This window comes from Kitasatospora sp. NPDC034035 (assembly GCF_055575755.1).
In genome coordinates this window covers 169,099-225,924 of sequence record NZ_JBVISA010000014.1, presented here as the reverse complement: position 1 = coordinate 225,924, position 56,826 = coordinate 169,099, and the positions used below count along the sequence as shown (strand labels likewise).

The following is a 56,826-nucleotide window of genomic DNA, read 5'->3' as shown; positions in this document are numbered from 1 at the left end:
CCCGGTGATCATGAAGCGTAGAGAACTCCATGATCGGGCGAACCGTGCCTGCCCTGCTACTACCGATTAGCTCGGCACCTACTGGCGGACGCCCTAAGTAAAACTTCGCAAAGAATTTCTCTCTTCAACGATCCCGACGCGTGCCGATTTCAACAGAATGTTGCAGCTCAGTGGCCTCGCGGTCACCCTTCGTCGATTTGACGTAGCTCCCCGTGTGTATTCAACTCCTCAATCCGTAGGAGTACGGTTCCGGAGGAATCGCCGGGGGTTGCCTCCAAACCCACCGGCCGTACCGGGAATTGGTGCGAAGCATGGGTCAGCAAAAGGGTGGGGAGAGCACGGCCGCCGCGGCTCGTCCGATATCCGTCAGGTTGGTCGCCGAAGTCCTGCGCGGCGTCGCACAGGTCGATTTCATGCCGTCCGTCATGTGCGGGCTCCTCTTCCTGGCCGCACTGTTCGCGGCCGACCCGCGGTACGGCCTCTACGGTCTGCTCGGCAGCGCCGTCTCCACCGCCGTCGCGCACGGGCTGGGGCTCGACCGGCGCGCCGTGGAGGCCGGGCTGCACGGGTACAACGGGTGCCTGGTGGCGCTCGGTTGCGCGGTCTTCCTCGGGGCCGGGCATCCGGCCACGGTCGCGGTGGCGGTGCTCGGGTCGGCCGTCGCCGTGGTGGTCACGGCGGGGCTCGGGGTGGTCCTGGAGACGTGGCGGCTCCCGGCGCTGACCGCGCCGTTCTGCCTGGTCGCGACGGCCGTCACGGTCGCCGCTCCCGGCTTCCGGCGGCTGTGGCGCGGCGCGGAGGCACCCGCCGCCCTGTCCGTGGCGGCCGCCGGCGAGACCGGGCTGACCTGGGACCAGCTCTGGCGCGGCTTCTTCGCGAACATCGGTCAGATCTTCCTCATGCCCCAGTGGTACGTCGGCCTGCTGTTCCTGGCCGGCCTGTTCGCGGCGAGCCACCTCGCGGGCCTGATGGCCTGCGCGGGCAGCGCCACCGGACTGCTCACCGCCTGGGCGTTCGGCGCGCCCGCCGAAGCCGTCGGGCAGGGGCTGCTCGGCTACAGCGGGGTGCTGGTGGCACTGGCGCTGTGCGGGGTGTTCGTCGCCCCGAGCGGCTGGAGCGCGGGCTACGCCCTGCTCGGCGCGGCCGCCGCCACCGTCCTGACGCCGGCGATCTCCGCGATCTCCGCGCCCTTCGGCGGCCACGCCTTCACCTGGCCGTTCGTGCTGACCACGATGCTGTTCCTGGCGGCCGTGCCGGCCGTTCCCCGTCTGCGCCGGGTCTGATTTCCCGTCCAACTCCTTGCATTTCATCGGATCCTCGGAAAGGAAGAGTGATTCCTGTGAATCTCTCGCCGCGTGAGATGGACAAGCTGTACATCTACGTCGTCGCCGATCTGGCCCGCAAACGCCGGGACCGCGGCGTCAAACTGAACTACAGCGAAGCCTGCGCGCTGATCAGCGAGGCCATCATGGAAGGCGCCCGGGACGGCCGCACCGTCGCCGAGTGCATGGAGATCGGCAAGCAGGCCGTCGGCAACGCGGACGTCATGCCCGGCGTGCGCGAGATGCTGCCGCTGCTCCAGGTCGAGGCCGCGTTCCTCGACGGCACCAAGCTCGTCTCCTGCCACGACCCGGTGGGTGCCTGAGACATGGCACGACCGCAGCCCGCCACCGTCGTGCTGGCCGGCGGACACGAGAGCGACGGCGGACGCGACCTGGCCACCCTGACGGCGCACGAGCCCGCCGTCCACGCCCCCAGTCACGCCACCGTCCATGCCGTCGCCCCCGCCGGCCGGCCGCTCGCCGAGGCCGTACGGTCGGCGCTCGCCGCGACCGACCGGCCGGTGTGCGTCGTACCGATGACGCTCGGCCGCGACCCCCGACTCGTGGCCGACACCGCCCGGGCACTGCGCTGGCTCGCCGCCGGGGACGGCCGCGGCCGGCTCGCCCTGACCGCGCCCTTCGGCGCCACCGAGCACCTCGTCGGCTGGCTGCGCGCCGCCGCCGCCACGGCCCCCGACGGCGCCGTGCTCGTCACCGCCCCGGCGGCCGGCCCCTTCGAGGACGCCGAGCTGTTCCGGATCGCCCGGCTGGTCCGCCAGTACGGGCGGCACCGCTGGGTGGAAGTCGCCTTCGACGGCGGCGACCCCGACCCGGCCGAGGGCGCCGAACGCTGCCGCCTGCTCGGCGCCCGCGAGGTGACGGCCGTTCCGGCCTCCTTCGGCCCGGCCCTGCGTACCGCGCGGGACGGCGCGCGGGCCGAGGCGCGGGAAGGCTTGCGGGACGGCACGTCCCCCGGCGCGCCCCTCGACGTGCGCGACGGCGGTCCGCTGCTGCGGCCGTCGGCGATCGCCGGCGTGGTCGCGGCCCGGACCGCGGCGGCGCTGCACCTCCTCGGGCACGGGGAGGACGGCATCCTGGCCGGCCTCGACGCGGAGCACGGGCACGGCTACGCGCACAGCCACGGGCCGGGCGAAGCACATGCGCACAGCCACGGGCCGGGCGAAGCGCAACACGTTCACCACCAGCCCCCCGCGCACCCCCACGTACGCCCCCACGCGCACACCCCCCACTGAACCGGCAGAGAGGAAGGCCAGCCATGTCCGGTGGCGCCGCATACCTGTACGGCGACGACCCGGTGGAGATCAACGCCGGCCGCGCCAAGGCCACCGTCACGGTCAGCAACACCGGTGACCGGGCAATCCAGATCGGTTCCCACTACCACTTCTTCGAGGCCAACCGCGCCCTCGACTTCGACCGCAACGCCGCCTTCGGCAAGCGCCTGGACATCCCGGCCGGCACCGCCGTCCGCTTCGAGCCCGGGGACACCAAGGACGTCACGCTCGCCGAGTTCGGCGGCCACCGCCGCCTGGTCGGCTTCAGCAACCTGGTGGACGGCGGCATCACCGCGCCCGCCACCCGAGCCCGCGCCATCGACCGGGCGATCGCCCTCGGCTTCAAGGGCACCAACCTCGACCACAAGGAAGGCCGGCCCCGGGACTTCCCCAGGGAGACCCGCCAGGAAGGTGCCCGCTGATGGCCATCCTCTCCCGCAAGCAGTACACCGACCTGTTCGGCCCCACCGTCGGCGACCGCTTCCACCTCGCCGACACCAATCTGGTGGTCGAGGTCGAACAGGACTTCAACCAGGGCCACTACGGCGACGAGGCCGTCTACGGCGGCGGCAAGGGCATCCGCGACGGCATGGCGCAGGACCCGGCCGCGACCTCCGTCCAGGGCGCGCTCGACCTGGTCATCACCAACGTCGTCGTCATGGACCCGCTGCTCGGCGTCGTCAAGGGCGACATCGGCGTCAAGGACGGCTTCATCACCGCCGTCGGCAAGGCCGGCAACCCGCACACCCAGAGCGGCGTGCACCCCGAGCTGGTGATCGGCCCGGGCACCGAGGTGATCTCCGGCGAGCACCTGATCGCCACCGCCGGCGGCATCGACACCCACATCCACTTCATCTCCCCGCAGCAGGTGCAGGAGGCGCTCAGCAACGGCATCACCACCCTCATCGGCGGCGGCACCGGCCCGTCCGACGGCACCAAGGGCACCACCTGCACCCCCGGCCCGTGGAACATCGGCCGGATGTACCAGGCCGTCGAGGACCTGCCGGTCAACGTGGGGCTGCTCGGCAAGGGCAACGGTTCGCTGCCCGGAGCGCTGCGCGAGCAGGTCGAGGCGGGCGTGTGCGGCCTCAAGGTGCACGAGGACTGGGGTAGCACCCCGGCCGCGATCGACACCGCGCTGAGCGTCGCCGACGAGTACGACGTCCAGGTGGCCATCCACACGGACACCCTCAACGAGTCCGGCTACTTCGAGGACACCCTGTCCGCGATCGACGGCCGCACCATCCACACCTTCCACACCGAGGGCGCGGGCGGCGGCCACGCCCCCGACATCATGCGGATCGCCGGCGAGCCCAACGTCCTGCCGTCCTCCACCAACCCGACGCTGCCCTACACCGTCAACTCGGTCGACGAACTGCTGGACATGGTGATGGTCTGCCACCACCTCAGCCACGACATCCCCGAGGACGTCTCCTTCGCCGACTCCCGGGTGCGCGCCGAGACCATCGCCGCCGAAACCGTCCTGCACGACGAGGGCGTCATCTCGATCTTCTCCTCCGACTCGCAGGCGATGGGCCGGATCGGCGAGTCCTTCACCCGCGCCTTCCAGACCGCCCACCACTGCAAGGACCAGCGCGGCAAACTGGCCGGCGACAGCGAACGCCACGACAACGTCCGGGTACTGCGCTACCTCGCCAAGCTCACCATCAACCCGGCCCTCGCCTCCGGCACCGCCGACCACATCGGCTCACTGGAGCCCGGCAAGCTCGCCGACATCGTGCTGTGGCCGATCAACTCCTTCGCCGCCAAGCCCAAGATGGTGATCAAGGGCGGGATGATCAACTGGGCGCTGATGGGCGACCCGAACGCCTCGCTGCCCACCCCGCAACCGGTCTACTACCGGCCGATGTTCGGCGCGTCGGGTCGGGCCAGGCAGGCCACCCGGGTCTCCTTCATGTCGCAGGCCGCGGTGGACCTCGGCGTCCCCGCCCGACTCGGGCTGGACAGCCGGGTCCTGCCGGTGCGGCGCTGCCGGTCGATCGGCAAGCAGCACATGGTGCGCAACGACGCGCTGCCGAAGATCGTGGTCGACCCGGAGACGTACAAGGTCACCCTGGACGGCGAGCCCGCGACCATCGAACCGGCCCGCGAACTGCCGCTCAACCACCTGTTCTACCTCGCGTGAGCGGGACTTCCGGCGTGAGCGGGACTTCCGGCGCGAGCGGGACTCCTCGCGCGAGCGGGACCTCCGGCGTGAGCGCAGCCTCCGAGGAGCGGCTGGACGCCCTGCTGGTCTGCCTCCAGCTGACCGACTCCGCCTTCCCCAGCGGCTTCTACACCCTCTCGCACGGCCTGGAGGGCTACGCCCAGGCCAAGGCGGTCACCCCCGACACCGTGCCCGACCTGCTCGCCGACCTGCTGCGCCACGGCGTCGGACCGTCCGACGCCACCGCGCTCGCCCTCGCCCACCGGGCCGCCACGGCGGGCGACTGGGAGCTGCTCGCCGAGACCGACCAACGGCTGCACGCCACCAAGCTCAACCGTGAGCTACGGCTGGCCGCCACCCGAACCGGACGCCAACTCCTGGACATCGCCCGGGAATCGGTGGGCGGCGAGCCGCTGGAACGGTACGCGGCGCTGGTCGCGGACAAGCGCGCCCCCGGCTGCCAGGCGGTGGCCGCCGGGGTGGCCTACGCCTCGGCCGCCGTCCCCGTCGAACAGGCCGTCACCAGCGACCTGTTCGCGTTCTGCACCAGCTTCGTCGGCGCGGCCCTGCGCCTGCGGCTGACCGACCACCGCAGGGCGCAGGTGGTGCTGCGGGCGGCCGCACCGGTCATCCGTGAGGTCGTATCGGCGGCACTGGAACGGGAGTTGGCCGACCTGGGCGGCTGCGTGCCGGTCGCCGACGCGATGTCCGGACGGCACGAGCGGGCCGAGGCCCGACTGTTCGCGAGCTGAACCCGCCTTTTTCGTACGTCATTTCGCACCAGAGGAGGAAAGTTGACCGAGAACGTGCTCCGTGTGGGCATCGGCGGCCCGGTGGGCTCCGGGAAGACGGCGCTGATCGAGGCGCTCGTCCCGGTGCTGATCGCGGGCGGCCACCGCCCCGCCGTCATCACCAACGACATCTACACCCAGGAGGACGCCCAGCACGTACGCCGCACCCTGGCCGGGATGCTGGACCCCGAACGGGTGGTCGGAGTGGAGACCGGCGCCTGCCCGCACACCGCCGTCCGGGACGACCCGACGATGAACCTCGCGGCCGGCGCCGAACTCCTGGAACGCTTCCCGGACGTCGACACCCTGCTGTTCGAGTCCGGCGGCGACAACCTCACGCTGACCTTCAGCCCGGTACTGGTCGACCTCTTCCTCTTCGTCCTCGACACCGCCGAGGGCGAGAAGATGCCCCGCAAGCGTGGCCCGGGCATCACCGAGTCGGACCTGCTGGTCATCAACAAGATCGACATCGCCCAGTACGTCCGCGCCGACCTCGGCATCATGGAGTCCGACGCCCACCGGGTACGCGAGGGCGGTCCCGTGGTGCTCACCAACTGCCTGACGGGGGAAGGGCTGGAGGAGATCGCCGCGTTCCTGGAGACCTTCCGGAAGGTGCCGGCGTGACCGCTGCGGGTGTCGTGACCGACGGGGCGACGGGCGTGACGGGCGTGACGGGCGCGGCGGAGGCGGTACCCCGGCTCGACCCCCGCCACTACGAGCCGGTCCGCGTCCCGTACGAGGTCCGCCGCCACGCCGGGACGCCCGACACCCTCGCGGTCGGGCGCCCCGGCAAGGTCGGGCTGCTGGAACTGGCCTTCGAGAAGATCTGCGGACGCACCGAACTCACCGGCCACTACCAGAAGTCACCGCTGCAGATCATGCGCCCGCTGTACTTCGACCCGGCCCGCCCCGACCTCGCCGTCACCTTCCTGATGTCCACCGGCGGCGGCATCCTGCAGGCCGACCGGCTACGGACGGACGTGCGCTGCGGCGCCGACACCGCCGTCCACCTCACCACCCAGGCGGCCACCAAGGTCTACCGGATGGAGTACGACTACGCGACGCAACTCCTCAACCTGACGGCCGGCCCGGGCGCCTACGTCGAGTACCTGCCCGAGCCGGTGATCCCCTTCGTCGACTCCCGCCTCTACCAGCGCACCGTCCTGACCGTCGACCCGGGCGCGACCGTGCTGGCGAGCGAGACCGTACTGGCCGGCCGCCTTGCACGCGGCGAGCGCAACGCCTACCAGGTGTTCGCCTCGGACCTCGAAGTACGCCGCCCGGACGGCCGGTTGGTGGCCCTGGACACCGTACGGCTCGAGCCCGCGCGGGCCGGGGCCCCGGCCGGGGCCGGCGGCGGTGTCACGGGCGTCACGGGCGTCACCGGTCCGGCCGTCCTGGCCGGCCACGACGTGATGTCCAGCCTCTACGTGCTCAGCCCGCTCGCCCCGCCCGCGCAGGTCGCCGACACCCTGCACGAGGCGCTGGCCGGCTGCGGCCTGCTGTACGGCGTCAGCGTGCTCCCCGAGGACAGCGGCGCCTGGCTGCGCCTGCTCGGCTCCGACACCCGCACCTGCGCGGCCGCCCTGCGAACGGCCTGGGACGCGGTGCGGCGACTGCTGATCGGAGCCCCGGCACCCGACCTCCGCAAAACCTAGGCGTACGGTGGCGGGATGGCCCCGAGGACACCGCGCAGAATCCATGTCGACGGCCGCGACTACCACTGGGTCGTCCGCTCCCGCGACAGCGAACACGTGGTGGTGCGCGCCTGGCTCGACACCGGCGAGCGTTCCGGCCGCGCGGGCCGCCCGCTGGAGGTCACCCGCCGCTTCGACGACCCCTGGCTCCACTACGGCGTCCTGCTGACCGCCCCCGCCGACCGCATCGCCGAGGTCTTCCAACTCGCCCCCGTCACGCCCTCCTTGGCCGAGGCCCTGATTCGCGCCGGACGCGCTGCCGGCTGGCATCCGCACGAACCGGGGGCACCGCAGCGCTACACCATGGAAGGCGACCAGACCGACTTCACACTCCTCCGGGAGGAGTGAACGGCGAACGGGCGCCCGGAGACGCACCACACGAGCCGTGCCCCTTCGCGCCAACCTGACCGCGCGCGGCATCGTTGCTGCTCGGCATCGCCGCTGCTCGGCGGCGGCGGTGCTGGGTGGCGGCGGTGGTGGCGGTGCCGGGGCTCAGGAGGCGGCGGACGTGAGGTGCGCGACGGCCGAGAGGTCTGCTCCGGCGGCGCGACGGACCTCGGAGGAGTGAGGCGGTTGGTCGTCCTGTCCTGAGGTGCCCCGCCCGTGAGGTCAGGCCATCCGTTCCACGAACTTCCGCTGCCACGGCGTCTCGACCGCGTGTCGGCTGTAGTGCTCTCGCACGTACGCGACCGCCTCCGCGGCCGGGACGCCGTCCAGGACGGCGATGCAGGCGAGCGCGGTGCCGGTGCGCCCGCGTCCTCCGGCGCAGGCGAGCTCGACGCGGTCGGTGGCGGCGCGCTCCCAGGCTTCGCGGAAGGCGTCGGCCGCGTCCGCGCGGTCGCCGGGCAGCCGGAAGTCGGGCCAGCGGACCCAGCGGTGCTGCCACTCGATGCCCTTCGGTGGGCGGCCCAACAGGTAGAGCCCGAAGGTGGGTCGGGGGCCCGGCGGCAGGGGGCGGCTCAGGCCGCGGCCGCGCAGGAGGCGGCCGGAGGGCAGCCGCAGGAGGCCGGGGGTGGCGGGATCCCAGGTGGTCGGCTGCTCGGTTGCGCCGGTCATGTCGCCTTTCCTTTCGAGGGGTTGTCGGAGTGGGTCGGATGCCAGGATGCCCGACGGTGGCGGCGAATGTTCGCCCTGGCAGGCGCCCGGCGACGGGCCGCCGTGGTCAGTACATCCGGGGCTCAGGACGCCACGTGCAGCCCCACCACGCCGCCCGGCATCCCTGCGCGGTGGGCCAGGGCCGCCGCCTCGCCGCGCGAGGCCACGCCCAGCTTCGCCAGGATGTTGGCGACGTGGAACTTCACCGTCGACTCGCTGATGTGCAGCGCGGCGGCGATGTCGCGGTTGCGGCGGCCCTGGGCGAGCTGGTCGAGGACCTCCGACTCCCGTGGCTGGAGGCCGTCCAGCGGATCGGTGGCGAGCGCCGGCTCGGGGAGGGTGAGCGGCAGGTCGACGGTCACCGTGGTGCCCCAGCCGGGGACGGCCTCGACGGTGCAGCGGCCCCCGAGGGCGGCGATCCGGTCGGTGGTGCGGTGGACGGTGAGGGCGTCGACGGCCAGCACGCCCAGGCCGTCGCCGCGGACCACCGCCCGCAGGGCGTCGTCCGGGGTGAACTGCCAACTGACGTGCAGGCGAGCCGGCTTCTCCTGCTCCAGCATCAGCAGGACGGCCGCCCGGACGGCGTCCCGGGCGGTGTGCGCGGCGTCGGCCGGGACCGAGCGGGCGGCCTCCGCCGGGGGTGCCGCGTCCAGCCGTACCCGGGTGTGCCGCAGCAGCGGGCGCAGCTCCCGGGCGAGCCGGGCGAAGGCGGCGTCGGCGGTCTCCTCGCTGAGCGCGCGGTCCAGGTCGGCGCCCTGGCGCAGGTCGAGCAGGGCGGTGACGGCCAGTTCGGTGGCGCTGCGGCGCGCGGCCGCGTCGTCCAGGTCGGCCGAGCGCAGCGGCGCCAGGATGGCGCTGAGCGCCGCGCTGTGGGTGCCGGTGAACTCGGCGATCGCCCGGGCGCGGGCGTTGGCGGAGGCGCGGGAGGCCGCAGCGTGCTTGGGGCCGGCGTCGGTGGCGCGGTGGTCGGAGTGGGCGATGACCAGGTCCCACAGCTGCTGCAGCACGGCGAGTGCCCCCGGTGCCACGGGGGCGGTGTTCGCCCGGACGAGTACCAGGACGGCGCCGTTGCCGGTGGTCGGTGTGCTGCCGGTGTCGATGGTCGATGTACCGCCGTTGCCGGTGGTGGATGTCCCGCCGGTGTCCGGTGTGCGGCCGCCGGGTGTGGGGTGACCTCCCGGAGCGGCCGAGACGACCACCACCGGCCGGATGCGGCCCGCGAGTTCGGCCTCGCCCTGCCAGGGGCGGCCGGTCGCGGTGGTTGCGGTGGTGCGCTCGGCCAGCCGGGACAGCTCCAGACTGCTGACCCCCTCGGTCAGCTCGGGCAGGCCGTGGGCGTGCGTGGGGGCGTGGGTGCAGACGCCGCTGAGCTGGGCGATCGCCACGTGCGGGACGAGCGTGCCGAGCATCCGGGAGAGGCGGAGCAGGAGCTCCGGCCGGGGCGTGCGCAGCACCTCGACGGCCCGCGCCAGCGCGTCCTCGGGGCGGCCCCAGGACTCCCGCCACTTCTCGTCCGCGCCGCCTGGACTTCCCGCGCCGCCTGGAGTCCCTGCGCCGCCCGCGCCGCCCGTCCCGTTCATGCCGTCCGCACCATCCATGTCATCGAGCCTAGTCCGGTGGCGGCCGGGTCCACCTGGCCGTTCGGACAGGTTGAACTGTCCGAACGGCAGGGTCCCCGCTCGCGGCCCCCGGACCAGGATGGGAACCGTCGGATGTACCAACTCCACGAGACCCCAGGGAGCTTCCATGACCAAGGCGATCGCCTTCCACGAGTACGGCGGCGCGGACGTCCTGCGCCCGATCGACATCGAGCTGCCCGCCCCCGGGCCCGGCCAGGTGCGGGTCGCGGTCCGCGCGGTGGGCGTCAACCCGCTGGACCACAAGGTGCGCAGCGGAGCGATGAACGAGGTCTTCCCGGTCACCTTCCCGGCCGTGAACGGCTACGAGCTGGCCGGTGTGGTGGAGGCCCTCGGTGAGGGCGTGAGCGGCTTCGCGCCCGGCGACGAGGTGTTCGGCGCCGTGATGGGCGGCGGCTACGCCGAGCAGGCGCTGGTGTCCGTCGAGATGCTGGGCCACAAGCCGGCCTCGCTCGGCTGGGAGGAGGCCGCGGCGATCCCGGTGGCCGCCGAGACCGCCGAGCGGGCGCTCGACCTCCTCGGCGTGCGGGCGGGCGAGACCCTGCTGGTGCACGGCGCGGCGGGCGGTGTCGGCACCGTCCTGCTGCAGTTCGCCCGGGCGCGCGGGATCACCGTGGTCGGCACCGCGAGCGAGGCCAACCACGACTACCTGCGCGAGCTCGGCGCGATCCCGGTCACGTACGGCGAGGGCCTGGCCGAGCGGGTGCGGGCGGCCGCCCCCGACGGGGTGGACCGGGTGCTGGACGCGGCCGGGCAGGGTGGGGTGCTGCCGCTGTCCATCGAACTGGCGGGCAGCGCGGACCGCGTCCTCACCATCGCCGACTTCGTGGGCGCCCAGCAGTACGGGATCCGCGTCACCGGCGGCGCCGAGGTCGAGTTCTATCACCAGCGCGCCTACGCCGCCGCGCTCGCCCTGCACGAGGCCGGCACCCTGCGGCTGCCGCTGCACCGGGTGTTCCCGCTGGCGGAGGCGGCCGAGGCGCAGCGGGTCAGCGAGCACGGGCACCTGCGCGGCAAGATCGTCCTCACGGTCTGACTCGCGTCCGGCCGAGTCCGCGCCGCCGGCCTCGGCGGCCTCGGCGCCCTCGGCGGCGCCGTGGTTCGGGGTCGGGCCGCACGGGCGGCGGCGGCCACCGAGCGGGCGGTCGGGTTGGGCGGTGGGGCCGGGCGATCGGGCCGAGCGGTAGGCCCTGCGGCCGCCCGGCCCTACGGCGCGGGCGACGCTGCCGCCACAACGACGGCCACCCGTAAGGCTGTTGCCCGCACGGTCGGTCCATCTCCCGGGTGCGCCACCCTGCCGACGCGCCGACCGCGGGATGGTGGCGGGAAGCCGGGGTTCCGCCCGTTCCGGTCGGTAGAGTCGACCCATGGTGACGGTGAACGCGGCGGGAAGCCCCGCGGCCGGGCGGCTGGCCGGTCGCTCCTGCGTGGTGACGGGCGCGGCGAGCGGCATCGGACGGGCCGTCGCCGAGCGGTTCGTCCGGGAGGGCGCGTCGGTGGTCGCCACCGACGTCGACGCCGCCGGACTGGACCGGCTGGCCGGACAACTCCCGGGCGCCGTCAGCACGGTGGTCGGCGACGTGGCCCGCGACGAGGACGCCCGCCGGATGGCCGAAGTCGCCGTGGAACGGTACGGCCGACTCGACGTCCTGGTCGCCAACGCCGGGGTGCTCCCGCTGATGGAGATCACCGAGGCCACCGCCGAGGACTGGGACCACGTGATGGCCGTGGACGGCCGCGGCATGTTCCTCACCTGCAAGTACGCGATCCAGGCGATGACCGCCCAGGAGCGTCCCGGCGGCTCGATCGTCTGCCTCTCCTCCATCTCCGGCGAGGCCGGCCAGCGCGGCCAAGCGGTGTACGGGCCCGCCAAGTTCGTCGCTTCCGGCCTCACCAAGCACCTGGCGGTCGAGTGGGCGGACCGTGGCATCCGGGTCAACGCCGTCGCACCCGGCACCATCACCACCGAACGCGTCGCCCGGCTGCGCGACGAGCCGGGCGGGCCCGAATATCTCGCGGCCATCGAGAAGCTCCACCCGATGGGCCGTCTCGGTGCCCCGGACGAAGTCGCCGCCGCCGTCCTCTTCCTCGCCTCCGACGACGCCTCCTTCATCACCGGCGCCGTCCTGCCGGTCGACGGTGGGTACCTGGCGCAGTAGCGCGCTCCGCGCCGCCGGCCGGGAGGTCGGGAGCCCGTCAGGCGATCGGGCCGTGGCCGGGAGGTCGGGAGCCCGTCAGGCGATCGGGCACCGGTCAGGCGGTGGGGGCGGTGGTCAGGCGCTGAGCAGCTCGACCAGGGCCGACACCCCGTCCGGCCCGTGTCCGGCGTCGGCCGCCCGCCGGGTGAGGGCGAGGGCGGCGTCCAGGACCGAGGTGTCCAGGCCGCGGGCCCGGGCGGTGTGCGCGACGTGCGCCAGGCCGGCTGCGGCGGAGGCCACGCTGCTGCGGTCGCCCGGGTGGTGGCGGTCGTCCGCGCGCCGGGCGAAGTCCGCCAGCAGCGGGGGCAGCATGCGCGGCAAACCCTGGGCGTACGGGGTGAGTTCGATGCCGCTGATGCCCTCGGCGCGGGCGAGCGCCAGGGCGTGGACCCACCCGTGCACGGTGGTCCAGAACAGGTCCAGCAGTGCCGCGTCGAAGGCCGCCGCCCGTCCGGGCTCCGCGCCCACGTGGCGTACGGCGCCCAGGGCCCGGAGCGTCTCCTCGTGTGCGGCGAACGCCTCGGGGTCGCCGCTGAGCAGGACGGTGCCCTCGGGGCTGCCGATGGTCGGGGTGGGGGTGAGGATCGCGGCGTCGAGGAGGCGGTAGCCCCGGGCCTCGGCGTCGGCGGCGTTGGCCCGGGCGTCATCCGGCGCGATCGAGGTGGCGTTGACGACGGTCCGGCCGCGCAGTGCCGCCCCGGCGGCGTCCAGCACGGCCCGGGCGGCCGCCTGGTCGCGGACGCAGAGCAGGACGAGGGGGGCGTCCGCCACCGCCTCGGCGGCGCTCGCGGCCGACCGCGCGCCGATGGCGAGCGGTCCGGCGTCCCGGCCCGGGGTGCGGTTCCACACCGTGGTCGGATGGCCGGCGGCCCGCAGTGCGCCGACCAGCGCCCGGCCCATCGGGCCCAGGCCCAGCACGGCAACGGCGGTAAGGGAAGCGGAGGTTGAGGAAGATCGTCGGTTCGGCATGGCGGTTACGCTAGACCTTCACGCCGACGGCAGAGTCAAGGCGGACGTCCGACCATGTGAGGTGCCCGCGATGCGGATCGGAGAACTCGCCCGGCGAACCGGGGTCACCCCGCGCGCCCTGCGCTACTACGAGGAACAGGGCCTGCTCACCCCCGAGCGCCGCCCCAGCGGCTACCGCGAGTACGGCGACCGGGACGTGCACGCCGTCCACGGCATCCGCACCCTCCTCGCCGCCGGCCTCAACAGCGCAGTGATCGCCGAGATCCTCCCGGGCCTGCCGTCCCCGGGGCGCCGCCGCACCGGCTCGACCTGCCCGGAACTGCTCGCGGGCCTCGCCCGGGAGCGCGCCCGGATCACCCGGCAGATGGACGAACTCGAAGCAGCACGAGCCCTGTTGGACACCATCATGGACGCGGACGCGCCGAGCTCGGTGATCCTCGCCGCGCGGCCCGCCGTCCCCGGGGATCCGGCCGGGCGGAAACTCGATGGCGCGCGCTCCCGGGCCGTGCTGGAGTGAGCGGATGGATCATGATGAGGTGCTCGCCCTGTTCGACGACCGGATCCGGCGCAACGCGCAGCCCGACGGCCCCGGTGTCCGCGTCGAGCGTGACGGCGCGGTGGTGCGGCAGGTGGGCGGGCAGGGCGGCTGGAACGGCGTGGTGTGGTCCGGCCTGGACGAGGCCGGGGCGGACGCGGCGATCGCGGCACAGGTGCGCCACTTCACCGCGCTGGGCCTGGAGTTCGAGTGGAAGGCCTACTCCCACGACCGCCCCGCGGACCTCGGGGAGCGGCTGCTCGCGGCCGGCTTCACATCCGAGCCGGACGAGGCGCTGATGATCGCCCGGATCGCCGACCTCCCCACCGAGGTCGTCCTCCCCGAGGGCGTACGGCTGCACCCGGTGACCGACCCGGCCGGGGTGGACCTGATGGTGGAGGCCCACACCCAGGCCTTCGGCACCGACCGCCCGCGCCTCCGCGACCAGATGCTCGAACACCTCCGGCACGGCACCGACACGGTCAGCATGGTCGTCGCGCTGGCCGGCGACCGCCCGGTGTCGGCGGCCCGGATGGAACTGAACCCCGGCACCGGCTTCGCCGGCCTCTGGGGCGGCGGCACCGCCCCCGACTGGCGCGGCCGGGGCATCTACCGCGCCCTCGTCGCCCACCGCGCCCGCCTCGCCGCCGACCTCGGGTACCAGTACCTTCAGGTCGACGCCAGCGACGCCAGCCGCCCCATCCTCCAGCGCCTCGGCTTCGCCCGGCTGAGCACGACGACGCCGTACGTGTACCGGCCGTAGGCGGCACGACGGCGGCTGCGGGGGCGGCACGAGGGCGGCTGCGGGGGCGTCAGGCCTCCGCGTCGACCTCGCCGGCTTGGTCGGCGGCTCGGCCTTCGTCCCGGCCTTCGTCCCGGCCTCCGTCCCGGCCTCCGTCCCGGCCTCCGTCCCGGCCCTCGTTCTGGTGCGGAGCCGAACCGGCGCCGGGCGGCCAGCGGTGCCCGGCTTCGTGCAGCCCCTGCAGAGCCTTGAGGTCATTGGTCACCAGGACCTTGGCCAGCGGGGCCGCGGCAGCGATGACGGCGGGCCAGCCCGGCGAGTCCAGGTAGACCTCGTCGGCGGCGGAGGCGCCGACCGCGTCCTGCACCGCGTTGTAGGCGGCGCCGAGACGCGCCATCAGCTCGACTTCCTCCTCGGTTCGAAGGCTGTACCCGAGCGAGGACGCCGGGTCGTTCGCATCGCAGAAGTCGTCGAAGAGCACGTGCACGGTGTGGTCGAGGTCCTCGAACCGGTCCCTGTCGAGCCACACCTCACGCTGCCAGGCCGGGCTGGCCAACGCCACCACCGCAGGCACGACATGGAGCCGGAAGTAGGGGTAGGCGATGCCGTGGTCGATCATGAACCGAGGGTACCCACGGCGTGATTGCCCGGCCAGGGATTTGCCGCCGTCCTCCCTGGCGCCCCCGGACACCTGCGGCGGGTTTGCGCGCCCTGCCGATCGGCAGGGGGTGGGGTGGCAATTGGGTGGTGTTGCTGTTCAGGCAGTGCCGTTCGGTACATGTGCGGGAGCGGTGACGGGGGTCATCGTTGAGGCATCGCGAACGGGGGCCGTCCGGGCTCCCGGGAAGGGAGCCGCACCATGTTCCTCCTCCGCCACCTCGGCGTCCTTCGCGTGCTCGCCATGGCCCCCGTCCTCTTCGGGCTCGCGTGCCGGCTCCGGCTCGGGCTCGCGGTCGGGCGTGCGGGCACCTGCCGCCGTCTGTCAGGCCCGGAGGCGTACCTGACGGACGGCGGCAGGACCGGCCGCGCCCGCGAGTCGGCCCTGCCCGAAGCAAGTGCTGCGCTGCGCCCCGGTGTCATGCGCGGCGGTCTGCGCGAGGGCGCACTGGAGCGGCACACCGATCGCCGCCACCGGCAGCAGTACGCACAGCAGAGCGTGCCGGAGCCCGAGCCCCGGCCCGAGTCGGCGCGCTTTGCGCCCGGCGGCGGTGACGAGTTGCCGACCGCCCCAGCACACCGCGCCGATGCCCAGCACCAGCCCCACCCAGGCGAGCGGCAGCACATGGGCCGGGGCACCGGGACTGTCGTGGCAGCGGCTCACGAGTCCGTGGATCTCGTCGTCCGCGAGGACCGTCGGCACGCTGCACGCCCACCCGAGGCCACCGAGCACCAGCGGCCCGGCGGGCCGGTACCGCAGAAGCGGGCGCTGCTTCTCACTCATGCGACCAGCACCTGCCCGGGTTCGCGCCGACGAGCTGCGGCTCCCGTTGCCTGCGCTGCTTTCGCTGGACGTGATCCACCGTTCCATCCCCCTTGCCCAGGTGTGTCGACCGTGATCGACCTGGGCGCGGCCATCGTAGTGGGCGAGTCGGAAGGGAGGGTCGGCCGGAGGCCAGGTGAAGGCGGCCGGGAAGGGAGAGGCCGGGAAGGGATAGGTCGGGAAGGGAAGACCGGGAAGGGAAGACCGGGAAGGGAGGGGTAGGGGAAGGAAGGGCCGGAAAGGGCTGGAAGCTTCCTTCAGGCGAGTCGCCGCAACGTCGTCAGCGGGCCGGTGGCCTCAGCGGGCTCACCGGAGAAGACCACCTCGCCCCGGTGCAGTACGTGCACCACCGCCGCCCCGGCGAGGGTGCGTGGCAGGGACTGCGCCGCGAGCACGACCGTACGGCCGGCGGTGGCGTCGGTCAGCAGCCGTGCGTGCAGCCGGGCGGCGACGGCGGGGGCCAGGCCGCGTTCGGGCTCGTCGAGCAGGAGGAGGGTCGGCCGCGCCGCCAATGCCCGCCCGATGGCGACCAGTTGCTGCTGGCCGCCGGAGAGGCTGCCCGCCCGGCGGAGCAGCAGTGCGGTCAACTCGGGGAAGACTTCCAGTACTTCGTTCCGCCCCGGCCCGCCCAGGCTCAGGTTCTCGGCGACGGTCAGCGACCCGAACACCCCGCGCTCGGCCGGGACGATGGCCAGCCCCCGCCGCACCCGCTGGTGTACCGACAGTCCCCCGATGTCCTGGCCCCGCCACACCGCCCGCCCGCCCGACAGCGGTACGACGCCGGCGAGGGCGTGCAGCGCGCTCGTCCGCCCGGCGCCGTTACGGCCGAGCAGGACGGTGACGGCGGCGGAGGGGAACGCGAGGTCGACGCCGTGCAGCGCCTCCAGCGGGCCGTACCGGACCCGGGCCGAGCTGAGGGCGGCTTCGACGGGCATCAGGTCACCGCTCCCCAGGCCCGGGTGACGCGAGGGTCGGCGAGGACGGCCGCGGTCGGGCCGGCCGCGACCATATGGCCCTCGGCCATGGCATAGACGGAGTCGGCGAGTTCGGCGACCAACTCGGCGTCGTGCTCGACCAGCAGCAGCGCCATGCCGCGCTCGGCGAGGCCCCGCAACACGGCCACCAGACGGGCCGTCTGCGCGGCGTCGAGCCCGGCCGCCGGCTCGTCCAGCAGCAGCACCCGGGGCCCGCCCGCCAGCGCCCGCGCCAGCTCCACCAGCCGCAGCACACCGGTGGGCTGCGCCCCGGCGGACTCGGCGGCGACGTCCTGCAGCCCGAACAGCCGCAGCGCCCCGGCCGTCCGTTCCGCCACGGCCCGGGCCTCGACCCGCCCGCTCCGCCCGCTCCGCCCGGCCCGCTGCTCGGCCTCCTGCTCGGCCCCCACCCGGACGTTGTCGGCCACCGAGAGGGTGGGGAAGACGGCGATCTGCTGGAACGTCCGCGCCAACCCGAGTCGCACCCGACGATGCGCGGGCAGCCCGGTGACGTCCCGCCCGCCGAGCATCACCCGACCGGCGTCCGGACGCACGGTGCCGGCGAGGCAGTCGAACAGGGTGCTCTTTCCCGCCCCGTTCGGCCCGATCAGCGCTGTGATCCGCCCGGGCAACGCCACCAGGTCCACCCCGCCCACCGCCTCGATCCCCCCGTACCGCCGCACGATGCCCCGGGCGGTGAGCCGGGAGGCGGGCTGCCCGGCGGGCCGGCCATGAGCCTCTCTCATGGCCGGCCCGCCGCGTTGAGCGTCGGCGTGGAGGCGGGGAGGTGGCTGCCGAGGGGGGTGAGTGCGGTCATGTCCGTTCCTCCTGCGAGCCGGGGGCTTCCGTCCGGCCGGGTCGGGTGGTGGCGTTGGGGCGGGGGCGTACGTCGGGGTCGGTGGGTGGCGGGCGGAAGGGCCATGAGCGAGCCTCATGGCTGTCGCGCCGCGTTGCCCGGTGGGTGCCATGAGCGGGGCTCATGGCCCGGCCCTGCCCTTGCCTCTCCTGCCGCAATCGCCGCGCGAATCGGGCGGTCGGCGTGGGGCATGAGCGGTTCTCATGGCGTTCCGTCCTCTCGGGCCGGCTTCGCCGCGATGGCCGCCCGTACCCGGCGCCCTGCCGGGGTGAGGCGGGACGGGGGGAGGGCCGGGGGCGGGCGGTGGTGGGGGCGGGGCAGGGCGGCGAGGCCGCCGGGGAGACGCCCGATGGCGGCGGCGAGGGTGCCGACGGCGACGGCGGAGACGCCGGCGACGGTGCCGGCGTCGAGGCCGATGAGGAGGGCGGCGGCCAGGACGGCGGCGAGGGCGCTGTCGGCACCGGCGACGACGACGGCCGCGAACCAGAGGAGGCCGCGTACCGGGTCGAAGGCGGCGGGGTCGAAGGCGCGCCCGGCGAGGCCCATCAGGCCGCCGCCGAGTGCGGCCAGGGCCGCGCCCGCGACGAAGGCGAAGAGCTTGAGGCCGGGGACGTCCACGCCCGCCGCGACCGCGCCCGGTTCGTGGTCCCGCATGGCGGTCAGGGCCCGGCCGAGCCGGCCCCGGTGCAGGCCCCGGACGGTGAGCAGGCCGAGGCCGAGGAGCAGGAGTTCGGCGAGGTAGAAGGCGCGGTCGCCGGCGAGGAAGGAAGGGCGGTCGAGGACGAGCCCGGTGGTGGCGTACGGCTGTTGGAAGACGAAGCGACTCATCGCCGTTCCGACCGCGAAGGTGACCAGGGCGAGAGCGAGCCCGCGTCGGCGGATCGCGGGCCAGCCGGTGAGCAGGCCGAGCGGTGCGGTGGCGAGGACGGCGATCAGCAGTGCGGGTGCGGCGGGCAGCGGCGGGAGGCCGGGGATGCGGCCGGACATCAGCAGTGCGGTGCCGAGCGCGCCGAGGCCCGCGTACCCGGCCTGGCCGAGTGAGATCTGCCCGCTGTAGCCGGTGACCACGACGATGGACAGCAGTACGAGCGCGAGCGCCGGTACGAGCAGGGCGCTGCGCAGGTCGTTGCCCCGGAAGCCGAGCGGCAGCAGGAGCAGTACCAGGCAGACGGCTCCCGCGAGCCGCCCGTTCCTGCCCTCGGTGCGCCGCAGGGCCAGTGGCGTGGTCTCGGCGCGTTCCCCGCTGATGCGTGGTCCGGCGAGCAGGGCGGCGGCGAGCAGCGCGACCACGAACAGGTTGGACTGCACCGCCTCGACCAGGGGCAGCAGCTGTCCGGACGGGCGCAGCCGGGTGAGCTCGGCCTGGGCGATGCCGAGGCCGAGCCCGGTGGCGATGGCGACCGGGATGCTGCGCAGCCGGGCGGCGACCGCGACCGCCATGGTCTCCATCACCAGCAGCGGCAGCCCGTACGGGTCGAGCAGCAGGTACGGCGCGAGGGTGATGCCGACGAGCCCGGCGGTGAAGGTGCCGAAGGCCCAGCCGGTGGCGGAGAGCCGGTCGGCGTCGACCCCGGCGAGGGCGGCGAGCCTGCGGTCGTCGACGACGGCGCGCAGTTGGAGGCCGAAGCGGGTCCACCGGGTGGTGGCGAACACGGTGAGGCTGAGGACGAGGATCGCGGCGAGTTGGACGACGGTGTCGGGCCGCAGGCTGTGCCCGTGGGGCAGGCGGATCGCGGCGCCGCCGAGCGGGGACGGCGCGCCGGCCAGTGGTGCCGCGCCCCACAGGAGGACGGCCACGCCGATGAGCAGCACGAAGACGCCGAGTCCGGCGACCATGGTGTCGGCCGGCCCGGCGCCGCGCCGCTGCAGCGGGCGGTAGACCAGGACGTCGAGCAGTACGCCCAGCGCGGGGGCGACGACCAGCAGGCAGCAGGCGACGGCGGGCCAGACCGGCCAGTGCCGCACGACGACGAGGTCGCGCAGCAGGTAGGCGATGGCCATGGCCTGGGCGCCTTGGGCGATGTTGAGCACGCCGGTGGCGCGGTGGCAGACGACCAGGCCGATGCCGCTGAGGGCGGCCGCGCTGCCGACGGTGAGTCCGGCGAGGGCGAGGTCGACGGTGAGGCCGAGCGAGTCGGGGGCGGTGGCGAGCAGGGCGGCGGCGGTCATGGGCGTTCAGCCGGTCGGCGGGGCGGATTCGCCCGGACGGGTGGTGGGGCCGGGATCGGGGCCCGGCGCGGGCGGCGAGCAGAGCGGGCAGGGCGTCAGGCCCCGGTCCCGGACGGCGTCCGGGCCGACGGGTTCGGCCCGCGCCTTGCCGGTGACCAGCGGGCAGTCCGGGCGGTGGTAGCGGGTGCCCTCGGGGACGGCCAGCCATCCTTCGGCGTCCCGTCCGGCCGGATCCGGCGTGTCCGGCGCCTCCGGCGCATCCGGTCGGACGCCGGGTCCCGCGCCCGGCGCCGCGCCCGGCCCGGCGCTCGGTCCCGCGCCCGTGTCGACGTCGGACGGTTCGACGAGGAGCTCGTACAGCCGTTCCACCCGGCGGTCGGTCAGGTCCTGACGCTCCGGCGGGGTCGGCGGCCGTAGCGCGACCAGGAGGGTTCCGGCCACGATCAGTGCCGCTCCCGGGATGCTGGACGAGGCCAGGTAGGGGATCTGCTGTTCGACGAAGCGCTCGCCGGAGACCCCGTACCAGCCGAGCACGCACAGCACGGCCCCCGCCGCGACGAGCAGCCACCCGGCCCACTCGCGCGCCCCGCGGAACGGGCTGCCCCGGGGCGGGCCGCCCCGGAACGCTCCGCCCTGGAATGCGCCGCCTCGGAAGGGGGAACTCCTTGGGGCGTTACGGGTGATTTCTCCGTCGGATTGCGATTCGTCCATGGATCCGCCTTCATGGTGTCACTTGAGACGTTTCCAGGATCGGCCTGGAACAGCATCCGGGACACCGAGAGGCCGGCCCGGGCGGCGCAGGCGAGAGGGAACACCATGCACGTGACGCGAAGCGGCACCTCCACGGGCGGCGGCCGGGTCCTGCGGGCGGCGAGCGCGCTGCTCGCCCTGATGCTGGCGGGCACGGCGGCCGCGTGCAGCAGCAGCAAGTCCGGCTCCTCGGCCTCCTCCCCGGCGAGCGCGAGCGCGAGCATCAGCCCGAGCGCGACCGCCACCGCTTCCGCGAGCGCCACCGGCACCGCCCCCGCCGATCCGGCCGCCGCCGAGGCGGAGATCACCGCCAACTGGGAGAAGTTCTTCGACCCCAACACGCCGATCCCCGACAAGGCCAAGCTGCTCCAGGGCGGCGACGTGCTGCTCCCGGCGCTGCAGGGCTTCTCGCAGGACCCGAGGGTCGGCCAGGTGCAGGCGAAGGTCACTGACGTGGCGTTCACCGACGCCTCCGACGCGGCCGTCTCCTACTCGCTGTCCCTCCAGGGCACGGTGGTCGAGCCGAGCGCGTCCGGCCAGGCCGTCCTGGAGAACGGCACCTGGAAGGTGTCCCGTTCGACCCTGTGCGGTCTGCTGACCCAGGCCGGCGGCGCCAGCGGCACCCCGATCCCCGGATGCAGCTGACCACCCCCTCGCGATGCCGGGCCGTCGACGCGTTCGCACGCCGGTGGCCCGGCCGTGTCGTGTCGGCGGCGGCCCTCGCCCTCCTCCTGTTCGCGTCATTGGGCGGCTGCGGCACCCGGCTGCCCGACGGCGCCTTCACCGCCCGTGCCACCGCCACGCCCGGGGCGACCGGGGGCAGCGGGAGCACCAATCCCGCCTCCGACACCGGGGTCACGGCCGGCGAGATCCGGATCGGCGTCGTCACCTCGCTCACCAGCCCGGTCGGCAGCGAGGTGTTCAGCGGTCCCCGGTACGGCGCTCAGGCGTTCTTCCAGGCCCTGAACGACCGCGGCGGCCTGCACGGTCGCACCGTCCGGCTGGTGACCTGCGACGACGGTGGCAGCGGTGTCGGCAACCAGGACTGCGTGCACCGGCTGATCGACCAGGCGCACGTGTTCGCCTTCGTCAGCGGCAGCGTCCTCGACTACGCGGGCGCACCGTACGTGAGCGGCAAGGCGGTGCCGGACGTCGGCGGCCAGCCGATCGGCACCGCGTACGACCGCTGGCCGCACCTGTACGGGATCTACGGCAGTGGGGCGCCGCGCGACGGGCGGTCGGTCGGCTGGAACGGGACGCTCTACCAGAGCACCGAGGTGTTCCGTTTCTTCAAGCAGCGCCTGGGCGCGGGCAGCGCAGCCGTGGTCGCGTACAACCAGGCCGACTCGGCCCGCTACGCCGGACAGCTGAAGGCCGGGCTGGAGGCGGAGGGCTACCGGGTGCTGCTGCAGACGGTGGACTTCGCGCTGCCGAACTTCCAGGCGGTGGCCGCGGCCGTGCGCGCCGACGGCTCGCAGCTGCTGTTCGACGCCATGGACACCCGGGGCAACGCGGCGCTGTGCCGGGCGCTGGACGAGTCCGGGGTGACGGTCGCGGCGAAGGTCACCAACGTGCAGAACTGGTCGGAGTCGGTGCGAAGCGACTACCAGTCCTCGCCGAACTGCCGCAACGCGCTCTGGGCGACCTCGTCGAGCCTGAACTACGAGGACGAGCAGTACCCGGCGGTGCGCGACTTCCGTACCGCGATGGCCCGCTACTACCCGGACCGGGCGGGGCAGTTGTCCGCCTGGGAGCTGGAGGGCTGGGCGGGCGCGCAGTGGCTGACCGACGCGCTGGACTCCTGCGGCGCCGCGCCGACCCGCTCCTGCGTCGAGGCGTTCATGAACCGCGCCGAGCCGTACGACGCGCACGGCCTGATCCTGCCCGCCTCCTTCGTCCCGCAGCCGCCGCCCGCCGGCCCGACCCGGGCCTGCCTGAACGCCGCCCGCTGGCAGGACTCGGCACAGGGCGGGCGGGGCGGCTGGGTCACCCAGGTGCCGTCGATGACGACGGCCTGCTTCGACGTGCCGCAGCTGCCCTACAAGCCGTAGGACTGCCGGCCGACCGCGATCACGCCGGGCTGCCGGCACCTGAAGAACGTGAATCACGCCGGGCTGCCAGCACCTGAAGAACGTGAACGGCGGGAAGGACCGGGCCTGGTCATCCGGGGGTAGGAGCTCCGGAACCGGGCTCCGTACGACCGCGGTCCGGGAGCCGCTCGACCACGACCATGGCCGCGTCGTCGTCGAGACGGCCGCCGACGTGGGCGAGCAGGTCGCGGCGGAGGCGGTGGAGCAGCGCGGTGGGGCGGTCGGCGTGCCAGGCGGTGACGCGCTCGGTGAGCGGGTAGAAGCGCCGCTGGGCGTCGCGGGCCTCGATCACGCCGTCGGTGTAGATCAGCAGCCGGTCGCCGGGGCGGAACGGGAAGGTCTCGACCTCGTACCGCACGGGGGCGAGTTCGCCGAGGCCCAGGGGCGGGGCGGGGTGGTGGGCGGCGAGGGTGGTGATGCCCTCGGGGCGCAGCAGCAGTGGGGGCGGGTGGCCGCAGTCGATCAGGCGGACCGGGGAGCCGTCGTCGGGGATGTCCAGCAGGACGGCGGTAATGAAGGACTCGCCGGCCTCGCCGGACTGGTAGCCCTCCTCGGGGACGTCGCGGGGCGACGCCCGGGGCAGGGCGCGTCGCTCCTGCTGCGCCTGCCGTGCCTGCCGGGACTGTTCGGCGAGCTGGGCGAGGTCCCAGCTGACGCTGCCGTCCAGATAGGCGGCCAGGTCGGGCAGCTCGGCGTGCAGGTGGGCGGCGGCACGGAAGGCGCCGAGCAGCAGGGCGGCGTCGCCGAGCGAGGACAGCCCCTTGCCGCGCACGTCCCCGACCAGCAGCCGGGTGCCGGTGGCGGTCCGGGCGGCCGCGTACAGGTCGCCGCCGACCTGCGCCTCGGCCTCGGCGGCCAGGTAGACGGAGGCCAGGTGCAGCGGCCCGATCCGCTCCGGGAGCGGGCGCAGCAGTACCCGCTGGGCGGCCTCGGACACCGAACGGACCCGGGCCAGTTCCCGCTCGTGTCGTTCGCGCAGCACCCGCAGGCCGACGATCAGCGCGGAGACGACGATCTGCGCGCTCAACTGGGTCTCGATGTTGGCGCTGGTCAGGCTGTCGCGGACGGAGCCGATGGCGGTCAGCGCGGCGAGCGCGAGCAGGGCGACCCCGGCGGTGGCCCGGGGGCCGGCGAAGGAGGCGGTGAGGGCGGGGGCGACGATCAGCAGCGGGCCGAGGTGGATGTCCGGCGGGGAGAGGATGTCGACGACGGTGATCAGCACGATCAGCGCGAGCGTCAGCGCCGTCAGCACCCGGCGGTCGGGCCGCCAGGCGCGGCGGCGGTCGGGGGTATGCGGCGCGCGCGGCGGGTGCGGCGCATCGGGACGCTGCCGGAAGGGCACCTCTCCTCTGTACACCGTGGGGGCGGCGGGGCGCACCCCGAGACGGCTGTCGGGCCTCCGCCGTCGGCGGCTGGGAGCGCTCGTCCGGCCGCTGAGGGCACTCCGTCGTCCGCTGCGGGCGCTCCTCCGGCCCGGTTCGCCGTAGCGGGCCGGGTGGGTCGCCCCGCCGGCCCGGTCCGCCGTAGCGGGCCGGTAGGCCGCTTCGTCAGCCTTCTTCGCCGTAGCGGGCCAGGTAGGCGGCGAAGCGGGCGACGTCCTCGTCGGACCAGTCGGTGAAGCGCGTGGTGAAGGCCAGGCGGCGCTGCTCGTTGGCGTCCCGCAGCAGGGTCAGTCCGGCCTCGGTGGCGCGCAGGATCTGGCCGCGCTGGTCGTCCGGGTCGGCCTCGCGGGCCAGCAGGCCGAGCTTCTCCAGAGCGGTGACCTGGCGGCTGACGGTGGACTTGTCGAGCATGAAGTGCGCGGCCACGTCGGCGGCCCGGCAGCCGCCGCGCTCGGTGATCAGGTCGAGGATGCTGTACGTGACCAGGGAGAGGTCGGGGTGCAGCTGGGAGGCCTTGTGCCGGGCGCGGCGGGCGAAGGCGGTCAGCTCGCGCTGGATGGTGTCGATGGACGACTGGCGGCCGGGCACGGCGTTCCTATCTCCTCGAGATTTGTTGCACTATACAACGGATTCGCCTGGGGTCGCGCGACGTCCCGGTGCCGACCGTTCTCGAGCGGCCTGCCAGGCGCGGGCGGCGGCGATCCGGCGGGTCGCACTCGGGTGAGTGGCGAACAGTAGCTCAAGCAGCCTCGGCGGGTCGACATCGGAGACGTTCGCCAGTGCAAGTCTGCGCTGCATCGCCACGAACTGCGCGGCATCGCCGGTCAGTTCGAGCGCGTGCCGGTCCGCGCGGTCCTCGATCCGGCGGCTCACCGCGCACTGTGCCGGCCCCGACAGCGCGCCCAGCAGTGCCGCCAGCGCCGCCAGCAGCGGCAGCGCCCGGGGGTCCGCCGCGTCGCTCGCCCCGGCGGCGTCCAGCAGCGGCCGCCAGGCACCCAGCAGACCGAGGACGGCGACCGCGACGGCCGCCCCGACGGCGGCCAGCGCCGTGCCCACCGGCACGTCCCGGTGTCTGACGTGGCCCAGCTCGTGCGCGACCACCAACTCCACCTCCCGCGGCTCGGCGGTGGTCAGCAGCGTGTCGTACACGACGATCCGGCGGGTCGCGCCGAACCCGGAGACGTACGCGTTGAGCGCGGTGGTCCGGCGCGAGGCGTCCGCCACCAGGACGTCCCGCACCCGCACGTCGTCCCGCTCGGCCAGCGCCGACAGTGCGGTCCGAAGCTCGCCCGGCGGCATCGGGGTGAAGCGGTTGAACACCGGCTCGATCAGCAGCGGGTGGAGGAAGGAGAGGACGGCCGTCAGCAGCGCCGCGCCGCCCGCCGCCGGCAGCCACCAGCGCTGCGGCGACCAGGCGGTCAGCGCGAACAGCCCGAGAACGAGCGGAAGGAACAGGAGAAGGGTGAGCGCGAGGCCGCGCAAGGTGTCCAGTGCCCAGCCGGCCCAGCCCTGCGTCACCAGCCCGTACCGGGCCCGGACGGATCGCACCAGCGCGCCGAACGGCAGCTGCAGCACCTGGCCGAGGACCACCAGGGCCGCCGCGCCGGCCAGGAGGGTGGCCGTCCGGGAGCCGCCGAACCAGCGGCCGACGGCGGTGACCAGGTCGGCACCGGCCGGGGTGAGGCCGAGCAGCAGGGTCAGCGCCAGGCCCGCCAGCCGGCCGCCCAGCGCCCACGGCAGCTGGGCGCGGCGCAGGGCGCGGCCCCGGGCGCGCTCGGCGGGGGTGAAGTCGGCGGTGGAGTCAGGGGATGCGCCGGGGGCGGCCGGCGGGTCCGCGTCGGGGCCCGGGACGGGCGGGTGGTCGGGGGTGGTGTCCATGGGCGGGGTGTGCGGCTCTTCCGGTCGTCCGGCTCTTCCGGTCGGGTGTCGCGGTTCAGCATGGCGTACCCGGACGGGTGGTGCGCACTCCTCCGGCGGGTGGGGTTCGTGGGCGCACTCCTCCGGCGGGCGCGATTCCGGGGCCGCGCACTCCTCCGCTGTGCGGCGGCTTCGGCGCGGCTCAATCGTCCGTGGGACCGGTGGCGCCGTGGACGCCGGCGCGCAGCAGCTGGTGGCCGAGGTCGACCAGGGCGCGGCCGACCGCGAACTCGTCGCCGACCTGCGGTGCCGGCGTGTCGCGGGGGTTGCGGCGGGAGGCGGCGTCGCTGTGCAGGACGGTGCCGTCGGCGTCCAGGACGGCGTGCACCCGGGTGGTGTCCCGGTCCTCGACGAGGTGCAGGCTGAGCTGCCAGTCCTTGGTGCGGACGGCCCGCTCGGCGGCTGGATCCGCTTCGACCACAGGATCCGCTTCGGCCGCTGGATCCGTCTCGGCCGTCGCCTCCACGATCCGGCGTTCCCGGCCGGGGGAGGGGTGGTCGCGGCCGGGGCCGCCGACCGGCTCGATGCCTCTGGGGTCGCCCGGGTCACCGCCCATGCCGCTGCCCATGCTGCTGCCCGGGTCACCGCTCATACCGCTGCCCATGTCACTGGCCATGTTGCTGCCCATCACGTCAACACCTCCGGACCTCCGGCGCGGGACCGGTCCTCCCGTACCACCACGCTGCGCGCCCTCCCCGCCGCCGCGCCAGGGACACGGTGGCCGGGACGGGTGGGGTGATGGGGACGGGCGGGCCAGGAGTGGCGCCGCCGGTGCCCTTTTGTGGCCGGAATGTTGCGGGTGCGGGCTCAAGCGGTGGTGATTCGGTGGCGTAGGCTGACCGCTCTTGCGTCGTCCTCGGGGGGAACCACTCATGCGCCGTGTCGCGGCCGCCGTCGCGCTGCTCGTCGGGCTGACCGCCGTCACCGCCTGTGGGCCGGACGACCCCGCCCCCGGCCCGACGGGCGCCGCCCCCGCCCCGGCGGCCACGACCCCGACGCCCGGCACTCCGTCCTCCGGCGCGGCCCCGAGCAAGAACGCCGCGCCCCGGCCCGACGGCACCATCACGGTCGCCTTCGCCGGGGACGTCCACTTCGAGGGCCGCACCGAACCCCGGCTGGCCGTCCAGCCGCCCGAGCCGGCGCTCGGCCCGATCTCCCGCAACCTCGCCGACGCCGACCTGTCCGTCCTCAACCTGGAGACCGCGATCACCGGGCGCGGCGCCCCGGAGCCCAAGCTGTACACCTTCCGCACCCCGCCCAAGGCGCTTTCGGTGCTCAAGGACTCGGGCGTCGACGTCGTCTCGATGGCCAACAACCACGCCGTGGACTTCGGCGCCGACGGCCTCGCCGACACGCTCGCCGCCAAGGACTCCTCGCCGATCCCGGTCGTCGGCGTCGGCCGCGACGCCAAGCAGGCGTACGCCCCGTACGTCACCACCGTGCGCGGGGTGAAGGTCGCCGTGGTCGCCGCCAGCCAGGTCGAGGACCTCACCAACCAGAAGTGGCGGGCCGGCGCGAACAAGCCGGGCATCGCCTCCGCGCTGGACGTCCCGGCGCTGGTCAAGGCGGTGGAGGGGGCGAAGCAGCAGGCCCCGGTCGTGCTCGTCTACCTGCACTGGGGCGAGGAGGGCAAGGCCTGCCCGACCGCCGCACAGACCGCCGTCGCCAAGAAGCTCGCCACCGCCGGCGCCACCGCCGTGGTCGGCACGCACGCGCACACCATGGTCGGCTCGGGCATGCTCGGCAACACCTACGTCGGGTACGGCTTCGGCAACTTCCTCTGGTACGGCACCTCCGACTACCCGAACTCCAACGAGACCGGCGTCACCACCCTCACCCTCACCGCCGACGGCAAGGTGACCGGCGAGGCCTTCGTCCCGGCCACCATCGACGACAAGGGCATCCCGGAGCCGGTCACCGGCGCCGCCGCCGAGGCCGCCCTCAAGCGCCGCGACGGCCTGCGCGGCTGCACGGGACTCTCCCCGGCGCCGAAGGCTCCGGCGGACCCCGCAGTGTCGCAGTGAGGCTGCCTACGATGGCCTGGTGACCGGACACCAGGAACTGACGACCCTTCGGCTTTCGCTGCGGCGCCCGTCCGAGGCCGACACCGACGCGATCCTCGCCGTCCACAGCGACCCGGCCGCCTGCCTCCACAACCCCTCGGACGCGCTCGCCACCCGGGCCGAGGCCGAGGAACTGTACGGCCGCTGGGACGCGCTGTGGGAGCACCGCGGCTTCGGTTACTGGACGGTCCGTGAGCTCGACTCCCCGACCGTGCTCGGCTTCTGCGGAGTGAAGCCGATGGAACTCGCCGGCCTGCCGGTCCTCAACCTCTTCTACCGCTTCGCCCCCGCCGCCTGGGGTCGCGGCCTGGCGAGCGAGGCCGCCACTGCCGTGGTGGCCTGGTCGGGCGCCGCCGTGCCCGACCTGCCGCTGATCGCCCGCATCCGTCCGGCCAACCTCGCCTCCCAGCGCGTGGCCCTGCGGGCCGGCCTGCGGCGCGCCGAGCACCTGGACGGGGAGGGGTACGACGGCTTCGACTGGATCTACCACCGCCCGGCCGAGCGGTAGTCCCACCGCCACGGGTCGACGGCTGTCGCGGACGCCGGGGCGGCCTACGTTCGATGGCGAGACGGGTCGTCTCGTCTCGCTGTGTGCGGCGGGCGGCGGACGGGCGATTTGACGGTCGCACAGACTCTCGACGTAGGCGAACTGTTGTGTTAGGTTAGGCTTACCTAATCTTGCTGGTCGGAGGGGATGTCCTGTGCAGCAGCAGTCCGAATTCGCCGGTACCGTCGCGATGGTGACCGGGGCCGGACAGGGCATCGGCGCGGCCGTGGTGCGAGCGCTGGTCGCCGAGGGGGCCGTCGTCGCGGCGCTGGATCGCCGTGCCGGTCCGCTCGGCACCCTGGCGGCGGAGCTTCCGGCCGTCAGACCGTACGTCCTGGACGTGTCCGATGCCCAAGCTGTCGATGAAGCGGTCGAGTTGATCGAGCGCCAACTCGGACCGATCGCCACGCTCGTGAACGTCGCGGGCATCCTGCGTACCGCGCCGGTCGTCGAACTCACCGACGCCGACTGGGTGGACACCTTCGCCGTGAACACCACCGGCGTCTTCCATGCCAGTCGCGCCGTAGGACGGCGGATGGCGCAGCGGGGGTGTGGGGGCATTGTGACCGTCGGGTCCAACGCCGCCGGGGTGCCGAGGGCCGGGATGGCCGCCTATGCGGCGTCCAAGGCCGCGGCCACCATGTTCACCCGCTGCCTGGGACTGGAACTCGCCCGGTCCGGGGTGCGGTGCAACGTCGTGTCGCCCGGGTCGACCGACACCGAGATGCAGCGCGCACTGTGGGGCGAGGACGCCGCCGCAGCCGAACAGCGGGTGATCGAGGGCGACTTGGATGCCTGGCGGGTCGGCATCCCGCTCGGGCGGATCGCCGCCCCCGCCGACATCGCCGAAGCCGTGGTGTTCCTGGCATCCGACCGGGCGCGGCACATCACCATGCACGACCTGTACGTCGACGGCGGCGCGACCCTGCGCGCCTGAGGCGCCCCCCGGTTCCGGCGGAACCGCCGCTCCCAGCAGTTCCGCTCCCCCTCCGCACCTCGATTGCTCGCCGCAGACCTGCCGGCCCCTGAAGACCCGCCGGCCCTGAAGACCTGCCGGCTCCCGAGGATCCGCCCGGCTCCCCGTAGACCCGCGATCTCCCCGTACACCCGTCCCAGACTGGAGAATCCACCGTGACCACGGTGCCCCACGCCCCGGCGGCCCCCCGCGCCGACGGCCCCGACCATGCCGTCATCGGCGCGGCCAGCGGACTGCTCGGCCAGTACCGGGCCGCCTCCGACGAGGCGTTCTTCGCCTCGCCGACGCGCACCCTGCTCACCTCCGGCGTGCGCGCCCGGGTGCCGCAGGACGGGCGGCCGCTGCCCGTGCGGGTCGCCGAGACGCTGGCCGAGGCCGGGCGCGCCGGGGGTGAACGGCCGCTGGTGGTCGGCGCGGTGGCGTTCGACCGGGACAGCCGGGTCGAGCTCGCCGTGCCCGAGCGGGTTCGGACCGCCGGGGCGCTGCGTGACGACCCGCTGATCGCGCTGCCCGCGCCGCCGGCCGAGCGGGTCGACTGGCGGATCCGCCCGGTGCCCGAGCCGGAGGCGTACGGCGCGGGTGTCGCGGCGGCCGTCGAGCGGCTGCGCGGCGGGGAGTTGAGCAAGGTGGTGCTGGCCCGGACGCTGGAGCTGAGCGCCGCCGAGCCGCTCGACCTGCCCGCCGTCCTGCAGCGGCTGGCCCGCCGCGACCCGGGCGGCTACACCTTCGCCGTCCCGGCCGGCGGTGGGCGTACCCTGATCGGCGCCAGCCCCGAACTCCTGCTCTCTCGGCGGGGAACGGCCGTGCTGGCCAACCCGCTGGCCGGCTCGGTGCCGCGCAGCGGGGACCTCGGCGAGGACGTCCGGCGCGCCGCCGCGCTGCTGGAGTCGCCCAAGGACCTGCACGAGCACGCCGTGGTGGTGGACGCCATCCGTGAGGCGCTGGCGCCGTACTGCCGCACCCTGGAGGTGCCCGAACGGCCCACCCTGGTGCGGACGGCCGCGATGTGGCACCTGGCGACCACGATCCGCGGCGAGCTGGCCGACCCCGCGGTCTCCGCCCTGGAGCTGGCCTGCGCGCTGCACCCGACCCCGGCCGTCTGCGGCACCCCAACGGACGTCGCGCGCCGGGTGATCGGCGAGGTCGAGCCCTTCGATCGCGGCCTGTACACCGGCATGGTCGGCTGGGGCGACGCGACGGGCGACGGCGAGTGGGTGGTCACCATCCGGTGCGCGGAGGCGGACGAGCGGACGCTGCGGGTGTACGCCGGTGCCGGGGTGGTCGACCGGTCCCGCCCGGAGGCCGAACTCGCCGAGACCAGCGCCAAGTTCCGGACCTTCCTGGACGCCGCGGGGGTGTCCCGGTGACGCCGCCGGAGGGGGTCACCCCGTACCCCGCCGAGTTCGCCGAGCGCTACCGGGCGGCCGGGTACTGGCGCGGTGAGACCTTCGGGCGGATGCTGCGCGAGCGCGCCGCCGCGCACGGCGAGCGGATCGCCGTCGTCGACCCGGGCGGCCACCCGACGGCGGCGACGGAGCGGCGCTGGACGTACGCCGAACTCGACCGCCGGGCCGACCGGATGGCCGCCGGGCTGCTCGCCCGGGGGATCCGGGCCGGGGACCGCGTGGTGGTCCAACTGCCCAACGCCGCCGAGTTCTTCGAGGTGGTCTTCGCGCTGTTCCGGATCGGCGCGCTGCCGGTGTTCGCGCTGCCCGCGCACCGGTACACCGAGATCGGGTACTTCTGCTCCTTCACCGGCGCGGCGGCGTACGTCGTCCCGGCCGTCGAAGGCGGCTTCGACTACCGTGAACTCGCCTCCCGGGTACGGGCGGAGAACCCCGCGCTGCGGCTGGTGCTGGTGGCCGGCGAGGACGCGGGGGAACACGTCCGGCTGGCGGACGTGCCCTGCGACGGGCCCGGGCCCTCGAGTGAACCCGTGCCGGCGGACGTCGCCTTCCTGCAGCTCTCCGGCGGCAGCACCGGCGTGCCGAAGCTGATCCCGCGCACCCACGACGACTACATCTACTCGCTGCGCGGCTCGGTCGAGCTGTGCGCGCTCGACGCGGACAGCGTGTACCTGTGCGCGCTGCCCGCCGCCCACAACTTCCCGCTCAGCTCGCCGGGTTCCCTCGGCACGCTGTACGCGGGCGGGCGGGTGGTGCTCTGCCCGCAGCCCGGTCCGGAGACCGCCTTCCCGCTGATCGAACGCGAGGGCGTGACCATCACCGGGCTGGTGCCGCCGCTCGCGCTGCTCTGGCTGGACGCCGCCGAGCGCGGCGCCCGGGGGTACGAGAGCCTGGAGGTGCTGCTGGTCGGCGGCGCCAAGTTCAGCGCGGAGGCGGCCCGCAGGGTGCGGCCGGTGCTGGGATGCACGCTCCAGCAGGTGTTCGGGATGGCCGAGGGGCTGGTCAACTACACCCGGCTGGACGACCCGGAGGAGCTGATCACCACCACCCAGGGCCGTCCGATCTCCCCCGACGACGAGGTCCGGGTGGTCGACGACCACGACCGGGACCTGCCCGAGGGCGCCACCGGCCACCTGCTGACGCGCGGCCCGTACACCATCCGCGGCTACTGGAACGCGCCCGAGCACAACGCGAACTCCTTCACGGCCGACGGCTTCTACCGCACCGGCGACCTGGTCCGGCGGACCCCGACCGGCCACCTGGTGGTCGAGGGGCGGGCCAAGGACCAGATCAACCGGGGCGGCGAGAAGGTCGCCGCCGAGGAGATCGAGAACCACCTGCTCGCGCACCCCGCCGTGCACGACGCCGCGGTGGTGTCGATGCCCGACCCCTATCTGGGCGAGCGCACCTGCGCGTACGTGGTGCTCCGCCCCGAACACCGCGAACAGCCGCCGAAGGGCGTCGAGTTGAAGCGGTACGTGCGGCAGCGCGGGCTGGCCGACTACAAGGTGCCGGACCAGGTGGAGTTCGTCGAGGCCTTCCCGGCCACCGGCATCGGGAAGGTCAGCAAGAAGGACCTGCGCGCGGCCATCGCGGCCTCCCTGACCGCCAGTTGATTTCCGTCCCGTTGCTGTCTAGCTGCTAAGGAACGACCATCGTGGGCCTGCCCCGCATACCCTCCTATCCGATGCCCGCCGCCGGGGAGCTGCCCGCCGACCGGGTCGCCTGGACGGTGGACCCGGCGCGCGCCGTCCTGCTGGTCCACGACCTGCAGAACCATTTCCTGGGCGCCTACGACACCGGGGCCGCGCCGGTTCCCGAACTGCTCGGCAACGTCGCGGGGTTGGCCGAGGCGGCGGGCGCCACCGGCGTCCCGGTCGTCTACTCGGCGCAGCCGGGCGGACAGAGCCCGGCCGAGCGCGGACTGCAGCAGGACTTCTGGGGGCCCGGCATCCCGGACGGCCCGCGCGCCACCGCGATCGCCGACGCCGTCGCGCCGAGGCCGGGCGACACCGTGCTGACCAAGTGGAAGTACAGCGCCTTCGTGCGCACCGAGTTGGCGCACCTGCTGCGCGAGCAGGGCCGGGACCAGCTGGTGATCACCGGCGTGTACGCGCACATCGGCGTGCAGGCCACCGCCTGCGACGCCTGGATGCGGGACATCCAGGCCTTCGTGGTGGCCGACGCCGTCGCCGACTTCGGCCCGGCGGAGCACCGTGCCGCGCTGGCCTGGGTGGCCGGGCGCTGCGGAGTGGTCACCACGACGGCGGCCGTGCTCGGGACGTTGAACGGCGTGCATGGCGTGGACGGCGTGGACGGCGTGGACGGCGTGGACGGTGCCAACGGCGCGAACAGCGTGGACGAGGCGGCGGGCGCGGGGGGTTCGGGCGAGACGGAAGAGGTGGACGGGAAGTGACAGGCGTGGGCTTCACGGTGGTTCGGATCCGGGCCGAGGTCGCCGACCTCCTCGGCGAGGACCCGGCGGACATCCCGCTGGACGAGAACCTGGTCGACTGGGGGCTGGACTCCATCCGCCTGATGACGCTCGCCGAGCGCTGGCGGGCGGAGGGCGTCGAGGTGGCGTTCGTCCGGCTCGCGGAGCGTCCGGTGATCGAGGCCTGGGCCGAGCTGCTGGGCGCGGCCTGATGGCGGCGGTCGTACGGGAGGCCGCCCGGACAGCGGTCCGGGAGTCCGTGTGGGAGGTCATGCGAGAGTCCGTCCGGGAGTTGGAGCGGGAGGGGGCGCTGCCCTCGGCGCCGTCCCTGCCCCGGCGCACGGTGACGTACCCGGCGACCACCGTGGTGGGGCCGGTCGAGGCCCAGGCGGCCCGGACACCGGACGCGCCGGCGCTGGTGCTCGCAGGCGGGGAGACCGTCAGCTACGGGGAACTGAACGCCTCGGCCAACCGGTTGGCGCGCGCCTTGGCCGCCCGCGGGGCCCGCCCGGGTGCGGTGGTCGGCCTGGCGGCCGTTCGGAGTCCGGCCGGGCTGCTGACGGCGCTGCTGGCGGTGGTGAAGTCGGGCGCGGCGTACCTGCCGCTGGACCCGGCCGACGCGCCCGGGCGCAGGGCGCGGCTGCTCGCGGAGACCGGGCCGGTGTGCGTGCTGGGGGAGGGGGTGGCGGGAGCGCTCGCCGGGCTGGAGACGGACGGCGAGCTGCCCACCGACCCGCCTCGGGCGCTCACCCCGCGGCACCTGCTCTGCGTCGGGTACGGCCCGGGCGGGCGCCCGACGGCTGTGCGGCTCACCCATGCCGAGGCGGACCGCCGGGTGCGCGAGCTGCAGGCGCAGCACCCGCTCGGCCCGGGCGACCGGGTGCTGCAACTGGGGCTGCCGCTCTGGGAGTTCCTCTGGCCGCTGCGGACGGGCGCCGCCGTGGTGCTCGCCGATCCGCAGGGGGAGGGGGAGGCCGGGGCGCTGGTCCGGGAGCTGGGCGTGACGGCGGTGCGGGTGGCGCCGGCGGCTCTGCTGGGTGCCTGACGGGCGGATGGCGGATGGCGGACTGCGGACGGACGGCTGACGGCTGACGACTTTCAGGTGACAGCTTTCAGCGAACAGATGATGAAATCTGTTCGCTGAAAGCTGTCCGCCGTTACTTGTCCGCCAACGAGGCCCCTGCCGCCAGGCCTGCCCCTGCCGCCGCCAGGTCCGCTGCCGTCCACGCCATTGCCACCGCGCCGTCCAGCACCGCCCGTTCCGCCTCCGCCCCCCGTGCCGCCTCGGCGAACGCCGCCTCGTGCGGGGCGCAGGCGCCGCCCGTGATGTCCAGGACCGGATGGATCGAGGGCACCACGTGTGACACGTTCCCCATGTCCGTACAGGCGAACGGCTCGCGCTCGACCGGCTCCGGCCGGCCGAGCGCCGCCGCGTTGGCCCGCCACAGGGCCAGCAGCCCCGGATCGGACCGCATGTCCAGGTAGTCCGGCTCGGGCCGGGACAGTTCCACCGTGCACCCGGTGGCCAGCGCCCCGGCGCGGAAGCAGTCCTCGACCCGGGTGCGCAGCTCCGCGAGGTCCTCGGCGGCCGAGGCCCGGATCTCGTACTCGGCGCGGGCACTGTCCGGGATCAGGTTCGGTGCCGTCCCGGCGCCGTGGTGATGCCGTGCACCCGCCAGCGCGGCGGGAGTTGCTGGCGCAGCAGCCCGATCGCGACCTGGGCGACGGTGAGCGCGTCGGCGGCGTTGCGGCCGTCGTGCGGATTGAGGCTCGGGTGGGCGGCGCGCCCGCGGTAGTTGACGGACAGCGTGCCGAGCGCGAAGGAGCGGAAGTCGGCGACCTCGACCGGGCAGGGGTGGACCATCATCGCGGCGTCCGCCCCGGCGAAGGCCCCCGCCTCCAGCAGCAGTGCCTTGCCGGCCCCGCGCTCCTCCGCCGGTGCGCCGATCACCCGTACGGTGAGCCCGAGTTGCTCGGTGTACGGGGCGAGCCCGAGCGCCGCGCCGAGGCCCGCGGCGGCGATCAGGTTGTGCCCGCAGGCGTGGCCGAGGCCGGGCAGCGCGTCGTACTCGCAGACCAGCGCGACGGTGACCGGCCCGCTGCCGAGGGTCGCGCTGAACGCGGTGGCCAGGTCGTGCACGGGCGCGGTGACGGAGTAGCCCTGGCCGCGCAGCAGTTCGGCGCACCAGCCGGCCGCGCGGTGCTCCTCGAAGGCGGTCTCGGGGTGGGCGTGGATGCGGCGGCTGAGCGCGAGCAGCTCCTCCCGGTGTGCGTGCACGCGGTCGCGGACGGCCTGCTTGGTGGCGGACAGGGTCGTGGCCGGGGTGGCGGACAGGGGCATGGGTGGCGCCTCCGAGGTGTCAGGGCCGGGGCTTCCCGCGCCCGTTGACCAGATCATATGAAGTTAGGTTAGGCTAACCTAAATAAGGCGTTCCGGATCCCCGAGGAGCTCTCCGAACCATGCCCGCCGCCGAGACCCAGACTGGCGACACCCGGACTGACGACATTCAGACCGGCGACATTCAGACCGGCGACCCCCGGATCGTCGAGACTCAGGCCGCCGACATCCCGTTGCTCGCCGCCCAGGCCGCCATCTGGTACGCCCAGTCACTCGAACCCGCCAGCCCGGTCTACAACACCGGCGACGCCGTCGAGGTCGCCGGTCCGCTCGACGAGGACCGGTTCGAGCGGGCGCTACGGCAGGCGGTGGAGGAGGCGGAGGCGCTGAGCGTCGTCGTCGTCGCCGGCCCCGACGGCACGCCCCGTCAGCGGCTGAGGCCCCACCGCCAGTGGCTACTGCACCGCCTCGACCTTCGCGCCGAGACCGCTCCGGAGGCCGACGTGAGCACCGGCAGCGGCACCGGCACCGCCGCTGAAGCCGAAGCCGCCGCCGAAGCCGCCGCCGAGGCCTGGATGCGCGCCGACCTCGCCCGTCCGGTCGACCTCTCCGAGGGCCCGCTGTTCACCCACGCGCTCATCCGCCTCGCCGACGACCGGTGGCTCTGGTACCGGCGGATCCACCATCTCGCCGTCGATGCCTACGCGTTGGCCCTCCTCGGCGGTCGGGTCGCCGAGCTGTACCGCGCGGACGCCGGCGGCGCCGAGTCGACCCCGAGCCCAACGTCGAGCCCTACCCCTACCCCGCCCCCGAGCCCGTTCGCGCGCCTCGCCGAGGCCGCCGCCGAGGAGGCCGCGTACCGCGACGGCGAGGAGTACGCGGCCGACCGCGCCTACTGGTCCGCCCGGATGGCCGACGCCGACACCCCGGCGACCCTCCCGGGCACGCCCGCCCGCGAACCCGGCGCGGCCCCGCTGCGCCTCACCGTCGACCTCCCCGTCGGCACCCGCGAGCGCCTGGAGCGCGCCGCCACCGTCGTCCGCGCCACCTGGGCCGAACTGCTCCTCGCCGCCACCGCCGGCTACCTGCACCGCCTGTCCGGCAGTCGGGACGTCGTCCTCGGCCTGCCGCTCGCCAACCGTCGCGGCCCGGCCGCCCTGCGCACCCCCGTCGCCGCCGCCAACGTGCTCCCGCTGCGCCTCGCCGTCCGCCCCGCCGACAGCGCCGAGGACCTGCTGCGCAGAGTGGTCCGCGAACTGCGCGCCGTCCGCCGCCACCAGCGCTACCCGCTGGAGGACCTGCGCCGAGACCTCGGCCGCACCGGCGACCGCCGCGCCCTGTTCGGCCCGATGGTCAACATCAAGGCTTTCGAGGGCGACCTCGACCTGGCCGGCCTGCCCGGCACCGTCCGCAACCTCGCCGCCGGCCCCGTGGACGACCTCGCCCTGAACGTCTCGCCCGGCCCGGACGGCGCGCTGCGCCTGGCCATCGACGCCGACCCGGCCCGTCACGGCGCCGCCTCCCTCGCCGCCCACCGCGACGGCCTGCTGCGCTACCTCGACGCCCTCGCCGAGCTGCTGCTCACCGCCCCGCAGACCCCGATCGCCCGGATCGACCTGCTCGACGCGGACAGCCTGCGCCGGGCCACCGCGGGCCGGGCCGAACCCCCGGCGGAGCGCACGGTGCCCGAGCTGTTCGCCGCCCGGGCCGCCCGCACCCCGGAGGCCGTCGCCGTCCGCTGCGGCGCGACCGCCCTGACGTACGCGCAGCTCGACACCGCCGCCAACCGCCTCGCCCACCGCCTGACCGCCCTCGGCGTACGGGCCGGCGCGCCGATCGCGATCGCCCTGCCGCGCGGCACGGACACGCTCGTCGCGATGCTCGCCGTCCTCAAGGCCGGCGGCGCCTGCGTCTCCCTCGACCTCACCCACCCCCGGCAGCGGCTCGCCGCCGTCCTGGCCGACGCCCGCCCGGTGTGTGCGGTCGGCACCGTCGAGGCCCTCGCCGGACTCGGCCTGCCCGCCGACCTGCCCACTGTGGCCACCGACCTGCCCGCCGACCCGCCCGTCGTGCGCACCGACCTGCCCACGGTACGGCCGGGGGAGGCCGACAGCGAGCCCGACACTGCCCCGCCCGCGCCGCAACTCCACCACCCCGCGTACGTGTTGCACACCTCCGGTTCCACCGGCCGCCCCAAGGGCGTGGTGGTCACCCATGCCTCGCTGGCCAACCTGTACGCCGGCCTCGTCGAGGACCACATCGCCCCCGCCGTGCGCCGTACCGGCCGTGAGCGCCTGCGCGTCGCCCACAGCGCCTCGTTCGCCTTCGACGCCTCCTGGGACCCGGTGCTCTGGATGGTCCACGGCCACGAGCTCCACCTGCTGGACGACGCCACCTACCGCGACCCGGCCGCCCTCGCCGCGCACCTCGACCGCGAGCGCATCGACTACCTCGACCTCACCCCCTCCTACCTCGAAGTCCTCATTGCCGAAGGGATCCTGGACGAAGGGCGGCACCGCCCGTCCGTCCTCGTGGTCGGCGGCGAGGCCACCCCGCCCGCCCTCTGGCAGCGCCTGACCGCCGTCCCCGGCCTGCACCTGGTCGACCTCTACGGCCCGACCGAGACCACCGTCGACGCCTACGCCTGGACCCCGGGCCCGGACGGTGCCCCGGTCGGCCGGGTGGTGCGCGGCTCCCGCGCCTACGTCCTGGACGGCTCCCTGCGCCCCGCGCCCGACGGCGTCGCCGGCGAACTGTACGTCGCCGGCGCCTGCCTGGCCCGCGGCTACCTCGGCCGCCCCGACCTGACCGCCGAACGCTTCCTCGCCGACCCCTTCGGCGGGCCGGGCGCCCGGATGTACCGCACCGGCGACCTGGCCCGCCGCCGCCCGGACGGCAGCCTGGAGCTCCTCGGCCGCGCCGACGACCAGGTGAAGATCCGCGGCTTCCGGGTCGAGCCCGGCGAGATCGCCGCCGTCCTCGCCGAACTGCCCGGCGTCGCCCAGGCCGTGGTGATCGCCCGTCCCGGACCACAGGGCAAGCGCCTGCTCGGCTACGCGGTCCCCGCACCCGGCCGCGCCCCGGACCCGGACGGGTTGCGCGCCGCGCTCGCCGCCCGGCTGCCCGCGCACATGGTCCCGGCGGCCGTGCTGCTGCTCGACGAACTGCCGCGCACCGCCCACGACAAGCTCGACCACCGGGCCCTGCCCGAGCCGGCCGTCTCCGCCGAAGGCGCTGCCGCGGCGACGCCGCAGGAGGAGCTGGTCTGCGGGCTGTTCGCCGACGTCCTCGGCCTGCCGCAGGCTCCCGGCCGGGACGCCTCCTTCTTCGACCTCGGCGGTCACTCGCTGCTCGCCGGTCGCCTCGCCGCCCGGCTGCGCGAGACCTTCGCCAGGCCGGTCGGGTTCGCCGACGTCTTCCGCCGCCCGACCCCGGCCCGCCTCGCCGCCCTGCTCGGCGACCGGGCCTGCACGGGCCGGCCCGACCCCGCCTGGCCCGACCCCGGCCCGAGCGACACCAGCCAGGCCGACACGAACCAGGCCGACGCCGACCATGCCGACGCTCCCGAGCCGCGCCCCGCCCTCGTACCCGTCCCGCGCACCGAGCGGATGCCGCTCTCGCCCGCCCAGCGCGGCCTCTGGTTCCTGCACCGGCTCGAAGGCCCCAGTCCCACCTACAACATCCCGCTCGCGCTCACCCTCACCGGCCCGCTGGACCGGCACGCGCTCACCCTCGCCCTCGGCGACCTCGTGGCCCGGCACGAAGTCCTGCGCACCGTCTACGGCGAGGAGCCGGACGGCATGCCGTACCAGCGGATCCGGCCGCTCGCACCACTCGAACTGCACGACGGGCCAACCGAGTTGGCGGAGGCCGTCCGGTACGCCTTCGACCTGACCACCGAACCGCCGCTGCGGGCCACCCTGTTCTCCGACGGGCCCGCCGAGCACACCCTCCTCCTGCTGCTCCACCACATCGCCGGCGACGGCGCTTCCACCACTCCGCTGGTCCGCGACCTGGCCGCCGCCTACACCGCCAGGATCGCCGGACGTGAACCAGAACTGCCACGGCTCACCGTCCAGTTCGCCGACCACGCAGCCTGGCAGCGGCAGCGTCTCGGCACCCCCGACGCGCCCAGCCCGCTCGCCCTCCGGCAAGCCGAGTACTGGCGCACCACGCTCGCCGGGCTGCCCGACCAGCTGGAACTGCCCACCGACCGCCCCCGCCCGGCCGTCGCGGGGCACCGGGGCGCCACCGTGCCCTTCGATCTCGACGCCGAGGCGCACACCGCCCTTGCCGGGCTCGCCCGGTCCGCCGACAGCACCGTCTTCATGGCCGTTCTGGCCGGGCTCACCGCCCTGCTCGCCCGGCACGGCTGCGGAACCGACCTCCCGATCGGCACCCCGGTGGCCGGCCGCGAGGACGACCGAACCGCTGCGCTGGTCGGCTACTTCGTCAACTCCGTGGTCCTGCGCACCGACACGTCCGACGACCCGACCTTCCGAGAGCTGCTGGCCCGGGTACGCACCACCGTCCTCGGCGCCCACGAGCACGCCGACCTGCCCTTCGACCGCCTGGTCGAGGAACTCAACCCGGCGCGCTCGCTCGCCCGCCACCCGCTCTTCCAGGTGATGCTCGCCTGGCAGAGCCGGCCCGACGAGCGCATCGCGCTGGGGGGCGGCCTCACTGCCGAGCTCGCCGCCGTCCCCAGCGGCACCGCCAAGTTCGACCTCACCCTCAACACCGGCGAACTGCCCGGCGGCGGCATCGGCGGCTTCCTGGAGTACCGCACCGACCTCTTCGACGCCGCCACCGTGGCCACGCTCGGGGAACGGCTGGTCCGGCTCCTCACCGCCGCAGCCACCGCGCCCGACACCCAGATCGGCCGACTCCCGCTGATCAGCGAGGAGGAGCGGCGGCGCGCCCTCGTCGAGTGGAACGCCACCCCCGGCCCGGCGAGCCCGACGGACGCCGCTCCCGGCGCCACCCTGCCCGAGCTGTTCGAGGCGGCAGCCAAGGCCAACCCGCGTGCGATCGCCGTGAGTTACGAAGGAAGCCGACTCGACTACACCGAACTCGGCGCCCGCGCCGACCGGTTGGCCCGACTCCTGGTCGCCAACGGCATCGGCCCCGGCACCATCGTCGCCCTCGCCCTGCCGCGCTCGCTCGCACTCGTCGTCGCCCTGCTGGCCGTGGCCAAGTCCGGCGCCGCCTACCTGCCGCTCGACCCCGAGTACCCGGCCGACCGCCTGGCCTACATGCTGGCCGACGCCGCCCCCGCCGCCGTGCTCACCGACCGCGCCACCGCACCCCGGCTGCCAACCCACGAGAGGACCGCGCACGAGAGGTCCGCCCACGAGAGGTCCGCGCACGAGGGGTCCGCCCACGAGCGGTCCGCGCACGAGGGGTCCGCCCACGACCGGTCCGTGCGGGAGGGGTCCGCCCCCGCGGGGCCCGCCCGCGACGTACCCCGACTCCTCGTCGACGGACCGGAAGCCGAGCAGTATCCCGCCGTCCCGCTCGCCCCACACGAACGCACCCGCCCGCTGAGCGCCGAGGACACCGCGTACGTCATCTACACCTCCGGCTCCACCGGCCGCCCCAAGGGCGTACCCGTCACCCACCGCAACGTGGTCCGGCTGTTCAGTGCCACCGACCACTGGTTCGGTTTCGGCGCCGACGACGTCTGGACGCTGTTCCACTCCTACGCCTTCGACTTCTCCGTCTGGGAGTTGTGGGGCGCCCTGCTGCACGGCGGCCGGCTGGTCGTCGTCCCGCACCTGGTCAGCCGCGACCCCGCCGCCTTCCTCGACCTGCTCGCCCGCGAACGCGTCACCGTGCTCAACCAGACGCCCTCCGCGTTCTACCAGCTCAGCGCCGCCGACCGGGATCGCCCGGGCAGCGAACTCGCCCTGCGCCACGTGGTGTTCGGCGGCGAGGCGCTGGAAATCGCCCGTCTGGACGACTGGTACACCCGGCACGCCGAGGACGCGCCGACCCTGGTCAACATGTACGGCATCACCGAGACCACCGTGCACGTCTCCCACCTCGCCCTCGACCGGGCGAGCGCCGCCGCCGGAAGCAGCAGCACCATCGGCGTCAACATCCCCGACCTGCGCGTCTACGTCCTCGACCGGCACCTGCAGCCCGTCCCGCCCGGCGTCACCGGCGAGATGTACGTCGCCGGGGCGGGCCTGGCCCGCGGCTACCTCGGCCGCCCCGCGCTCACCGCCACCCGCTTCGTCGCCGACCCGTACGCCGAGCTCTTCGGCGAGCACGGCACCCGGATGTACCGTTCCGGCGACCTCGCCCGCCGCCGCGCCGACGGCATCCTCGAGTACTTCGGCCGCGCCGACCAGCAGGTCAAACTGCGCGGCTTCCGGATCGAACTCGGCGAGATCGAAGCCGTGTTGGCCGCCCACCCGGCCGTCGCCGACGCCGCGGTCCTCGTCCGCGAGGACGCGCCGGGGGACCAGCGGCTGGTCGCCTACGTGGTCGCCCACGTGGTGGCCGGCGGCGCGGTGGCCGAAGGCGTCACCCCCGACGAACTGCGCACCCACGCCGCCGCCGGACTGCCCGCCCACATGGTTCCGTCCGCCGTCGTCCTGCTCGACCGGCTGCCGCTGACCGCCAACGGCAAACTCGATCGCCGCGCCCTGCCCGCGCCCGAGGCGCCGGCCGCGGGCGCCGGCCGACCGCCGCGCACCCCGCGCGAGCAGCAGCTGTGCGAACTGTTCGCCGAGGTCCTGGGTGTGGCCGCGGTCGGCGTCGAGGACGACTTCTTCGCCCTCGGCGGGCACTCACTGCTGGTCGTGCGCCTCGCCGGGCGGATCCGCGAACTGCTCGGACTGGACGTCGGCATCGGTACGCTCTTCCAGGCACCCACGGTCGCCGCCCTCGACACCGCCATCGACACCGCCCTCGCCGCCGGCGCCGAGTCCACCGACGCGCTGGACGTCCTGCTCCCGCTGCGGCCCGTCGCCCCCGGCCGCCGACGCCCGCTGTTCGCCATCCACCCGGCCGGCGGCCTCAGTTGGTGCTACACCGGCCTGATTCGACACCTGCCCGGCGAGATCCCCCTCTACGGCCTCCAGGCCCAAGGCGTCGGCGCCGCCACCGCCGCCGAACCGCTGCCCGGCACGATGGAAGAACTGGCCGCGCACTACGCCGGCCGGCTGCGCGAGGTCCAGCCCGAAGGCCCCTACCGGCTGCTCGGCTGGTCCACCGGCGGAATCATCGCCCACGCCGTGGCAGTCCGGCTCCAGGAACTGGGCCAGGACGTCGAGCTGCTCGCCGTCCTGGACGCCTACCCCGCCGAAGGCTTCCGCGAACTGCCCGTCCCCGACCAGGCCGAGGCACTCGAGGCACTGCTCACCATGGGTGGCTACGGCCCCGAGGACCTTGCCGGCCGGCCGCTCGAACTCGACGCCGTCACCGAGCTGTTGCGCCGCGAAGGCAGCCCGCTCGCCGGACTCGACGACACCACCGTGGCCGCGCTCAACCGGATCTACCTCAACACCAACCACCTCGTACGCGGCTACGACCACCGCCGCTACGACGGGGACGTGCTGTTCTTCCGTGCCACCGTCGACACCATCGACGACACCCTGGTGCCCGAACTCTGGAACCCGTACGTGACCGGCCGGATCGCCAACACCGACGTGGCCTGCTCCCACAAGGACATGACCCTGCCCGCCCCGATCGCGCACATCGCGAGCGTGATCGCCGACCACCTCGCCGACGACCTGGAGAAGTGCCCCGATGAGTGACGCCCCCGCCAACCCCTTCGACACCGACGGCGAGTTCCTGGCGCTCGTCAACCCCGAGGGACAGCACTCCCTCTGGCCCTCCTTCGCCGCCGTCCCGGCCGGCTGGGACGTCGCCCACGGCCCGTGCGAGCGGGCCGCCGCCCTGGAGTGGATCACCGCCCACTGGACCACCCTGTGACACCTGCCGGGGCCCCTCCCGAAGCCCCTGCCGGGGCGACCGGCGCCCCCGACGCCCAGGCCCCCGACGCCCAGGCCCCCGATGCCCCGGGCGCCCAGGCCCCGGCGCGTCCCCCGCTCGCGGGGCGCGCCGCGGTGGTCGCCGTCTACACGGCCGCGATGTGCATGAACGGCCTGGACTCGACCATCGTCAACCCCGCGCTGTTCAGCATCGCCGAGGACTTCGGCCGACCGGTCTCGGCGGCCAACGCCGTCGAGACCGCCTTCCTGATCGGCCTCGCCCTCGGCCTGCCGGTGGCCGGCTGGCTCGGCGACCGGTACGGCGTGAAGCGGGTCTTCCTCGGCGCGCTCGGCGCCTTCACCCTCGCCTCCGCCCTGTGCGCCGCCGCCCCCGGCCTCGGCTCGCTGGCCGCCGCACGGGCCGTCCAGGGCGTGGCGGGCGGACTGCTCACCCCGGTCGGGATGACCCTGCTGTTCCGGGCCTTCGCCCCGCACGAGCGGGCGGGCCTGGGCCGGATCCTGATCGTCCCCACCGCGCTGATGCCCGCCCTCGGACCGCCACTCGGCGGCCTCCTCACCGAACACCTGTCCTGGCACTGGCTGTTCCTCGTCAACGTGCCGATCGGGGTGGCCGCCGTCGCCGTCGGCCTGCGCGGCCTGCGCAGCGCCGACGAACCCTCGGCCGGCCGCTTCGACACCACCGGGTTCCTGCTCGCCACCCCCGGCCTCGGCCTGCTGACCTACGCCCTCGGCTTCGGCCCGGCCCACGGCTGGTCCTCTCCGGGCGTGGTACTCGGCGCCGTCGCAGGCCTGGTCCTCTTGGCTGCCGCCGTCCGTCGGCAACTCCGCGCCGACGAGCCACTGGTGGACCTGCGACTGCTCGCCGACCGGACCTTCGGCGCGGCGAGCCGGCTGGCCCTGCTCACCTCCGCCGCACTGATGGGCGCGCTGTTCGCCCTCCCGCTGCTCTACCAGGCGGCCCAGGGCGCCACCGCCCTCGACGCCGGACTGAGCGTCTTCCCGGAGGCGATCGGCCTGATGGCCGCCTCCCAGGTGGTGGACCGCCTGCTGCCCCGCCTCGGCCCGCGCCGCCTCGCCCTGCCCGGGCTGCTGCTCGCCGCTGTCGTCCTCGCGGCGCTCGGCTACGCGGAGAATCCGTGGCTGGTCCGGGCCCTGATGTTCGGCGTCGGCCTCATCCTCGGCACCGCCGTCCTCACTGTCCAGATCGCCGGCTTCGCCGACGTCCGCCCGCCCGCGATGGGCCGCGCGATGGGCCTCTTCACCATCCTGCGCACCCTCGGCGGCGCCCTCGGCATCGCCGCCACCGCCGCCCTCATCGGGGCCTTCCCCGCCGACTCGGGCACCACTCCCTACCGCCTCGCCCTCCTCCTCACCGCCGCCCTGGTCGCCGCCGGCGCCCTCCTCGCCACCCGGCTCCCGACGGAGCCCCCGGGCTCGCCCCCGGAGGACTGAACACCCCGCGGATGCCCGCCTCCGGTGCGCCGGCTGCCGTACGGTGGCCGAAGCACCGGAGGAGTCTCAATGATTGAGTCAAGCCGTCTGCGCGGCCGGATCGGGGGTGAAGACCCGGTTGTCGCGCAGGAGGGCCCACAGGACGCTGACCCGTCGGCGGGCGAGAGCAATGATCGCCTGGACGTGCTTGAGCCCTTCGCCGCGCTTCTTGAGGTAGAAGTCACGGTTGGGCCCGTCTCTGATGATGCTCGTCTGCGCGGACAGGTAGAACACCCTGCGCAGGCGGCGGCTGTAGCGCTTGGGCCGGTGCAGGTTGCCGGTCCGTCGGCCCGAGTCGCGGGACGGGCACCAGCCCGGCCGCCGAGGCCAGGTGGCCCGCGTCGGCGTAGGCGCTCAGGTCGCCGGCGGCGACGACGAACTCCGCGCCCAGGATCGGCCCGACGCCCGGCAGCGACTCGCTGATCTCCGCCTGCGGGTGGGCGTGGAACGTGGCCTTGATCTGCTTGTCTATGCCCTTGAGCCGGTCGTCCAGGACCAGGATCTGGGCCGCGAGGTCGGCGACGATCTGCGCGGCGACATCCGCGCCGGGCAGCACGGTGTGCTGGGCGCCGGCCGCCTCCAGAGCGGTGGCGGCCACTGCGTCCGCGCCACGCACGCCGCGATTGGCCAGCCAGGCCGTCAGCCGGGCCCGCCCGCGGCGACGCAGGGCCGCCGGGGTCTGGTAGCCCGTCAGCAGTACCAGGGCGCCCTTGTGGGCGGAGTAGTCGAAGGCCCGCTCCAGCGCCGGGAAGATCCCGGTCAGCACATCGCGCAGGCGGTTGATCATCCGGACCCGGTCGGCGACCAGGTCGGTGCGGTGCGCGGTCAGCAGCGCGAGGTCGGCCGCCAGCTGGGCGGGCACGTCGATCGCCGCGAAGTCCCGGCGGACGCGGGCGGTTTCCGCGATCACGTAGGCGTCGCGGGCGTCGCTCTTCGCCTCGCCCCGGTAGGCGCCGGACATCCGGTTCACGGTCCGGCCGGGCACATACACGGGCTTCTGCCCGTGGGCGGCGAGCAGGGCCAGCAGCAGCGCCGACGCCGTGCCGGAGATGTCCACCGCCCAGGCAACCCGGTCGGCCAGGGCGAGGATCTCGCCGATCGCGGTCAGGATCGCCGACTCGTCGTTGTCGATCTTCCGCGACCACAGGGTCGCGCCGGTGTCGTCGACCACCGCCGCCCAATGGTGGCCCTTGCCCGCGTCGATGCCGGCCCAGACCTGGTCCCGCTGTCTGCTCATTCGCCCCTCCTCGAACTGCCTGCTTCGCCGTTGGCCCGAGGAACACCCCGCCGTCAGCTCCGTAAACAGCGCTCGGAACGCAGATCTCAATCAGCAGCCAGGGCGCCCCGGAGAGCCGGACGGCCACTCCTCGGGAGCCACAGAAGGCAAGACCGCATCAGCCACATCCGGCCCTCCCGGGCCGCCTAACAACTTACGGAGACCGCATGAACCCTGAGCACTATCGCCTGCTCGAAGAGGCCCGTCGTAGACTCCCGGACGGCTACAAGGTCGAGCTGTCCGGCGACATCATCGTCATGCAGGCGTCGCGGTCGTCGATCCACCAGCTCAACCTCGCGATCGTCCAGCGCCAGTTCGAGGCACACTGCCCACCGGGGTACTTCCCGACCGGGAACAGCGACCTCTCCTCGCCTGAGGTCGGCTCGGTCCGTAACCCCGACCTCACCTACCTGCCCGAGGACGTCATCGAGCTGGGCCGCGAGATCCCGGCCGAGCTGGCCCTGATCGCGGTCGAGATCGTCTCGCCGTCCAACCCCGACAACGACTGGAGCGGGAAGGTCCGCGACTACCCGCGGATGGGCCTCCCGCTCTACCTGATCGTGGACCCGCGGCAGAAGACCGTGACGCTGTTCTCGGAGCCGAACCGCGACCGCTACCACACGCGGACGGAGCGGGAGTTCGGCGAGACCATCGGCATTCCCGAGCCGTTCGGCTTCGAGCTGGACCTGTCCCTGCTGGTTCCGTACCGGGACTGATTCCGGTCGGGTCCGGTCGCGCCCGGCGGGGCTCAGCCCGTCGGGCAGAGGACCAGGTCGCGCAGGGCGCGGCGGGTCGGGGAGGGGCCGGATTCGGCGAGGGCGGCGCGGATCTGGCGCAGGTGGCCGAGGGTGAGTTGGAGTGGGGGTTCGTTCGGCTGGTAGGTGGTGCGGACGGGGTAGTCCACGCCGGGGTGGCGGGTCATCTCGATGTGGCAGCCGAGGACGTACGTCACCGGGCGGTGCCGAGCGAAGTCGAGCAGCCGGTCGACGGAGCGCCCGAAGGCCGCCCAGTCGTCGATGTAGAGCCGGCCCGGGTAGACGGTGTCGCCGGTGAGCAGGAAGCCCGTCCACGGGTCGTAGTACGTCACCGCCGAGGCGTGGTGCCCGGGCGTGGCCAGGCACTCCACGGCGCGGCCGCCGCCGAGGTCGACCGTGGCCACCGCCTCCGGATTCCGGTCGAAGCCGAAGTACGGCCAGGCGGCGGCCGGGTGGGCGGGCACCAGGGTGGTGTCCGGCCGGTCGGCGAACTGCCGGTCGGCGGCGACGTGGTCGTCGTGGTCGTGGGTGTGCAGGACGAGCAGTTCGTAGCCGTCGCGGGGGTGGCGGGCGAGCCAGCGCCCGATCAGGCCGTCGACCACCGTGCGCAGCGGGAAGAACGCGGGCTCGGCGGTGGCCCCGGTGTCCAGCAGGAGAGCGCGCTCCGCCCCGAACAGCAGGTACAGGAACGGGGCTTCGTAGTGGACCGCCTTGTTCTGCCGCATGATGACGGTGTGCTCGTCGTACACGTGGACGTGGATCTCCGGGTCCGTGTTGTGCTTGGACGACGGCGATCCGTGGATCCACCGCACCTCCAGCGGACGGGCGAACCGCATGCCGCCAACCACGAGACCTCCCGGTGACTACCGCTCCCGACGGCGGGTTCCCCGACGTTGGGCGCTCGGTGGTCGGCGACACGGGTGGCTTCGCCCTACTTCGTCCTTTCGGGTGATGCCGCCGATGCGGACGCCCCCAGCAGGTGCGCGAGCCCGTCCGCGAGCCCGCCGCGCCAACAGGCGTAGTCGTGACCGCCGTTGAACTCGCGGTAGGCGAGGTCGTAGCCGCGCGCCAGCAGGACGTCCCGCAGGTGCCGGTTCTGGGTGAGCAGCATCCATTCCTGCAGCCCGACCTCGACGTAGAAGCGGGCCGCCCGGCGTTCCTCGGCGGCGAACCGCCGGGTGAGCCATTCGCTGCCCTCGTCGAACTCGGTCCCGTCCGGCCACCAGAAGGAGCCGGACTGGGAGAGCGCGTTGCCGAAGCGTTCGGGCCGCCGGTAGGCGGCGAAGGCGGCGGTGAGCCCGCCCGCGCTCTGGCCCGCGATGACGGTGCGCGCGGGGTCGGTGGTCGCGCCGAACTCCCGTGCGGCCCAGGGGAGGAGGCGGTCGGCGAGGAGGTCGACGAAGGCCGGGTCGCAGCTGAGGTCGTCGGGTCGGCCGGGGCCCATGGTGTGGACGAGCAGGACCACGGTGGGCGGGATCGCGCCGTCGGCCGTCAGGTTGTCGAGGGTGTCGCCGACGGCCAGCACCTTGCCCCACATCTCGCCGTCCAGCAGGACGATCACCGGGTACGGGCCACGCCCGGCCCCGGCCCCGGCCACGTGCCCGGCCGGCAGGTGGACGTCCACCCGCCGCCCGGCGACCGTGTGCGGGACCGTCCGGCCGCGCGGCACGCCGTCCCGCTGCCGGACGTACGGCTGCGCGGGCGCGTCGGGCAGGCTGAGCACCGAGGCGGGGTGGCGGCCGTCGCGGGCGGGCAGTCGGGGTTCGGTGTCGTACGGGTCGGGGCGGGCGTGGTCGAGGACGTACAGCCAGTCGGGGCGGGTCGTGCCGGGGGCTTCGCCGTGGAACGGGTACAGCTGGTAGGAGGCGCGGTGGTCGGCGCGCAGCCGGTAGGTGATCGACCAGCCGCCGTCGGTCTGACGTTTCATCAGGTGCGGGGTGAGGTCGTCGGAGTGGCGGTCCTTGTCGGTGACGGTGTGCAACAGGGCGAGGACGCCGTCGCACTCCTCGTCCCGGTGGGTGAGGGTGACGAGGCGGTAGGTGGGGTCGTCGGGGTCGGGCGTGACGAGGGGAGGGGTTTCCATGGTCGCGGTCTCCTGAAGTGGCTTACGTCGTGCCGCTCTTGCGGCCGAGCAGGACCCAGAGCAGGAAGGGGCCGCCGAGGACGGTGGTGACGATGCCGACGGGGATCTCCACCCCACCGATCAGCACCCGTCCCAGGGTGTCCGCGAGGACGACGAGCAGGGCGCCGGTCAGCGCCGAGCCGAGGACCGGGACGCGGGCGGGCCCGGCGAGGCGTCCGGCGATGACGGGTGCGGCGAGGGCGACGAAGCCGACCGGCCCGCAGACGCCGACCGCCAGCCCGGCCAGGGCGACGGCCAGCAGCAGGCAGGCGAGTCGGACCCGGCCGGGGTCGACGCCGAGCGCGGAGGCGACGTCGTCGTCGAAGCGCAGCACCGCCAGCCGCCGGGCCACCACCAGGGCGAGCGGCACCAGCGCCGCGAGCCCGATCAGGACGGGTGCGGCGCCGGCGTAGTCGCGCCCGTTGAGGCTGCCGGATGTCCAGATGTACAGCGAGCCAGCCGAGTTGAGCGAGCGGCGGGCGAGCGCGACCTGGATGACCGCCGAGGCGAGCGCGGACATCGCGAGCCCGACGATCAGCACCCGGTAGCCGCGCGCGCCGAGCCCGCCGGAGACCAGGGTGACGGCCAGGACGGCGGCGAGCGCGCCGAGCGGCCCGGCCCACCAGGCGCCGAAGGTGCCGGAGGCGGTGGCGGAGACCAGGACGGCCGCTGTCGCACCGTCGTTGACGCCGAGGAGTTCGGGGGTGGCGAGGCGGTTGCGGGCGAGGGTCTGGGTGAGGCACCCGGCCAGGCCGAGTGCGGCTCCCGCGGCGAGCCCGGCGACGATCCGGCCGAGCCGGAACTTCTGCACCAGCAGGACGTCGAGGCGGTCGCCGTAGCCGAACACGGCCTGGAAGGTGCGGCCGAGGCCGAGTTCGCTCTGCCCGGCGTGCGCGGAGACCACGACGGCGGCGAGCAGAGCGGCGGCGAGGCCGAGCGAGGCGGCGAGTGCCCGGCGGGGGAGCAGCAGCGACCGGCTGCCGTGCCGAAGGGCGAAGTCCGGTGTCGGGGAGGGTGGTTCGAGGTGCCGTGCGGGCGGGGCGGCGGTCTCGGCCGGGTCGGTGATGGCGAGGGCGGCGGAGTGCCGGGAGCGGACGATGGCGATCAGTACGGGGGCGCCGACGAGTGCGACGATCACCGACACCGGAGCCTCGAACGGCCGGGCGACCACCCGGGCGAGGATGTCGGCGCCGGTCAGCACGGCGGCGCCGAACAGTCCGGCGAGCAGGGTGAGCCGGCCGACCCGGGGCCCGGCGACGGGTCGGGCGAGGAATCCGGCGAGCAGGCCGAGGAAGGAGACCGGTCCGGCCAGCGCGACCGCGGAGGCGGTGAGCATGGTGACCGCGACGGCGACGGCGGCCCGGGTGGCGCCGGGCCGGTGGCCGAGGCCGCGGGCGAGGTCGTCGCCGAGTGCCAGCGCGGTGAGCGGGCGGGTGGCGAGGAGGGCGAGCAGGAAGCCGGCGCCGAGGACGGGGGCGAGCTGGCGCAGGGTGGCCCAGCCCTCCACGCCGGCGAGTGAGCCGAGCACCCAGGCTCGATAACGGTCGTACGATTCCGGCGAGTTGACGATCAGGACGCCGGTGAGTCCGCCGAAGGTCGCGCCGACGGCGGAGCCGCCCAGCACCAGCCGCATCGGCGAGCCGCCGCCCCGGCTGCCGGCGATCAGCAGCACCAGCGTGCTGGCGAGCACCGCGCCGCCGAAGGCGAGGGCGAGGTAGCCGTACGAGGTCTGGACGCCGAGGACGGCGATGCCGAGGACGACGCCGAGCGAGGCGCCGGCGTTGACACCGAGCAGGCCGGTCTCGGCGAGCGGGTTGCGGGTGACGGACTGCAGCTGCGCGCCGGCGACGCCGAGCGCGGCGCCGACCAGCAGGGCGGTGAGGGTACGGGGGAGTCGCAAGTCGCCGACGACCAGGGCGAGTCGGCCGTCGGCGCGGGCGCCGTCACGGTTCAGCAGGTAGTCCAGCACGCGCCCGGGTCCGACCTCGCCGGCGCCGACCGACAGCGAGAGCGCGGCCAGGGCGAGCAGGAGTGCCACGGTCCCGACGGCGACCGGCCAGGTGGGGCGGCCGTGCGCGGGTCGGTGGGGCTCCCGGGTCGGCGGCGGCGCGTCCGGCGCGGTGGCAGGGGGCGGTTCGTGGACGCCCGCTTGCGACAATGTCATAAGGTAAGGCTAACCTAATGGGCGAGCCGTCTGCAGGGCGCTCACGGGGTGCCTTGCAGGGTCTTCCGGGGGCACCTCGCAGGGTCCTCCCGGGGCACCTCGCGGGGCGCCGCCGTCCCGTCGAGCCGCCCGGACTCCGCTCAACTCCCTTACCGCCACTGCCCGGAGGCATCCATGCCGTTCGCCCGTCGCCCGCTCAGCCCCGTCCGCCGCCGCGCGGCCCAGGCGTTGGCCGTCACCGGGGCGGCCGCCCTCCTGCTCACCGGCTGCGGCTCCTCGGGCTCCTCCGGCTTCTCCGCGCCCGCCACCTCGCCGGGAGCGGAAGCGGCGGGCGGCGGCAACGGCGGCAAGCGGACCGTCAAGGACGCCACCGGCAAGGCCGTCGAGGTCCCCGCCGAGCCCCAGCGGATCGTCACCCTCACCCAGGAGGACCTGGACGCGGTGCTCGCCCTCGGCGTCAAGCCGGCCGGCATCACCAACGGCCAGGGCCTCGACGAGCCGCCCGCGTACCTGAAGGACAAGGTCCAGGGCGTGCCGGTGGTCGGCAACCTGCTGCAGCCGGTGATGGACAAGGTGGTCGCCGCCAAGCCCGACCTCATCCTGGCCGGCGACATGCAGGACGAGCAGGTGCTCAAGCAGCTGCGCGCGATCACCCCCGCCACCCTGGTCACCATGGCACCCACCGACGACTGGAAGCTCGCCTTCCGGGGCATCGGCAACGCCGTCAACAAGCTCGACCAGGCCGACAAGGTGATCGGCGACTACGAGGCCAAGGCCGCCAAGGCGGGCAGCGGGCTCGGGAACAAGGGCGCCGCCGTCTCCATCGTCCGCTGGAACCCCACCGGCCCGAGCTGGATGGAGAGGAAGCAGTTCGCCGGTGGCGTCGCCCTCGACATGGGCCTCACCCGCCCGGCCGCGCAGGACAAGGACGGCAACGCGCACAGCCCGGCGCTCAGCCTCGAGAAGCTCTCCGAGATCGACGGCGACTGGCTGTTCCTGTCCACCCTCACCGACGACGGCAAGTCCGCGCTCAAGGAGGTCCAGTCCAAGCCCGCCTACCGGGAACTGAACGCGGTGAAGAACAACCACGCCGTCACGGTGGACGGCTCGGTCTGGTCCACCCGGGGCGGCCCGCTCGCCGCCGACGTCGTCATCGGCGACCTCACCAAGGCGCTCGGCGGCAGCTGAGCACGCGCCGGACCGGGGCCCGCCATGGAGTCGACGAGATGGATATGACGGTAGGGACATGACGGTATGGAGCTGACGATCGAGGGCCTCACCGCCGGCTACGGCCCGGGGCGCCCGGTGCTCGACGGGGTCGACCTCACCGTCCCGGCCGGGCAGGTGGTGGCGGTGGTCGGGCCGAACGGCTGCGGCAAGTCCACGCTGCTGCGGGCCGTGGCCCGGCTGCACCGGCCCGACGGCGGACGGGTCCTGGTCGGCGGCGAGGACGTCTGGCGGCTGCGCCCCCGTCAGGCCGCCCACCGGATCGCCCTGCTGCCGCAGAGCCCGCAGGCGCCGGAGGCGGTCACCGTCGCCGGACTCGTCCGCTACGGCCGCCACCCGCACCAGGGCCTGTTCCACCAGTGGTCGCCGGACGACGAGCGGCTCACCGCCGAGGCCCTGCGTGCCACCGGCGTCGAGGGCCTCGCCGACCGCCGCCTCGACCGACTCTCCGGCGGCCAGCGCCAGCGCTGCTGGCTCGCCATGGTGCTTGCCCAGGACACCCCGGTCGTCCTGCTCGACGAGCCGACCAGCGCGCTCGACCTCGGGCACGCGGTCGAGGTGCTGGAGCTCGTCCGCCAGGTCGCGGCGGGCGGGCGGACGGTGGTCATGGTGCTGCACGACCTCGCGGCGGCCGCCCGCTACGCGGACCTGCTGGTCGCCCTGCGCGACGGCGCGGTGGTGGCCTGCGGGCCGCCGCGCGAGGTGGTGGACGCGCCGCTGGTGCGGGCGCTGTACGACATCGACAGCCATGTGCTCGCGGCGCCGGGCGACGGCGCGCCGGTCATCGTGCCCCGGGCGCCACTGGGTTGACGGCACTGCTTTTCGTCAACGGGCTCGTCCCCTTCGCCTGATCGATCACCCGTTCGAGCGGTTTCGAATCCCTGCGCCCCGGCCGTCTCCACCCCGCCCGTCCCGTTGTCAGTGGGCCTCGCTACGTTCCTCCCATCGCTGGTCAGCAGGGCGATCGAGACGTGGTTCCCGGGTGGTCCCCGGGTGGGAGGAGTACGGCCGTGGCATGGGTGGAGACGGGCGCGGGAGGGTACCGCGTCGCGCTCGACGGGGAGGGCCGGGTGGTGTGCCGCAACGCGGCGGGCCGCGATCTCAAGTCCGTTCCGTCGAAGCTCGGTGACGACCCGGTGGTCACCCAGCTCAAGCAGCTCGCCGAGTGGCTGTCCGCGCACGAGCGCAGCTGCCGGGACGACGTCGAGCGCTGGATGGTGCGCTCGCTGCCGGTGCCCGCCGCGGTGATCACCGCCGTGTGGCCGGACGAGGCCTGGCAGGCCGTGCTGCGCGACCTGGTGGTCACCGGCGCGGACGGCACGGTCGCCGGCTTCCTGCGCGGCGCGGACGCCGAGCGCGGCCTCGGCCTGGTCGACCTGGACGGCGACACCGTCCGCCTCACCGACGGCGAGGTCCTGATACCCCACCCCGTCCTCCTCGAGGACCTCGACGAGCTGCGCGAGTTCGCCGTCGAGCTCGGCGTCTCCCAGCGCGTCCAGCAGCTCTACCGCGAGGTCTGGCACCGGCCGGCGGAGCTCCCGGGCGGCACCGAGGTCACCACCTACGCCGGCGGCCGCTACCGCGAGCTGCGCGAGCTGGCCGGCCGCTGCACCCGGCTCGGCTGCCGGATCCGTGGCGGCTCCGCCGTCCAGCCGGTCACCGAGGGCGGGCGCACCGTCGAGGCCCGGGTCTGGGTCGGCGACTACTACGAGTACGACGCCTGCGAGACCGGAGCGCTCAGCTGGGCGGGCCCCGACGGCCGGGCCCTGCCGCTCACCGAGGTCGGGCCGGTCGCCTGGTCCGAGGGCATGCGGATGGCCGCCGCCCTGTACGCCGGCCGCACGATCGAAGGGGAGGACGCCGCATGACCGCCACCGGCCCGAACACCACCACCGGCTCGGCCACGACCGCCTCGCACGAGGGACGTCCCGAAGCCCTGCTCGACGCCGGCGCCGTGCTGCCGCCCGGCACCCTGGCCGACGCCGGCCGCCCCGACAGCGCCGCCGACGTGCTCACCGCCCGCGCCTACACCCACCCCGCGCTCGACGGCCGCCGGATCGTCCGGCTGGTCCCCGGCGCGCTCGGGCAGGCCGAGGACCTCGCCCTCGACTTCCTCGGCCTGACGCCCGACGCCGAGCCCGCCGAGGTCGGCCAGGTCCGCCAGGAGGCGCTCGGCTTCCCCGCCTGGGCACTGGTCCACGACCCGGCCAACGGCCACCACGCGCTCGCCCTGGTCAAGGAGATGGAGCGGCTGGCCCGCCAGGCCACCTCCAAGCCCGGCGCCGCCAAGGACGGCTTCGACGAGCTCGCCACCCGCCTCGGCCGCGCCGTCCCGCACTTCCTGCCCACCTTCTGCGAGGAGGTCGGCCGGATCTTCCTCGGCCACGGCAACCAGACCTACGCCGCCGCCTGGTTCGGCAAGGCCCGCGACGCCGAGCGCACCCACGGCCTGACGGTGGACGAGGAGCGGCTGCGCGCCGTCTTCCTGGAGTTCGCGCTGGCCGGCGCGCTCACCGTCAAGTCCCTGCGCCAGTACGTCAAGGAGCTCGCCCGGCGGCTCGACCCGCTGACCGCCTGGCAGCGCTTCCGCCAGCTGTGTACCGAGCGCTCCGCGGCTGGCATGGCCCCGTACGCCGGGGTCGCCGAGGACGCCCGCGCGCTGATCCGGGCCGCCGGGCTCGACCGTGCCGAGCACGAACGGGCGCTGCTCGCCGAGCTGTTGGCCTCCCCGGCGGTCAACCGGGCGCCCGCCGCGTTCTGGAAGTCCTGGCACGGCGCGCTGGTCGAGCTGGGCAAGGCCGACGCGCGGATCCGGGTCCGCCTGCTGGAGCTGCTGCCCGACCCGGCCGCCGCCGACTCCGCCCCGCACGACACCGCCTGGCTGGCGGTCCTCGCCGCGACCGGCGCCGAGGAACAGCTCACCGGCCCCCGCCCCGAGGGCGCCGAGCCCGCCGCCGCCTGGCTCCAGCGCTGGTGCCACCACCTCGGCCGCGGCTGGCGCACCCGGCCCAGCTGCCCGGCCACCCTCGCCCTGGCCGGCCGGATGGTCGAGCGGCTGCGCGCCGACGCCGTCCCGGTCGACCTCTTCACCGGCGTCCAGGCGAGCCACACCCGACTCGACCTGCTGGACCTCCTGCTGGCCGCGGGCGTCCCCGTGGCCGACCCGCCGGCCGACCGCGGCTTCGACCTGCGCGACTGGGTCGGGCAGGCCGGCCCCGACAGCGCCGGCCTCACCGCCCTCGCCGCCGACGCCCGCTACCGGCCGATGCTGCGCCGCGCCACCCCGGCCGCCTGGGAGACGGCCGTCAAGCGCCAGGCGGCCGTGCTGCCGCTGCTGAACGAGCTGTTCGCGGAGTGGGCCGAGGCTTGCGCCGAGGAGGTGACGGCCGCCCGCGGCCTGGCCGGCGCCGCCGACCTGGTCCGCTCGCTGAGCCAGCACCGCACCGCCATCCGCACGGTCGCCCCGGCCGCCGCCGAGAAGATCGCCGCACTCGACGTCACCGGCCTGCTCGCCCGGGCCCTCGGCGCCGGCATCCTGGACGAACTCGGCTGGCCCGCCCTGGAGGAGGCGCTCGCCAAGCTGGCCGACCCGCCCGCCGCCGACGCCCCGCCGACCACGGCCCCCGGCCTGCGCACCCGGGGCCTGAGCGGCCTGATCGTCGAGGACGCCTGGCCGTACCTGATCCTTGCCCGCCTCGACCGCGCCGTCGTGGTCGGCCCGCAGGGCATCCTGCTGGACCACACCCTGCGCCTGCCCAAGCTGCCGGAGAACTGGAACCGCCCCCGGCTGCGCCTGGTCGACGGCGAACTCCTCGTCGTCTGGTACGAGGACGGAAAGCAGACGGCGTACTGGTCCGGCCGCCCGGAGCAGACCTTCGGACTCGAAGGCAGCACCATCGCCGGCTACCACTACGGCGAGCGGTTCCCGGAGGTGCCGTCCCTGCCGCTGCCCGGCGGCGGCCGCACCACCGGCGAGCGCCCGCTGCACCCCGGCGACACC

The 56,826-nt window shown here is 74.5% G+C and carries 46 protein-coding genes and 3 pseudogenes (1 of these 49 only partly in view); 31 read left to right on the top strand and 18 right to left on the bottom strand.

The window, feature by feature from the left end; all coding sequences use genetic code 11:
* The first annotated feature begins 311 nt into the window (after window positions 1-311).
* The 9 genes from ACZ52J_RS21690 (at window position 312) to ACZ52J_RS21650 (ending at window position 7,617) form a co-directional block, all read left to right on the top strand.
* Window positions 312-1,283, top strand: a complete 972-nt coding sequence (locus tag ACZ52J_RS21690; protein ID WP_465620875.1) for an urea transporter — start codon at window positions 312-314, stop codon at window positions 1,281-1,283.
* Between the two features lie 56 nt (window positions 1,284-1,339).
* Window positions 1,340-1,645 carry an urease subunit gamma gene (locus ACZ52J_RS21685; protein ID WP_360490399.1) on the top strand — a complete coding sequence of 102 codons (306 nt, stop codon included), beginning with the start codon at window positions 1,340-1,342 and terminating at the stop codon, window positions 1,643-1,645.
* A gap of 3 nt (window positions 1,646-1,648) precedes the next feature.
* Window positions 1,649-2,575, top strand: a complete 927-nt coding sequence (locus ACZ52J_RS21680) for a sirohydrochlorin chelatase (RefSeq protein ID WP_465620873.1) — start codon at window positions 1,649-1,651, stop codon at window positions 2,573-2,575.
* A gap of 23 nt (window positions 2,576-2,598) precedes the next feature.
* Entirely contained in the window at window positions 2,599-3,036 is a 438-nt protein-coding gene (locus tag ACZ52J_RS21675) for an urease subunit beta (protein WP_360490395.1), read from the top strand.
* Complete coding sequence (gene ureC, locus ACZ52J_RS21670) at window positions 3,036-4,760, top strand: urease subunit alpha (protein ID WP_360490393.1); 1,725 nt, start codon at window positions 3,036-3,038, stop codon at window positions 4,758-4,760. Before ACZ52J_RS21675 ends, ureC begins: the two co-directional genes overlap by 1 nt.
* 68 nt (window positions 4,761-4,828) lie before the next feature.
* Complete coding sequence (locus tag ACZ52J_RS21665; protein ID WP_465620871.1) at window positions 4,829-5,533, top strand: urease accessory protein UreF; 705 nt, start codon at window positions 4,829-4,831, stop codon at window positions 5,531-5,533.
* Between the two features lie 42 nt (window positions 5,534-5,575).
* Complete coding sequence (gene ureG, locus ACZ52J_RS21660) at window positions 5,576-6,196, top strand: urease accessory protein UreG (RefSeq protein WP_360490389.1); 621 nt, start codon at window positions 5,576-5,578, stop codon at window positions 6,194-6,196.
* 44 nt (window positions 6,197-6,240) lie between these two features.
* Window positions 6,241-7,230 carry an urease accessory protein UreD gene (locus ACZ52J_RS21655; protein ID WP_465620903.1) on the top strand — a complete coding sequence of 330 codons (990 nt, stop codon included), beginning with the start codon at window positions 6,241-6,243 and terminating at the stop codon, window positions 7,228-7,230.
* Between the two features lie 15 nt (window positions 7,231-7,245).
* On the top strand, window positions 7,246-7,617 hold the full coding sequence (locus tag ACZ52J_RS21650; protein ID WP_465620868.1) for a hypothetical protein: 372 nt from the start codon (window positions 7,246-7,248) through the stop codon (window positions 7,615-7,617).
* A gap of 261 nt (window positions 7,618-7,878) precedes the next feature.
* Here the strand turns inward: ACZ52J_RS21650 and ACZ52J_RS21645 are convergent, their stop codons facing one another.
* Complete coding sequence (locus ACZ52J_RS21645; protein ID WP_465620866.1) at window positions 7,879-8,325, bottom strand: protein-tyrosine phosphatase family protein; 447 nt, start codon at window positions 8,323-8,325, stop codon at window positions 7,879-7,881.
* A gap of 122 nt (window positions 8,326-8,447) precedes the next feature.
* Window positions 8,448-9,962 (bottom strand): helix-turn-helix transcriptional regulator, encoded by a 1,515-nt coding sequence (locus tag ACZ52J_RS21640; protein WP_465620864.1) that lies wholly within the window; start codon window positions 9,960-9,962, stop codon window positions 8,448-8,450.
* Between the two features lie 148 nt (window positions 9,963-10,110).
* Here ACZ52J_RS21640 and ACZ52J_RS21635 point away from each other — a divergent pair, with 148 nt between their 5' ends.
* Together ACZ52J_RS21635 and ACZ52J_RS21630 are read left to right on the top strand one after the other, a co-directional pair.
* Window positions 10,111-11,037, top strand: coding sequence for an NADP-dependent oxidoreductase (locus ACZ52J_RS21635; RefSeq protein WP_465620862.1), 927 nt, complete (start codon window positions 10,111-10,113; stop codon window positions 11,035-11,037).
* Between the two features lie 331 nt (window positions 11,038-11,368).
* A complete protein-coding gene (locus ACZ52J_RS21630; protein WP_465620860.1) occupies window positions 11,369-12,160 on the top strand; it encodes an SDR family NAD(P)-dependent oxidoreductase in 792 nt (263 codons plus the stop codon).
* Between the two features lie 114 nt (window positions 12,161-12,274).
* On the opposite strand, the gene ACZ52J_RS21625 is transcribed toward ACZ52J_RS21630, so the two are convergent.
* Window positions 12,275-13,117 (bottom strand): imine reductase family protein, encoded by an 843-nt coding sequence (locus tag ACZ52J_RS21625; RefSeq protein WP_465620858.1) that lies wholly within the window; start codon window positions 13,115-13,117, stop codon window positions 12,275-12,277.
* A gap of 121 nt (window positions 13,118-13,238) precedes the next feature.
* Between ACZ52J_RS21625 and ACZ52J_RS21620 the strand changes: the two genes are divergently transcribed.
* Together ACZ52J_RS21620 and ACZ52J_RS21615 are read left to right on the top strand one after the other, a co-directional pair.
* Window positions 13,239-13,685 (top strand): MerR family transcriptional regulator, encoded by a 447-nt coding sequence (locus ACZ52J_RS21620; protein ID WP_465620856.1) that lies wholly within the window; start codon window positions 13,239-13,241, stop codon window positions 13,683-13,685.
* A 4-nt stretch (window positions 13,686-13,689) separates the two neighbouring features.
* A complete protein-coding gene (locus ACZ52J_RS21615; RefSeq protein ID WP_465620854.1) occupies window positions 13,690-14,466 on the top strand; it encodes a GNAT family N-acetyltransferase in 777 nt (258 codons plus the stop codon).
* Window positions 14,467-14,515: 49 nt separating this feature from the next.
* On the opposite strand, the gene ACZ52J_RS21610 is transcribed toward ACZ52J_RS21615, so the two are convergent.
* The 6 genes from ACZ52J_RS21610 to ACZ52J_RS21585 form a co-directional block, all read right to left on the bottom strand.
* Window positions 14,516-15,064 (bottom strand): SCO4402 family protein, encoded by a 549-nt coding sequence (locus ACZ52J_RS21610; RefSeq protein ID WP_465620852.1) that lies wholly within the window; start codon window positions 15,062-15,064, stop codon window positions 14,516-14,518.
* Between the two features lie 363 nt (window positions 15,065-15,427).
* Entirely contained in the window at window positions 15,428-15,886 is a 459-nt protein-coding gene (locus ACZ52J_RS21605) for a hypothetical protein (RefSeq protein WP_465620850.1), read from the bottom strand.
* Window positions 15,887-16,182: 296 nt separating this feature from the next.
* Entirely contained in the window at window positions 16,183-16,860 is a 678-nt protein-coding gene (locus tag ACZ52J_RS21600) for an ABC transporter ATP-binding protein (RefSeq protein WP_465620848.1), read from the bottom strand.
* Window positions 16,860-17,645, bottom strand: a complete 786-nt coding sequence (locus ACZ52J_RS21595) for an ABC transporter ATP-binding protein (RefSeq protein ID WP_465620846.1) — start codon at window positions 17,643-17,645, stop codon at window positions 16,860-16,862. The genes ACZ52J_RS21600 and ACZ52J_RS21595 overlap by 1 nt, the downstream gene beginning before the upstream one ends.
* A 311-nt stretch (window positions 17,646-17,956) precedes the next feature.
* The gene (locus ACZ52J_RS21590) at window positions 17,957-19,924 is read right to left on the bottom strand and encodes a branched-chain amino acid ABC transporter permease (RefSeq protein WP_465620845.1); all 1,968 of its coding nucleotides are present in this window, start codon (window positions 19,922-19,924) and stop codon (window positions 17,957-17,959) included.
* Window positions 19,925-19,930: 6 nt separating this feature from the next.
* Window positions 19,931-20,635, bottom strand: coding sequence for a hypothetical protein (locus ACZ52J_RS21585; protein WP_465620843.1), 705 nt, complete (start codon window positions 20,633-20,635; stop codon window positions 19,931-19,933).
* 105 nt (window positions 20,636-20,740) lie between these two features.
* On the opposite strand from ACZ52J_RS21585, the gene ACZ52J_RS21580 reads away from it, so the two are divergent.
* Both ACZ52J_RS21580 and ACZ52J_RS21575 read left to right on the top strand, forming a co-directional pair.
* Complete coding sequence (locus tag ACZ52J_RS21580; RefSeq protein WP_465620841.1) at window positions 20,741-21,319, top strand: MTB12 C-terminal domain-containing protein; 579 nt, start codon at window positions 20,741-20,743, stop codon at window positions 21,317-21,319.
* On the top strand, window positions 21,310-22,725 hold the full coding sequence (locus ACZ52J_RS21575) for an ABC transporter substrate-binding protein (protein ID WP_465620839.1): 1,416 nt from the start codon (window positions 21,310-21,312) through the stop codon (window positions 22,723-22,725). Before ACZ52J_RS21580 ends, ACZ52J_RS21575 begins: the two co-directional genes overlap by 10 nt.
* A 109-nt stretch (window positions 22,726-22,834) precedes the next feature.
* Here ACZ52J_RS21575 and ACZ52J_RS21570 read toward each other — a convergent pair whose 3' ends face one another.
* From ACZ52J_RS21570 to ACZ52J_RS21555, 4 genes are all read right to left on the bottom strand, one after another.
* Window positions 22,835-24,106, bottom strand: coding sequence for a PP2C family protein-serine/threonine phosphatase (locus tag ACZ52J_RS21570; RefSeq protein WP_465620837.1), 1,272 nt, complete (start codon window positions 24,104-24,106; stop codon window positions 22,835-22,837).
* Between the two features lie 205 nt (window positions 24,107-24,311).
* Window positions 24,312-24,734 (bottom strand): MarR family winged helix-turn-helix transcriptional regulator, encoded by a 423-nt coding sequence (locus ACZ52J_RS21565; RefSeq protein ID WP_030238344.1) that lies wholly within the window; start codon window positions 24,732-24,734, stop codon window positions 24,312-24,314.
* Between the two features lie 30 nt (window positions 24,735-24,764).
* Window positions 24,765-26,024, bottom strand: coding sequence for a M48 family metalloprotease (locus ACZ52J_RS21560; protein ID WP_465620835.1), 1,260 nt, complete (start codon window positions 26,022-26,024; stop codon window positions 24,765-24,767).
* Window positions 26,025-26,205: 181 nt separating this feature from the next.
* On the bottom strand, window positions 26,206-26,691 hold the full coding sequence (locus ACZ52J_RS21555; protein ID WP_465620833.1) for a dsRBD fold-containing protein: 486 nt from the start codon (window positions 26,689-26,691) through the stop codon (window positions 26,206-26,208).
* Between the two features lie 244 nt (window positions 26,692-26,935).
* On the opposite strand from ACZ52J_RS21555, the gene ACZ52J_RS21550 reads away from it, so the two are divergent.
* From ACZ52J_RS21550 to ACZ52J_RS21515, 8 genes and pseudogenes are all read left to right on the top strand, one after another.
* Window positions 26,936-28,087, top strand: coding sequence for a CapA family protein (locus ACZ52J_RS21550; protein ID WP_465620831.1), 1,152 nt, complete (start codon window positions 26,936-26,938; stop codon window positions 28,085-28,087).
* Window positions 28,088-28,106: 19 nt separating this feature from the next.
* Window positions 28,107-28,634: a GNAT family N-acetyltransferase gene (locus ACZ52J_RS21545; RefSeq protein WP_465620829.1), complete on the top strand. Its 528-nt coding sequence runs from the start codon at window positions 28,107-28,109 to the stop codon at window positions 28,632-28,634.
* Between the two features lie 193 nt (window positions 28,635-28,827).
* Complete coding sequence (locus ACZ52J_RS21540; protein WP_465620827.1) at window positions 28,828-29,610, top strand: 2,3-dihydro-2,3-dihydroxybenzoate dehydrogenase; 783 nt, start codon at window positions 28,828-28,830, stop codon at window positions 29,608-29,610.
* A 194-nt stretch (window positions 29,611-29,804) separates the two neighbouring features.
* Window positions 29,805-31,016 (top strand): isochorismate synthase DhbC, encoded by a 1,212-nt coding sequence (gene dhbC / locus ACZ52J_RS21535; protein WP_465620825.1) that lies wholly within the window; start codon window positions 29,805-29,807, stop codon window positions 31,014-31,016.
* Entirely contained in the window at window positions 31,013-32,671 is a 1,659-nt protein-coding gene (locus ACZ52J_RS21530) for a (2,3-dihydroxybenzoyl)adenylate synthase (RefSeq protein ID WP_465620823.1), read from the top strand. Before dhbC ends, ACZ52J_RS21530 begins: the two co-directional genes overlap by 4 nt.
* Before the next feature lie 41 nt (window positions 32,672-32,712).
* Window positions 32,713-33,330 (top strand): annotated as a pseudogene (locus ACZ52J_RS21525) (isochorismatase family protein); the annotation flags it as partial.
* Between the two features lie 137 nt (window positions 33,331-33,467).
* Complete coding sequence (locus tag ACZ52J_RS21520) at window positions 33,468-33,701, top strand: phosphopantetheine-binding protein (protein ID WP_465620821.1); 234 nt, start codon at window positions 33,468-33,470, stop codon at window positions 33,699-33,701.
* 59 nt (window positions 33,702-33,760) lie between these two features.
* Window positions 33,761-34,534 (top strand): AMP-binding protein, encoded by a 774-nt coding sequence (locus ACZ52J_RS21515; RefSeq protein WP_465620819.1) that lies wholly within the window; start codon window positions 33,761-33,763, stop codon window positions 34,532-34,534.
* Between the two features lie 112 nt (window positions 34,535-34,646).
* Here the strand turns inward: ACZ52J_RS21515 and ACZ52J_RS21510 are convergent.
* Window positions 34,647-35,830: pseudogene (locus ACZ52J_RS21510) on the bottom strand (amidohydrolase).
* A gap of 119 nt (window positions 35,831-35,949) precedes the next feature.
* Between ACZ52J_RS21510 and ACZ52J_RS21505 the strand changes: the two are divergent.
* The 3 genes from ACZ52J_RS21505 (at window position 35,950) to ACZ52J_RS21495 (ending at window position 45,243) form a co-directional block, all read left to right on the top strand.
* Entirely contained in the window at window positions 35,950-43,593 is a 7,644-nt protein-coding gene (locus ACZ52J_RS21505; protein WP_465620818.1) for an amino acid adenylation domain-containing protein, read from the top strand.
* Window positions 43,586-43,771, top strand: a complete 186-nt coding sequence (locus tag ACZ52J_RS21500; RefSeq protein ID WP_465620816.1) for an MbtH family protein — start codon at window positions 43,586-43,588, stop codon at window positions 43,769-43,771. Before ACZ52J_RS21505 ends, ACZ52J_RS21500 begins: the two co-directional genes overlap by 8 nt.
* 134 nt (window positions 43,772-43,905) lie before the next feature.
* Window positions 43,906-45,243 carry a DHA2 family efflux MFS transporter permease subunit gene (locus tag ACZ52J_RS21495; RefSeq protein ID WP_465620901.1) on the top strand — a complete coding sequence of 446 codons (1,338 nt, stop codon included), beginning with the start codon at window positions 43,906-43,908 and terminating at the stop codon, window positions 45,241-45,243.
* Window positions 45,244-45,321: 78 nt separating this feature from the next.
* Here the strand turns inward: ACZ52J_RS21495 and ACZ52J_RS21490 are convergent.
* Window positions 45,322-46,519: pseudogene (locus tag ACZ52J_RS21490) on the bottom strand (IS110 family RNA-guided transposase).
* 206 nt (window positions 46,520-46,725) lie between these two features.
* Between ACZ52J_RS21490 and ACZ52J_RS21485 the strand changes: the two are divergent.
* Complete coding sequence (locus ACZ52J_RS21485; protein ID WP_465620814.1) at window positions 46,726-47,274, top strand: Uma2 family endonuclease; 549 nt, start codon at window positions 46,726-46,728, stop codon at window positions 47,272-47,274.
* A gap of 32 nt (window positions 47,275-47,306) precedes the next feature.
* Here ACZ52J_RS21485 and ACZ52J_RS21480 read toward each other — a convergent pair whose 3' ends face one another.
* The 3 genes from ACZ52J_RS21480 to fhuB all read right to left on the bottom strand — a co-directional run bounded on the left by ACZ52J_RS21480 (window position 47,307) and on the right by fhuB (window position 51,599).
* On the bottom strand, window positions 47,307-48,149 hold the full coding sequence (locus ACZ52J_RS21480; protein ID WP_465620812.1) for an MBL fold metallo-hydrolase: 843 nt from the start codon (window positions 48,147-48,149) through the stop codon (window positions 47,307-47,309).
* A 95-nt stretch (window positions 48,150-48,244) separates the two neighbouring features.
* Entirely contained in the window at window positions 48,245-49,396 is a 1,152-nt protein-coding gene (gene fes / locus ACZ52J_RS21475) for an enterochelin esterase (RefSeq protein ID WP_465620810.1), read from the bottom strand.
* A gap of 22 nt (window positions 49,397-49,418) precedes the next feature.
* Complete coding sequence (fhuB, locus tag ACZ52J_RS21470) at window positions 49,419-51,599, bottom strand: Fe(3+)-hydroxamate ABC transporter permease FhuB (RefSeq protein ID WP_465620808.1); 2,181 nt, start codon at window positions 51,597-51,599, stop codon at window positions 49,419-49,421.
* Between the two features lie 174 nt (window positions 51,600-51,773).
* Here fhuB and ACZ52J_RS21465 point away from each other — a divergent pair, with 174 nt between their 5' ends.
* The 4 genes from ACZ52J_RS21465 to ACZ52J_RS21450 form a co-directional block, all read left to right on the top strand.
* A complete protein-coding gene (locus tag ACZ52J_RS21465) occupies window positions 51,774-52,787 on the top strand; it encodes an ABC transporter substrate-binding protein (protein WP_465620807.1) in 1,014 nt (337 codons plus the stop codon).
* Window positions 52,788-52,853: 66 nt separating this feature from the next.
* Entirely contained in the window at window positions 52,854-53,636 is a 783-nt protein-coding gene (locus tag ACZ52J_RS21460; RefSeq protein ID WP_465620805.1) for an ABC transporter ATP-binding protein, read from the top strand.
* Between the two features lie 200 nt (window positions 53,637-53,836).
* Entirely contained in the window at window positions 53,837-54,694 is an 858-nt protein-coding gene (locus ACZ52J_RS21455; protein ID WP_396287661.1) for a DUF4132 domain-containing protein, read from the top strand.
* Window positions 54,691-56,826, top strand: partial view of a hypothetical protein gene (locus ACZ52J_RS21450; protein ID WP_465620803.1) — the start only. The gene runs 3,024 nt beyond the window's last position; only the first 2,136 of its 5,160 coding nucleotides appear in the window; it begins with the start codon at window positions 54,691-54,693; the stop codon falls past the right edge of the window. The genes ACZ52J_RS21455 and ACZ52J_RS21450 overlap by 4 nt, the downstream gene beginning before the upstream one ends.

Bases quoted from the DNA above. Each gene is read 5' to 3' on its own strand.
- ACZ52J_RS21690 (WP_465620875.1), top strand. From the start codon at position 312: ATGGGTCAGCAAAAGGGTGGGGAGAGCACGGCCGCCGCGGCTCGTCCG.
- ACZ52J_RS21680 (WP_465620873.1), top strand. From the start codon at position 1,649: ATGGCACGACCGCAGCCCGCCACCGTCGTGCTGGCCGGCGGACACGAG.
- ACZ52J_RS21675 (WP_360490395.1), top strand. From the start codon at position 2,599: ATGTCCGGTGGCGCCGCATACCTGTACGGCGACGACCCGGTGGAGATC.
- ureC (WP_360490393.1), top strand. From the start codon at position 3,036: ATGGCCATCCTCTCCCGCAAGCAGTACACCGACCTGTTCGGCCCCACC.
- ACZ52J_RS21650 (WP_465620868.1), top strand. From the start codon at position 7,246: ATGGCCCCGAGGACACCGCGCAGAATCCATGTCGACGGCCGCGACTAC.
- ACZ52J_RS21645 (WP_465620866.1), bottom strand. From the start codon at position 8,325: ATGACCGGCGCAACCGAGCAGCCGACCACCTGGGATCCCGCCACCCCC.
- ACZ52J_RS21640 (WP_465620864.1), bottom strand. From the start codon at position 9,962: ATGGATGGTGCGGACGGCATGAACGGGACGGGCGGCGCGGGCGGCGCA.
- ACZ52J_RS21635 (WP_465620862.1), top strand. From the start codon at position 10,111: ATGACCAAGGCGATCGCCTTCCACGAGTACGGCGGCGCGGACGTCCTG.
- ACZ52J_RS21630 (WP_465620860.1), top strand. From the start codon at position 11,369: ATGGTGACGGTGAACGCGGCGGGAAGCCCCGCGGCCGGGCGGCTGGCC.
- ACZ52J_RS21620 (WP_465620856.1), top strand. From the start codon at position 13,239: ATGCGGATCGGAGAACTCGCCCGGCGAACCGGGGTCACCCCGCGCGCC.
- ACZ52J_RS21615 (WP_465620854.1), top strand. From the start codon at position 13,690: ATGGATCATGATGAGGTGCTCGCCCTGTTCGACGACCGGATCCGGCGC.
- ACZ52J_RS21610 (WP_465620852.1), bottom strand. From the start codon at position 15,064: ATGATCGACCACGGCATCGCCTACCCCTACTTCCGGCTCCATGTCGTG.
- ACZ52J_RS21605 (WP_465620850.1), bottom strand. From the start codon at position 15,886: ATGAGTGAGAAGCAGCGCCCGCTTCTGCGGTACCGGCCCGCCGGGCCG.
- ACZ52J_RS21600 (WP_465620848.1), bottom strand. From the start codon at position 16,860: ATGCCCGTCGAAGCCGCCCTCAGCTCGGCCCGGGTCCGGTACGGCCCG.
- ACZ52J_RS21595 (WP_465620846.1), bottom strand. From the start codon at position 17,645: ATGAGAGAGGCTCATGGCCGGCCCGCCGGGCAGCCCGCCTCCCGGCTC.
- ACZ52J_RS21590 (WP_465620845.1), bottom strand. From the start codon at position 19,924: ATGACCGCCGCCGCCCTGCTCGCCACCGCCCCCGACTCGCTCGGCCTC.
- ACZ52J_RS21585 (WP_465620843.1), bottom strand. From the start codon at position 20,635: ATGGACGAATCGCAATCCGACGGAGAAATCACCCGTAACGCCCCAAGG.
- ACZ52J_RS21580 (WP_465620841.1), top strand. From the start codon at position 20,741: ATGCACGTGACGCGAAGCGGCACCTCCACGGGCGGCGGCCGGGTCCTG.
- ACZ52J_RS21575 (WP_465620839.1), top strand. From the start codon at position 21,310: ATGCAGCTGACCACCCCCTCGCGATGCCGGGCCGTCGACGCGTTCGCA.
- ACZ52J_RS21560 (WP_465620835.1), bottom strand. From the start codon at position 26,024: ATGGACACCACCCCCGACCACCCGCCCGTCCCGGGCCCCGACGCGGAC.
- ACZ52J_RS21555 (WP_465620833.1), bottom strand. From the start codon at position 26,691: ATGGGCAGCAACATGGCCAGTGACATGGGCAGCGGTATGAGCGGTGAC.
- ACZ52J_RS21550 (WP_465620831.1), top strand. From the start codon at position 26,936: ATGCGCCGTGTCGCGGCCGCCGTCGCGCTGCTCGTCGGGCTGACCGCC.
- ACZ52J_RS21515 (WP_465620819.1), top strand. From the start codon at position 33,761: ATGCGAGAGTCCGTCCGGGAGTTGGAGCGGGAGGGGGCGCTGCCCTCG.
- ACZ52J_RS21505 (WP_465620818.1), top strand. From the start codon at position 35,950: ATGCCCGCCGCCGAGACCCAGACTGGCGACACCCGGACTGACGACATT.
- ACZ52J_RS21500 (WP_465620816.1), top strand. From the start codon at position 43,586: ATGAGTGACGCCCCCGCCAACCCCTTCGACACCGACGGCGAGTTCCTG.
- ACZ52J_RS21485 (WP_465620814.1), top strand. From the start codon at position 46,726: ATGAACCCTGAGCACTATCGCCTGCTCGAAGAGGCCCGTCGTAGACTC.
- ACZ52J_RS21480 (WP_465620812.1), bottom strand. From the start codon at position 48,149: ATGCGGTTCGCCCGTCCGCTGGAGGTGCGGTGGATCCACGGATCGCCG.
- fes (WP_465620810.1), bottom strand. From the start codon at position 49,396: ATGGAAACCCCTCCCCTCGTCACGCCCGACCCCGACGACCCCACCTAC.
- fhuB (WP_465620808.1), bottom strand. From the start codon at position 51,599: ATGACATTGTCGCAAGCGGGCGTCCACGAACCGCCCCCTGCCACCGCG.
- ACZ52J_RS21465 (WP_465620807.1), top strand. From the start codon at position 51,774: ATGCCGTTCGCCCGTCGCCCGCTCAGCCCCGTCCGCCGCCGCGCGGCC.
- ACZ52J_RS21460 (WP_465620805.1), top strand. From the start codon at position 52,854: ATGGAGCTGACGATCGAGGGCCTCACCGCCGGCTACGGCCCGGGGCGC.